Annotated in this window: 54 protein-coding genes and 2 pseudogenes (1 of these 56 cut by a window edge); 17 read left to right on the top strand and 39 right to left on the bottom strand. The window is 63.9% G+C overall.

Going from position 1 to position 56,209, the window contains the following annotated elements:
* The 6 genes from GGR62_RS18780 to GGR62_RS18755 all read right to left on the bottom strand — a co-directional run.
* Positions 1-583: the start of a gamma-glutamyltransferase gene (locus GGR62_RS18780; protein ID WP_184409348.1), read on the bottom strand. 998 nt of this gene lie to the left of the window's left edge; 583 of the gene's 1,581 nt are visible here — the first part of the coding sequence; the start codon lies at positions 581-583; its stop codon lies beyond the left edge, outside the window.
* Positions 583-2,043 (bottom strand): AtzE family amidohydrolase, encoded by a 1,461-nt coding sequence (locus tag GGR62_RS18775; protein WP_184409347.1) that lies wholly within the window; start codon positions 2,041-2,043, stop codon positions 583-585. Before GGR62_RS18775 ends, GGR62_RS18780 begins: the two co-directional genes overlap by 1 nt.
* A gap of 496 nt (positions 2,044-2,539) precedes the next feature.
* Positions 2,540-3,691, bottom strand: a complete 1,152-nt coding sequence (locus GGR62_RS18770) for a nucleoside hydrolase (RefSeq protein WP_184409346.1) — start codon at positions 3,689-3,691, stop codon at positions 2,540-2,542.
* 71 nt (positions 3,692-3,762) lie between these two features.
* Positions 3,763-5,304, bottom strand: a complete 1,542-nt coding sequence (locus tag GGR62_RS18765; protein WP_184409345.1) for an adenosine deaminase — start codon at positions 5,302-5,304, stop codon at positions 3,763-3,765.
* 293 nt (positions 5,305-5,597) lie between these two features.
* Positions 5,598-6,560 carry a PDR/VanB family oxidoreductase gene (locus GGR62_RS18760; protein ID WP_184409344.1) on the bottom strand — a complete coding sequence of 321 codons (963 nt, stop codon included), beginning with the start codon at positions 6,558-6,560 and terminating at the stop codon, positions 5,598-5,600.
* A 17-nt stretch (positions 6,561-6,577) separates the two neighbouring features.
* Positions 6,578-7,630 carry an aromatic ring-hydroxylating dioxygenase subunit alpha gene (locus GGR62_RS18755; RefSeq protein WP_184409343.1) on the bottom strand — a complete coding sequence of 351 codons (1,053 nt, stop codon included), beginning with the start codon at positions 7,628-7,630 and terminating at the stop codon, positions 6,578-6,580.
* A 128-nt stretch (positions 7,631-7,758) separates the two neighbouring features.
* On the opposite strand from GGR62_RS18755, the gene GGR62_RS18750 reads away from it, so the two are divergent.
* Both GGR62_RS18750 and GGR62_RS18745 read left to right on the top strand, forming a co-directional pair.
* Positions 7,759-8,676 carry a LysR family transcriptional regulator gene (locus GGR62_RS18750; protein WP_184409342.1) on the top strand — a complete coding sequence of 306 codons (918 nt, stop codon included), beginning with the start codon at positions 7,759-7,761 and terminating at the stop codon, positions 8,674-8,676.
* 287 nt (positions 8,677-8,963) lie between these two features.
* Complete coding sequence (locus tag GGR62_RS18745; protein WP_184409341.1) at positions 8,964-9,770, top strand: TatD family hydrolase; 807 nt, start codon at positions 8,964-8,966, stop codon at positions 9,768-9,770.
* A 17-nt stretch (positions 9,771-9,787) separates the two neighbouring features.
* Here the strand turns inward: GGR62_RS18745 and GGR62_RS18740 are convergent, their stop codons facing one another.
* From GGR62_RS18740 to GGR62_RS18725, 4 genes are all read right to left on the bottom strand, one after another.
* Positions 9,788-10,456, bottom strand: a complete 669-nt coding sequence (locus GGR62_RS18740) for a hypothetical protein (protein WP_184409340.1) — start codon at positions 10,454-10,456, stop codon at positions 9,788-9,790.
* 181 nt (positions 10,457-10,637) lie between these two features.
* Positions 10,638-11,462 carry a hypothetical protein gene (locus GGR62_RS18735; RefSeq protein WP_184409339.1) on the bottom strand — a complete coding sequence of 275 codons (825 nt, stop codon included), beginning with the start codon at positions 11,460-11,462 and terminating at the stop codon, positions 10,638-10,640.
* A gap of 76 nt (positions 11,463-11,538) precedes the next feature.
* A complete protein-coding gene (locus tag GGR62_RS21340; RefSeq protein WP_260306298.1) occupies positions 11,539-12,063 on the bottom strand; it encodes a hypothetical protein in 525 nt (174 codons plus the stop codon).
* Between the two features lie 386 nt (positions 12,064-12,449).
* The gene (locus GGR62_RS18725; RefSeq protein ID WP_184409338.1) at positions 12,450-13,337 is read right to left on the bottom strand and encodes a LysR family transcriptional regulator; all 888 of its coding nucleotides are present in this window, start codon (positions 13,335-13,337) and stop codon (positions 12,450-12,452) included.
* A 97-nt stretch (positions 13,338-13,434) separates the two neighbouring features.
* On the opposite strand from GGR62_RS18725, the gene GGR62_RS18720 reads away from it, so the two are divergent.
* The 3 genes and pseudogenes from GGR62_RS18720 to GGR62_RS18710 form a co-directional block, all read left to right on the top strand.
* Positions 13,435-14,724: an MFS transporter gene (locus GGR62_RS18720; protein WP_184409337.1), complete on the top strand. Its 1,290-nt coding sequence runs from the start codon at positions 13,435-13,437 to the stop codon at positions 14,722-14,724.
* Positions 14,724-14,946, top strand: a pseudogene (locus GGR62_RS18715) (VOC family protein); the annotation flags it as partial. The gene GGR62_RS18720 and the pseudogene GGR62_RS18715, both read left to right, overlap by 1 nt.
* Before the next feature lies 1 nt (position 14,947).
* Positions 14,948-15,115, top strand: a pseudogene (locus tag GGR62_RS18710) (alpha/beta hydrolase); the annotation flags it as partial.
* A 127-nt stretch (positions 15,116-15,242) separates the two neighbouring features.
* Here GGR62_RS18710 and GGR62_RS18705 read toward each other — a convergent pair.
* The 4 genes from GGR62_RS18705 to GGR62_RS18690 form a co-directional block, all read right to left on the bottom strand.
* On the bottom strand, positions 15,243-16,253 hold the full coding sequence (locus tag GGR62_RS18705; protein ID WP_184409336.1) for a nuclease: 1,011 nt from the start codon (positions 16,251-16,253) through the stop codon (positions 15,243-15,245).
* A gap of 109 nt (positions 16,254-16,362) precedes the next feature.
* On the bottom strand, positions 16,363-18,849 hold the full coding sequence (locus GGR62_RS18700; RefSeq protein ID WP_326520274.1) for a TonB-dependent receptor: 2,487 nt from the start codon (positions 18,847-18,849) through the stop codon (positions 16,363-16,365).
* A 268-nt stretch (positions 18,850-19,117) separates the two neighbouring features.
* On the bottom strand, positions 19,118-21,070 hold the full coding sequence (locus GGR62_RS18695; protein WP_184409334.1) for a S8 family serine peptidase: 1,953 nt from the start codon (positions 21,068-21,070) through the stop codon (positions 19,118-19,120).
* A gap of 56 nt (positions 21,071-21,126) precedes the next feature.
* A complete protein-coding gene (locus tag GGR62_RS18690) occupies positions 21,127-23,451 on the bottom strand; it encodes a YadA-like family protein (RefSeq protein ID WP_184409333.1) in 2,325 nt (774 codons plus the stop codon).
* A 109-nt stretch (positions 23,452-23,560) separates the two neighbouring features.
* Here GGR62_RS18690 and GGR62_RS18685 point away from each other — a divergent pair, with 109 nt between their 5' ends.
* The gene (locus GGR62_RS18685; protein WP_260306297.1) at positions 23,561-24,961 is read left to right on the top strand and encodes an ATP-binding protein; all 1,401 of its coding nucleotides are present in this window, start codon (positions 23,561-23,563) and stop codon (positions 24,959-24,961) included.
* Here the strand turns inward: GGR62_RS18685 and GGR62_RS18680 are convergent.
* Positions 24,924-25,706, bottom strand: coding sequence for a response regulator transcription factor (locus GGR62_RS18680; RefSeq protein ID WP_326520273.1), 783 nt, complete (start codon positions 25,704-25,706; stop codon positions 24,924-24,926). The genes GGR62_RS18685 and GGR62_RS18680 overlap by 38 nt on opposite strands.
* A 216-nt stretch (positions 25,707-25,922) precedes the next feature.
* On the opposite strand from GGR62_RS18680, the gene GGR62_RS18675 reads away from it, so the two are divergent.
* From GGR62_RS18675 to GGR62_RS18650, 6 genes are all read left to right on the top strand, one after another.
* Positions 25,923-26,786 (top strand): NAD-dependent protein deacetylase, encoded by an 864-nt coding sequence (locus tag GGR62_RS18675; protein ID WP_184409331.1) that lies wholly within the window; start codon positions 25,923-25,925, stop codon positions 26,784-26,786.
* 48 nt (positions 26,787-26,834) lie between these two features.
* A complete protein-coding gene (locus tag GGR62_RS18670) occupies positions 26,835-27,965 on the top strand; it encodes an NADH:flavin oxidoreductase/NADH oxidase (protein ID WP_184409330.1) in 1,131 nt (376 codons plus the stop codon).
* Between the two features lie 37 nt (positions 27,966-28,002).
* Entirely contained in the window at positions 28,003-28,878 is an 876-nt protein-coding gene (locus tag GGR62_RS18665; RefSeq protein WP_184409329.1) for an NAD(P)-dependent oxidoreductase, read from the top strand.
* Between the two features lie 206 nt (positions 28,879-29,084).
* Positions 29,085-29,477: an XVIPCD domain-containing protein gene (locus GGR62_RS18660; protein ID WP_184409328.1), complete on the top strand. Its 393-nt coding sequence runs from the start codon at positions 29,085-29,087 to the stop codon at positions 29,475-29,477.
* A gap of 218 nt (positions 29,478-29,695) precedes the next feature.
* Positions 29,696-30,547: a formyltetrahydrofolate deformylase gene (gene purU, locus GGR62_RS18655; protein WP_184409358.1), complete on the top strand. Its 852-nt coding sequence runs from the start codon at positions 29,696-29,698 to the stop codon at positions 30,545-30,547.
* A 166-nt stretch (positions 30,548-30,713) separates the two neighbouring features.
* Positions 30,714-31,121 carry a hypothetical protein gene (locus tag GGR62_RS18650; protein ID WP_184409327.1) on the top strand — a complete coding sequence of 136 codons (408 nt, stop codon included), beginning with the start codon at positions 30,714-30,716 and terminating at the stop codon, positions 31,119-31,121.
* A gap of 271 nt (positions 31,122-31,392) precedes the next feature.
* On the opposite strand, the gene GGR62_RS18645 is transcribed toward GGR62_RS18650, so the two are convergent.
* The 4 genes from GGR62_RS18645 to GGR62_RS18630 all read right to left on the bottom strand — a co-directional run bounded on the left by GGR62_RS18645 (position 31,393) and on the right by GGR62_RS18630 (position 36,191).
* Entirely contained in the window at positions 31,393-33,345 is a 1,953-nt protein-coding gene (locus tag GGR62_RS18645) for a choice-of-anchor X domain-containing protein (RefSeq protein WP_184409326.1), read from the bottom strand.
* Positions 33,346-33,619: 274 nt separating this feature from the next.
* The gene (locus GGR62_RS18640; RefSeq protein WP_184409357.1) at positions 33,620-34,495 is read right to left on the bottom strand and encodes a methylenetetrahydrofolate reductase; all 876 of its coding nucleotides are present in this window, start codon (positions 34,493-34,495) and stop codon (positions 33,620-33,622) included.
* A 116-nt stretch (positions 34,496-34,611) separates the two neighbouring features.
* On the bottom strand, positions 34,612-35,277 hold the full coding sequence (locus GGR62_RS18635; protein ID WP_184409325.1) for an epoxyqueuosine reductase QueH: 666 nt from the start codon (positions 35,275-35,277) through the stop codon (positions 34,612-34,614).
* Entirely contained in the window at positions 35,277-36,191 is a 915-nt protein-coding gene (locus tag GGR62_RS18630) for a LysR family transcriptional regulator (RefSeq protein ID WP_184409324.1), read from the bottom strand. Before GGR62_RS18630 ends, GGR62_RS18635 begins: the two co-directional genes overlap by 1 nt.
* Before the next feature lie 103 nt (positions 36,192-36,294).
* Here GGR62_RS18630 and msuE point away from each other — a divergent pair, with 103 nt between their 5' ends.
* The 3 genes from msuE (at position 36,295) to GGR62_RS18615 (ending at position 39,095) form a co-directional block, all read left to right on the top strand.
* Positions 36,295-36,882, top strand: coding sequence for an FMN reductase (msuE, locus tag GGR62_RS18625; RefSeq protein WP_184409356.1), 588 nt, complete (start codon positions 36,295-36,297; stop codon positions 36,880-36,882).
* Positions 36,883-37,051: 169 nt separating this feature from the next.
* Complete coding sequence (locus GGR62_RS18620) at positions 37,052-38,035, top strand: DUF1852 domain-containing protein (RefSeq protein ID WP_184409323.1); 984 nt, start codon at positions 37,052-37,054, stop codon at positions 38,033-38,035.
* 28 nt (positions 38,036-38,063) lie between these two features.
* On the top strand, positions 38,064-39,095 hold the full coding sequence (locus GGR62_RS18615; protein WP_184409322.1) for a methionine synthase: 1,032 nt from the start codon (positions 38,064-38,066) through the stop codon (positions 39,093-39,095).
* 59 nt (positions 39,096-39,154) lie between these two features.
* Here the strand turns inward: GGR62_RS18615 and kdgT are convergent, their stop codons facing one another.
* The 3 genes from kdgT to GGR62_RS18600 all read right to left on the bottom strand — a co-directional run bounded on the left by kdgT (position 39,155) and on the right by GGR62_RS18600 (position 43,246).
* Positions 39,155-40,129: a 2-keto-3-deoxygluconate transporter gene (kdgT, locus tag GGR62_RS18610; protein ID WP_184409321.1), complete on the bottom strand. Its 975-nt coding sequence runs from the start codon at positions 40,127-40,129 to the stop codon at positions 39,155-39,157.
* Between the two features lie 215 nt (positions 40,130-40,344).
* Positions 40,345-41,793 (bottom strand): OprO/OprP family phosphate-selective porin, encoded by a 1,449-nt coding sequence (locus GGR62_RS18605; protein ID WP_184409320.1) that lies wholly within the window; start codon positions 41,791-41,793, stop codon positions 40,345-40,347.
* A 577-nt stretch (positions 41,794-42,370) separates the two neighbouring features.
* A complete protein-coding gene (locus GGR62_RS18600) occupies positions 42,371-43,246 on the bottom strand; it encodes an SDR family oxidoreductase (RefSeq protein ID WP_184409319.1) in 876 nt (291 codons plus the stop codon).
* 133 nt (positions 43,247-43,379) lie between these two features.
* Here GGR62_RS18600 and GGR62_RS18595 point away from each other — a divergent pair, with 133 nt between their 5' ends.
* Positions 43,380-43,814: a helix-turn-helix domain-containing protein gene (locus GGR62_RS18595; protein ID WP_184409318.1), complete on the top strand. Its 435-nt coding sequence runs from the start codon at positions 43,380-43,382 to the stop codon at positions 43,812-43,814.
* Positions 43,815-44,019: 205 nt separating this feature from the next.
* Here GGR62_RS18595 and GGR62_RS18590 read toward each other — a convergent pair whose 3' ends face one another.
* From GGR62_RS18590 to GGR62_RS20985, 17 genes are all read right to left on the bottom strand, one after another.
* Positions 44,020-44,292, bottom strand: coding sequence for a hypothetical protein (locus GGR62_RS18590; RefSeq protein ID WP_184409317.1), 273 nt, complete (start codon positions 44,290-44,292; stop codon positions 44,020-44,022).
* A 182-nt stretch (positions 44,293-44,474) separates the two neighbouring features.
* Positions 44,475-44,936, bottom strand: coding sequence for an isoprenylcysteine carboxylmethyltransferase family protein (locus GGR62_RS18585; RefSeq protein WP_184409355.1), 462 nt, complete (start codon positions 44,934-44,936; stop codon positions 44,475-44,477).
* Between the two features lie 79 nt (positions 44,937-45,015).
* The gene (locus GGR62_RS18580) at positions 45,016-45,465 is read right to left on the bottom strand and encodes a YfeK family protein (protein WP_260306294.1); all 450 of its coding nucleotides are present in this window, start codon (positions 45,463-45,465) and stop codon (positions 45,016-45,018) included.
* 116 nt (positions 45,466-45,581) lie between these two features.
* Positions 45,582-45,764, bottom strand: a complete 183-nt coding sequence (locus tag GGR62_RS18575; RefSeq protein WP_184409316.1) for a hypothetical protein — start codon at positions 45,762-45,764, stop codon at positions 45,582-45,584.
* Positions 45,765-46,157: 393 nt separating this feature from the next.
* On the bottom strand, positions 46,158-46,949 hold the full coding sequence (locus tag GGR62_RS18570) for a hypothetical protein (RefSeq protein ID WP_184409315.1): 792 nt from the start codon (positions 46,947-46,949) through the stop codon (positions 46,158-46,160).
* Between the two features lie 345 nt (positions 46,950-47,294).
* On the bottom strand, positions 47,295-47,747 hold the full coding sequence (locus GGR62_RS18565; protein ID WP_184409314.1) for a GNAT family N-acetyltransferase: 453 nt from the start codon (positions 47,745-47,747) through the stop codon (positions 47,295-47,297).
* 71 nt (positions 47,748-47,818) lie between these two features.
* On the bottom strand, positions 47,819-48,280 hold the full coding sequence (locus GGR62_RS18560; protein ID WP_184409313.1) for an RDD family protein: 462 nt from the start codon (positions 48,278-48,280) through the stop codon (positions 47,819-47,821).
* Positions 48,281-48,620: 340 nt separating this feature from the next.
* The gene (locus GGR62_RS18555) at positions 48,621-49,121 is read right to left on the bottom strand and encodes a hypothetical protein (RefSeq protein ID WP_184409312.1); all 501 of its coding nucleotides are present in this window, start codon (positions 49,119-49,121) and stop codon (positions 48,621-48,623) included.
* Between the two features lie 787 nt (positions 49,122-49,908).
* Positions 49,909-50,262 carry a cupin domain-containing protein gene (locus tag GGR62_RS18545; protein WP_326520272.1) on the bottom strand — a complete coding sequence of 118 codons (354 nt, stop codon included), beginning with the start codon at positions 50,260-50,262 and terminating at the stop codon, positions 49,909-49,911.
* 463 nt (positions 50,263-50,725) lie between these two features.
* Positions 50,726-51,082 carry a hypothetical protein gene (locus GGR62_RS18540; RefSeq protein WP_184409309.1) on the bottom strand — a complete coding sequence of 119 codons (357 nt, stop codon included), beginning with the start codon at positions 51,080-51,082 and terminating at the stop codon, positions 50,726-50,728.
* Positions 51,083-51,645: 563 nt separating this feature from the next.
* Entirely contained in the window at positions 51,646-52,104 is a 459-nt protein-coding gene (locus tag GGR62_RS18535; protein ID WP_184409308.1) for a hypothetical protein, read from the bottom strand.
* A gap of 383 nt (positions 52,105-52,487) precedes the next feature.
* Complete coding sequence (locus GGR62_RS18530; protein WP_184409307.1) at positions 52,488-52,874, bottom strand: hypothetical protein; 387 nt, start codon at positions 52,872-52,874, stop codon at positions 52,488-52,490.
* A gap of 57 nt (positions 52,875-52,931) precedes the next feature.
* On the bottom strand, positions 52,932-53,294 hold the full coding sequence (locus tag GGR62_RS18525) for an MAPEG family protein (RefSeq protein WP_260306299.1): 363 nt from the start codon (positions 53,292-53,294) through the stop codon (positions 52,932-52,934).
* A 293-nt stretch (positions 53,295-53,587) separates the two neighbouring features.
* On the bottom strand, positions 53,588-53,842 hold the full coding sequence (locus tag GGR62_RS18520; RefSeq protein WP_184409306.1) for a hypothetical protein: 255 nt from the start codon (positions 53,840-53,842) through the stop codon (positions 53,588-53,590).
* A 130-nt stretch (positions 53,843-53,972) separates the two neighbouring features.
* Positions 53,973-54,152 carry a hypothetical protein gene (locus GGR62_RS18515; protein ID WP_184409305.1) on the bottom strand — a complete coding sequence of 60 codons (180 nt, stop codon included), beginning with the start codon at positions 54,150-54,152 and terminating at the stop codon, positions 53,973-53,975.
* A 174-nt stretch (positions 54,153-54,326) separates the two neighbouring features.
* Positions 54,327-54,797, bottom strand: a complete 471-nt coding sequence (locus tag GGR62_RS18510) for a VOC family protein (RefSeq protein WP_184409304.1) — start codon at positions 54,795-54,797, stop codon at positions 54,327-54,329.
* A 113-nt stretch (positions 54,798-54,910) separates the two neighbouring features.
* Entirely contained in the window at positions 54,911-55,312 is a 402-nt protein-coding gene (locus GGR62_RS20985) for a hypothetical protein (protein WP_221229366.1), read from the bottom strand.
* A gap of 444 nt (positions 55,313-55,756) precedes the next feature.
* Between GGR62_RS20985 and GGR62_RS21335 the strand changes: the two genes are divergently transcribed.
* Positions 55,757-55,978 (top strand): hypothetical protein, encoded by a 222-nt coding sequence (locus tag GGR62_RS21335; RefSeq protein WP_260306292.1) that lies wholly within the window; start codon positions 55,757-55,759, stop codon positions 55,976-55,978.
* Positions 55,979-56,209: the final 231 nt, after the last annotated feature.

The raw sequence follows: 56,209 nt of genomic DNA, 5'->3' as shown, positions 1-56,209 counted from the left end.
GGGCGGCGAGCCGTTGCAAGGTGCGTGCGAGGTGCGGCTGTTGCAGCAGTGCGCCTTCGTGCAGGGGTGCGCCGTGGGGTTCGAAGATGCTGGCGTAGGCGCCGGGTTGTCCGCGCAGTTCAGCGCTCTTGCTGGCGGCGATGTGCGCGCCGCCGAGCGTGACCGGCACGCCATCGCTGGCGTGGTGGATGGCGTCTTGCAATATGCGCTGCAGCGACACGTCGCCGCCTGCGTGTTGCAGCGCGAGCGCCCAGCCGGAGACGGTGCCGGCGACGGTATTGGCCGCGCCCGGGCCACGCCACGGAATGCTGCTGTGGCCGCGATAGAAGTCCAGTGTTGCCGCCTGTGCGGCGCGGCCGCAGGCATCGATGGCGTGCACGCGGCCGTCGGGTTCGTGGATCAGCCAGAAGCCGTCGCCACCGATGCCGGTAATGTGCGGGTACACCACCGCCAGGCAGGCGGCGGTGGCGACGGCGGCTTCGATGGCGTTGCCGCCGTCGCGCAGGATGTCGCGTCCGGCCTGCGCAGCCAGATGGTGCGGGGCCACGACCATGCCGCGGCGCGCGCGCAAGGTGTGCAGCATCAGCGCGTCTCCGCCGGTGGGCTGAAGGCGAGCAGGCCGTCGCGTTCGCGTTGCGCGGCGAGTGCGAACAGGCGGTCTTCGCGGCCGGGCGCGGCAATCAGTTGCACGCCCAGCGGCAGGCGACCGGGGCGCGGCAACGGCGCGGCCAGCACCGGGCAGGCGGCCAGGCCCAGCGGCTGAGTGAAGATGCCCAAGTTGGCGCGCGCGGACACCGGCAGGCCATCGATCTGGATGGTGTCCTGGTCGATGCGCGGCGCCGCGCAGGGTGTAGCCGGCGCGATCAACACATCCACCTGGTCCCACAACCGTTGCATCGCCGCGGCGAACCACTGTGCGAAACGCTGCGCATCGGCCACCGCACTGGCGGGTAGCTGCAGGCCGGCGAGCAGGCGGTCGCGGGTGGCCGGGTCGAACTGCTCGGCCTGCGTGCTCAGGCCGGCGCGATGGCGGTGCCCGCCTTCGGCGGCGGTGAGGACGAAGGCGGCGGCGCGGGAGCGCTCGGCCTCGGGCAGATCGATGACGGTGGTGCTGTTGCAGGCCGCGAGCAATGCGCGCAAGCCGGTATCCAGTTCGGGATCGAGATTGCGTTGAAACCAGCCGCCCAGACGTGCGACCCGCAGGCTGCCGCCGTTGCAGGAGGCAAGCGAGCGACCCAGCATCACCTCATGCACGCGGCGCAGGTCGGCGATGGACGAGGCGAACGGGCCGACCACATCCAGCGCATCGACGAAGCCGAACACGCCATCCAGCGGCAACGCGCCGTGCGTGGGACGCAGGCCGTACACGCCGCACAGTGCGGCTGGCACGCGGATGGAGCCGTTGGTGTCCGAGCCCAGCGCGAACGGCACCAGCCCGGCAGCCACTGCGGCCGCCGAACCGCCCGACGAGCCTCCGGCCAGATGGCGGTGATCGTGCGGGTTGGCGGTGGTGCCGTAGTGCGCATTGACGGTGGCGAAGCCATAGGCGAACTCGTCCATGTTGGCGGTGCCGACCAACACCGCGCCGGCATCGCTCAGCCGTTGCACGACGGCCGCATCCCGGATGGCGGGCGCGCACTGTGCGCGCATGACGGCGCCAGCGGTGGTGACCTGGCCGGCGACGTCGAACAGATCCTTGACCACGAACGGCACGCCGGCCAATGCACCGCCATCGCTGCCGCCTGCCAGCGCCGACTGTACGCGCGCGGCATCGGCGGCGGCGCGTGCTGGCAGCAGGCGGGTGATCGCGCGCAGGCTGTCGTTGGCCTGGTCGATACGTGTCAGTGCCTGGTTCGCGTGGTCTGCGGCCAGTGTGGGGTGGCGACGGGTGGTGGCGACGATCGATGCGATCTGGCCGAGCGGGGCGGTGGTGTCCGGTGCTGCGGGGCAAGGGGCGTTGAAGCTGGCGAGCAGCTGCGCATGCGCGCGCAGGATGTCGGTATTGCGATCGATGCCGGCCTGCCACTGCGCTGGGACTTGCATGGGGTCACCTTGTTGGGAGCGGGGATTCGGGATGCCGAGATTTTGGGATTCGAGATTCGGGATTCGAGTGCCGTGCAGGCATGCAGGCGCGGCGAATGTGATTGCTGCAGAAGCGCCTGGTGGACGGTGCTGGACACTGCAGTCGGTGCGGATGCGTCAAGTGACGTGCGCCTGGTGATGCGAGGACGGTAGATGACAGACGCCAGGCGAGCGGGGGGGAACTAGCGGACTGCTGAAGCGCCATGCGAGTGAGACCGAGAAGCGCAGGTGGGCAGGCGTTGCCGATCGATCCAATCACGCGATGCCGCCTCGGGCGTCGTTCTGTTTCAAGCATGTCGCGGCCGGTACCTCGCCCGCTCTCGCCGCAGCGCCGAGGCCGGTCTTGCCCGCCACTGGCGTGCACCCGTGCTGCCAGCGCGTAGCGGGGTCGGGGTACAGCGCCCGGCAGACGCAGCGGTGTCGGTTGCGCATCTGCTCGTGCGTTCTCGTACTCAACCTATGCAGTCGTGCTGTCAGGCGCCGTCCCTCCATGCGCTCTTCGTGAGTCTTCTCCCGGCAGAAGGGCCAGCGGCAGCCCGACCGCTGGTGGCTGTGGTGCGGTCAGATGATCGACCAAGACCTGCTCGAATGCGTCCACGTCGACCGCACGCACTACGGTCTGCGCCTGCTCGCCCAGGCCGGCCTGATAGCCCGGTGCCCACGACAAGATATCGCCATACCCGGCATCGAACGCGGTGTTGGTGTCGACGTAGAGCGTTTCGGTGTGCGTCGCCAATTCCGGGCGCAGCCACACGGCGGTGGCCAGTTCGTCCCACATCGGGAAGCCCGGCTCGCGGCGGCGCAACGCGTGGCCGATGGTGGTGTCGGCTGCGCTGATACGTGCCAGCAAGTCGGGAGTGAGTTCGGTCGCAGTCGATGGGTCGACCGGCACCATGGTGATCTTGCGCCACGGTGCGCGCATCACGATGCTGGCCGCTTCCGGATCCCAGCGGATATTGAATTCGCGGCGTGGCGAGTTGACGAATTCGCGTGCGAACTGTTGTGCGCTGATGCTGCTGCGTTGCTGCCGTGGGTTGAGGCTGCCGCCCATGTAGACCAGCTCGCGCGCCAGGGTGGCGAACGCCGGGTCCAGCGACTGCGCCAGCGCCAGATTGGTCAACGGGCCGGTGGCAACGATGCTCACCTCGCCGGGATACAGGCGCACCATGCGCAGCATGAACAGCGCGGCCGGCTCGTCGGATGGGCGTACCACGCTGGGATTGCCCAACGGCAGATCTGGCACCACGTCGTGGGCGTGATAGCGCGGCGCGCTCTGCACGGTGTCGCCATCGACCCAGTGTCTGGTCCATGCCCCTTTCCAGACCAGCTTGCCGTACAGCGCTTCCCAACGTTCGGTGGCCAGTTCGCTGTTGAGCAGCGGATGCACCGGGCCGGGCAGCACCGGAATAGCGGGATGGCCGGCCAATTCCAGCAGACGGCAGGTATGCGCCACTGCTTCGTCGCGCCAGATGTTGCCGCTGACCGTGCTGATGCCCAGCACCTCGACCTCGGGCGATTGCAGCAACAGCAACTGCGCGGGGGTGAAACCGTCGATGTCGTCTTCGAGGATGACGCGGCGTTTGCTGGCGGGAATGGGGACAGTGGTCATCGGGGTGGAAATGGAGAAGGCAGGGTGTCAGTGGGGGGTGATCGGTGCACGACACCGGCAAAGAGAACGCATCACCTGATTTGCCTGGCCAGCATGTCGCGCTCGTACTGTGCCAGCGCCTGTTCCAGTTGCCATTGCAGTTGCGCCTTCGGATTGTCGTGGCGGAAGCTGCGGCAGCCATCATCGTCACTGTCGTGCGCAAGCGCGTGTGCGCAGGGCTGCACGGCGGTGTTGGTCGTCGCCCACAGGCTGTTGCCCGGCAGAAAGCTATAGGTCAGTCCATTGCGGGCGAGCTGCTTGAGCGTGAGGTAGTCGATGCCTTGTTCCTGCATTGCGCGCTGATATTCATGGGTCATGTCGGCGCGCGAGACGCCGGCGTCGTCGGTGGACAGCACCACCGGCACGCCGGCACGCAGGTACATCGCCAACGGATGCGCGGCGCCGTTGATGCCCAGGATCACATCGTTGCTGGTGAGGTTGATCTCCACCGCGACCTGTTTGCTGCGCATACGCTGCAACAGCGCATCGGCATCGTCTTCGTAAGGCAGATCCACACCATGACCGATACGGCGTGCACCGGCATCGACCGCCTGGCGGATGTGCGAACGCAGCTGTGCCGGCGGCACCAGGCCCAATGCCAGCTCGCCGGCATGCAGGGACAACGGCACGTTGGGATAGCGCGTTGCGAAGAAGCGGAACATCGCCATATGCCGCGCGTAATCGGCCAGCGCCACCGGGTTGTCTTCGGGCGCGACGATGTTCACTGCCACCGCGCGGCTGCCGCCCGCAGCGATCAGTGCATGGGCGAGCGCCATCTGCCCGAACACCATCGGCTGCGGCAATACGCGCAGCACGTAGGGAACATAGCGATATTGAACCTGGCAGCCGGGGCGTGCATCGGGCTGGTCGCAATGCAGGACACGACGCACCTGGGCATCGGTGTCGGCAAGCGCGCGTTGCGCGGCTTGCACCAGCGGCGGCAAGGCGTCCTGCAAGGTGCGCAGATTGGCGGCGTCGTCTGCCCCGTTCCAGGGCAGGGACTGCATGCGTTTTGCCGCTTCATCCATCTGCGGCGGGTTGGCGATGATTTCCACGTAGGGCACGCGGTCGCGCGCGGCCTGATCCAGCACGGCGGCGACGGTGTCGGCGACGCGCGCGCGCACCACCGCATCGAACTTGCCGAAGGTACTGAAGAACTGGTCGTGCCCGGTGGGGTGCGATGGGCTGGGCAGGAATTTGCGCATCGACAGCGCATCCACCACCCGGCCATACAACGCCGCATCGCGCGTTGCCAGATCGCGTGCAGGCTGCTGGCCCTTACCGCACGGCGGCGCGCGCAGGCTCAGGTCGTCCAGTTGCACGCAGGCGCCATCGTCGCTGGCCCACTGCAGATAGTCCTCGGCATAGACCGAACCGGACAGATGGTTGTGCAGGTCGCCACCCTTTGGCATCGCCTGCAGCCAGGCGCGCAGCTGCGCGGGTTGATCGGCCGCCTGATTGAACACGGTGGCCACCTGCTGCTCGCGCGACGGCACGGGCGCGGGGCGCGCCTGTACGAGCGTTGGCAGCAACACGCAGAGGGAAAGGAGCAGACAGCGGTGCAGTAAAGACATGCGTTGACGGACCAGAAAAGAAGACGCGATGGGGGTGGGAAAGCGAGAGCCGATGTGCAGCTTGCCCTGCCACGCCTCGCCAGGCCAGTTGACGTTGCGTTGGGGGCTGTTGGTTTTGCGGGTGGTGGCTGCCCTCATCCGCCCTTCGGGCACCTTCCCCGCAGGCGGGGGAAGGGCGCGTTGTCTCGGTGTATCGGTAGCAGATCGTTTGCAGGACTGTGCGTGTGGTCGGCAGTTGGCTGGGTACCGCCGCATCATTCATGTGGGTTGGTGGGGATGACTGCTGTGCCACCTCATAGATCCAGTACCAACCTGGGCGAGCGGCTGCGCGAACAACACAGCGTGATCTGGCGGTTCTGCGCGTGCTCGCTGGCGCTGAGCACACTGTCGCGGTGATCGGGAGTGCCGGCCAGCACGCCGGTCAGGCAGGCGCCGCACATGCCTTGCTCGCAGGACAGCGGCACCGCGATGCCGGCGTCCAACAAGGCGCTGGCGATGCTGCACTCGGCCGGCACCTGCACCACGCGGCCGCTGGCGGCCAGCTCCACTTCGAAGGCGCTGTCGGCGTCGTGCGCGCGGGGGAGTTCGGCGGCGGCGGCGAAGTGTTCGCGGTGCAGTTGCGCCGAGGTCCAGCCATGTGCCTTGGCAAGCAGCGTGAAGTGGTCCATGAACGCGGCTGGTCCGCAGAGATACAGTTGATCGCGTGTACGCGCCTGTTCCAATTCGTCCGGCACATGCACACGCGGGCTTTCGCCGCCATCACTCAGATGCATCTGCACCTGACCATGGGTGAAGCCGCGCTGCAGCCGCGCCAGGAACGCCATATCGGCATGTCGGCGCGCGTAGTAATGCAGCACGAAAGGTTCGCCACGCGCTTCCAGCGCTTCGGCCATCGACAGCAGCGGCGTAATGCCGATGCCGGCGGCCAGCAAGACGTGGCGCTCGCCCGGATGTAAGGGAAACAGATTGCGCGGTGTGGAGATGCGCAGGCGGTCGCCGGTGCTCAGCTGCTCGCACAGATGGCGCGACCCACCGCGCGAAGCATCTGCCAACTTGACGCATAGCAGATAGTGGTCGCGCACATGCGGCGCACTGGCGATCGAATACTGGCGGATCATGCCGTCGGGCAGATGCAGGTCCACATGCGCCCCGGCCTCGAAGGCCGGCAATTCCGCGCCCACCGACTCCAGCCGGATCGCGCGTTGGCGATGGCCCTGGTCGAAGACGTCGGCGACGCGCACCTCGTGCAACTGCATGGCGGTGTCCTCGGCGCTCAGCGCAAGAAGAAGTCGCTGTAGCCCTGACTGCGCAGGCCACGACGATAGGCGATCGAGCTGCGATCGGCAGGGATATGCACTTCCAGCAGCGGATCCAGCGGCAGATATTCAGGGCGCTGCGCCTCGACCATGGCGCGGTCTTCCTCGAATACGCGCAGGTTGAAGGCGTGCACGTCCTCCACCGGCAGGTGGGTGTCGAAGTTGCGCGCGATCGGCACCAGCAGGCGGGTCTTGTGCTTGGACACCGGGCTTGCGGCATTCATGATCACCAGCCGCTTGCCCGGCACCGGGAAGTGGATGGTGAGGGTGGCGGTGAAGGGCAGATGTATTTCGAAATGGCGCAGCCACTGGAAACCGGGGTCCACGTCCGGCAGCGGCATGTCCACCGAATAATTGGCCACCGCGCTCAGATAATCGGCATTGAAGCCGGTCGGCGTTTCGGTGGTGGTATAGGCCGGTACCTCGCGCTTGTCGGGCTGGGCAAATGTCGCGGTATGCACGAAGGCGAAGTGCGCCACATCGATGAAGCCTTCCAGCTGGCGCGCGGCACTGCCGCCGATGTCGAAGGCCGGGCAGACGATCTGCTGGAAGCCGTCCTCGTCCCAGCCGGGCATCGGCGGAATCTGCACCTCGGCCGCGCTCACGCCGGCAGGTTTGGACAGGCACACCCAGATCAACCCGTAGCGCTCGGCCACCGCGTAGGTGTGCAGGCGCATCTTGGCGGGGATGTTTTGAGTCGGGCTGGCGGGGATATGGTTGCAGCGCCCGCCCGCGCCGAAGCGCAGCCCGTGGTAGGCGCACACCACGCCGCCGCCATCGGCCGTACCCATGCTCAGCGGCACGCCGCGATGCGGGCAGACATCGCGCGCGACCACCAGCTCCTCGCCCAGCCGGTACAGCACCAGCGGCTCATCCAGCAGGGTGGCCTTGAACGGCGCCTCGGTCACCTCGCTGCTCAGCGCCACCGCATGCCAGTGCTGGGCCAGGCGTTGCCAGTCGGCGGCGTCGAAGGTGCAATGCAGCGGCAGGGCGGGGACGGCAACATCCATGGGTCCAGTCTCGGGCGTAGGGCGGGGAGCGGTGCCGGATTGACTCTAGGAAGCCGGGGGTGTGTTATCAAACATCGATTTTCAGCCAAGCCATTGCAAAAAATGCAACGCCAACCGGGCCCTGCCGCATGCTGACCTTTTCCCGCTTCACCCGTTACTTCATCGAAGTGGCCCGCTGCGGCAGCATCCGCAAGGCCTCCGACGTGCTGCACGTGTCGGCCTCGGCAATCGACCGGCAGATCCTCAAGGCCGAGGAAGAACTGGGCGCGCAGCTGTTCGAGCGCCTGCCCGGCCGGTTGCGGCTGACCGCCGCCGGCGAGTTGCTGCTGGTGGACGTGCGCGGCTGGGAAAAGGCCTACGCCCGCACGCTGGAGCGCTTCGACGAACTCAAGGGGCTGCGCCGCGGGCATGTGGAGATCGCCATGATCGACGCGCTCAGCGAGGGCGTGGTGCCGGCGGCAGTGGCCGCATTGGTGCAGGACTACCCCGGCATCACCTTCAACCTGTCCACCGCGCGCAACCAGCGGGTGATGGAAATGGTGACCTCGGCCGATGTGGATATCGGTCTGCTGCTGGACCCGGTCAGCAGCGTGGACCTGGAGGTGCGCGCATTTGCGGATATCCCGCTGGGCATCGCGATGCCGGTGGGCCACCCGCTCAGCACCCGCACCGAGCTGCAACTGAGCGAAACGCTGGAGCATCGCCTGTTGCTGCCGGCCGCGCCGCTGATCGTCGGCGAGCATGCCAAGGTGCTGTATCAGCGCCAGCACATCGACGTGAAACGGCTGACCCACTGCAACGACGTGCGTACCTTGCGCGGGCTGGTGCGCGCCGGTGCGGGCGTGGGCCTGATGTCGTGGCTGGATGCCGCGCCCGATGTGGCCGATGGACGGCTGGCATTCGTGCCGTTCCGCCAGCATCTGACCAAACCGATGACGCTGGCGCTGTGCGTGGCTCCGCAGCGACAGCTGTCGCGCTCGGCGCAGTTGGCGATCCAGGCGCTGGCGGCGAAGATCGATGCGATGGTGGTGCCCGTGGTGGGTTGAGTGGGTTGCGCAAGCGGGCCTCACCCCTAAGCGGCCCTCACCCCTGCCCCTCTCCCGCAGGCGGGAGAGGGGAGCAGCACGCGCGGGAAAGGGGAGCAGCACGCGCGGGAAAGGGGAGCAGCACGCGCGGGAAAGGGGAGCAGCATGCGTTCGCTGCAGGCCGATAGCGCGCAGGTGCCGCAGTGGGTGTTCCTTCTCCCGCGTGCGGGAGAAGGTGCCCGCAGGGCGGATGAGGGCAACGTCCACCCAGTACAATCGCATCTGCTCCTTCAGGCGACACCCGCAACATGCAGTTGATCGATATCGGCGCCAACCTGACTCACGACTCCTTCGACCGCGACCGCGACGCCGTGCTGCAACGCGCACGCGACGCAGGCGTTGCGCAATTGGTGATCACCGGCGCCAGCCGCGAGCATTCGCCACTGGCCTTGCAACTGGCCCAGCAGCACCCCGGATTCCTCTACGCCACCGCCGGCGTGCACCCGCACCACGCCGTGGAATTCACCGCCGAATGCGAGGCCGAAATGCGCACGCTGCAGGCGCATCCGCAAGTGGTGGCGGTGGGCGAATGCGGGCTGGATTACTTCCGCGATTTCGCCCCGCGCCCGGCCCAGCACAAGGCCTTCGAGCGTCAGCTGCAGTTGGCCGCCGATAACCGCAAACCGTTGTTCCTGCATCAACGCGACGCGCACGACGATTTCCTGTCGATCCTGCGCAGCTTCGATGGCCGGCTCGGCCCGGCGGTGGTGCATTGCTACACCGGCACGCGCGAAGAGCTGTTCGCGTATCTGGACCGCGATTACTACATCGGCATCACCGGTTGGCTGTGCGACGAGCGCCGTGGCGCGCATCTGCGCGAGCTGGTGCGCAACATCCCGGCCAACCGGTTGATGATCGAAACCGACGCGCCGTACTTGCTGCCGCGCACGCTCAAGCCGATGCCCAAGGACCGCCGCAACGAGCCGATGTTCCTGTCGCATATCGTGGAAGAACTCGCGCGCGATCGTGGCGAGGACGTGGCGCTGACGGCGGCCAACAGCACGGCGGCGGCGCGTACGTTTTTCCGCCTGCCCGACCCGGTGGTCGCTGCATGAGTTGAGCGGCGTGGCGATCACGCCGCCAGCAACTCCCAGCCCTGCGCATCGCGCAGGCGCAGCCCCGGTTGCGGCGCGTCCACGCTGACCCGCACGCCGGTGGCCCATGGCAGCTGCCGCTGCTGCGGAAACCAGCGCCGTGCCCGATCGACGACGATCAACAGCCCCTGGTCGTCACCCAGCGCGGCAAAGCCGTCCACCACGGGTGCAAACGGCCGCACGTCGAAGTGATGGGCCACGCTGCTGGTCACCGCCGCGACATTGTCGCTGGGCAATCCGATCTCGCTCACACACAGCAACTCTCTGCCGTGGAATGCGCCTTCGCCGGTGACCGTGCGCTGCAGCGCCTGACGGGCGATCACCTCCAGCACCGCGCCATCGGGCCCGGCGAAATAGACAGACTGCGATTGCCACACGCCATCCAGTCGAAAGCGCCGATGACCGTGCGGATCGACAAGCACGCTACTGCGCGCGCCGATCCACCTTGCAGCGGCGTCCCAGCGCGATGGCGCGACGTTGAATGCCAGGTGCACACTGCCCACCGGCTGCTGCGCCTGCACGCATTCCAACGTGGTCCAGCCGATGCGGACGCTGTTGCCGTGCTGCGGCAGCTGCAGCACATCGCGATAGAAACGCAGGCTGAGGTCGGGGTCGAGGCAGGGCAACAGCAGATGGCGAAGATGCATGGCAGAGGCGGGTGGCAGAAGAAGCCGTGCATTGAACGACCTCAATCGCAGTTGAGGTCAAGTGGGGCGATCGCCCCCGGCACAGGAATGCGTGCGCACAGCCGACATCGCTGCTGCCTTCCGCCAAGCGCAATGCATCGGACCAAGATGCACAACAGCAACCGGTCGTCCAGCAGGACGGTCAGTCCTCGGGTTGGACACCAATGTCCCAACGTGCGGGCCAATCACTAGTGCGTTCGTGCATGGCCTCGACAAACTGTTTTACCGACAGGGCAGGATCACAAGGCGATCGTTCGAGCGTGTATGTTATCTGGTTGCCTTGGGCATTTACCTCGAAACTCAGCCCGTCCCGGCCCGACGCCACCGAGTCAGCGGCGTTGATGCCAGGATTATAGCCGCGCCACATAGTCACATCATGTGCAGCATTTAGAAAGTGAGCGGCGAAATCCAGATCGGGCTGGGCCAAGCTGTCACGATACTCAATCGAAAAGTGGAAAAAATGGTAGCTTGGCCAGTCATACTTCTGGTCTTCAACCCAATCTTGTGGCCACTCTGATGCGAGGTCTTCATCGCTCGGAGGAAAGTCCGTCAAGCGTGCTGACATGAACAGGCCCGCTTCTTCATTGGCCGCCTCAAGCGCTCTTTGGAGCTTTTCTGCAGACATTGTTTCGGGTGAATCGGTATAAAAGAGTGCTTCTTTTATCGTGGTAGAACGTTCAGACGCGTGATCTTGTCCGAAATCGAGAAGATTAAGTATGATCGCTCGGTCTACGTCGGAAACTGAGATGCTCTGATCAATCCGTACCTCGATGCTATTGTCTCCGGCGGTTCGACAGGACGCGATGGATCGTCCTCGGCCCAATACATCGTTTAAATAGCGCGACGTTATGGTTTTAGGAAAATCGCTGATGGGATCTTCCGGCGTAAAGCGTCCGTCAAGAATAATCCGGCAGATAAGATCTTCCGGCGAAGACTGAAATGACACCGGGAAGTTGTATTTCCTCATAATAAGTAGTTCATTTCACATTTGAATAATGGATCGCCAGAGTGGGGGGGGGGCTGAAACCAAGTCGGGCGCGATCTTAATCCGCCTCGCTCGATATTTCGATTAGGTGCGCTTCCTTGAACGTCTCGCGGCCCGGCTGGAAAAGCGCTAGCTCTGGCCAGGTAAAGCCCGCAGTTCTGCTCACAAAAACAGGTGGCTTTCCCTTTGGGCTGTACTCGATGACGAAGCCGATCAGCTCCAGGCCAAGTGATGGCATGATCACGCTGTTGTGGTGCCAAAAGACTGCGCCCGCCGCTCTTCCAAGCGTTGAATAGACGCGCTTTGGATCGTCGCTGAAAATTGACACGTCTTGGAAACGGATGTCGATTAGGTCCGACTGCCCAATAGATAGAAACGTAAGAACTCCCCTTTGAAATGAGCAGAGTGGTGTGCCGCGATCACGAAATTCGTTTATTGCCAGGCTGCCATCCGGTAATGTCTCTTCGGTCGTTTCATCGATTGGCCCCATGACATTCTCAAATTCGGCAACTTGAGCCTGCGTCATGCCAAATTCGAGCGGTCCCAAACCTTTGCCGGGGTTGACGATCCAGATTTCACTCATGCAGCATCTCCTTGGTTCTTCATCCTCTGGATAAATCCATTTTTGTATAGGCTACTGCGAAGCGGCGTCAAGACGGGTGCGTTTAGCGCAGTACACCCGTTCCATCGGCGGCTTGCGGGAATGTGTCATCATCTACGCCGCCTTTTCGTGAATGGCACGCAGTTCTAATTCAGGTCCATACGTATATTTGACACGTTGCTGGATCGGAGGTCTGTGCAGTCGGCAACATCGTCGAGGTTCGCGCTGGGCGGGGCACCTGCGGTGCGTGTGCTTGCCGGCATGCAGGAGCGCGGTTGCGCGCGATGACGCGTCATCGATGGAACCTGTCACACGCGTTCGCAACGGTCGCGGTTACGTATGTCGCGAATCGCCTGGTTCACCCTTGCTCAGAGCACTTCCGCCAGCGCCCACAGATGCCGGACCAACGGCGCGGTATCGAGTGCACCGGGCGACACCGCCAGGGCGAGCCGGGCCAGCGGCATCTGCCCTTCGATATCCAGATAGCGCACGCCGGGCAGCTGCAGCTGCGCAGTGGAGGCGGGTACCACCGACACGCCGAGTTCGGCGGCGACCAGATTGACGATGGACGACATCTGCGGCGCTTCCTGGGTGATGCGCAGGGTCACGCCGGATGCGCGGCAGGCGGCGAGGATTTCGTCGTACAGGCTGGAGCCGAAGCTGCGCGGGAACAGGATGAACGGCTCGCCCGCCAACGCCGCCAGTGGCGCGCTGTTGCGGGCGGCCAGACGATGCGCGGCGGGTACGGCGATCTTCATCGGTTCGTCGGCAAAGCGCAGCAGTTGCAGGTCGGGTGGCGTGCTCAGGCCGTAGCGCACAAAGGCCGCGTCCAGGCGGCCATCGGCCAGCGCCAGCAACAATCCGGCGGTGTTGGTTTCTTCCAGCAACAGTTCGACCTGCGGCCATTGCCGGCGGAAATCGCGGATCAGGTGCGGCACCACCGGGTTGAATGCGGCCGAGGCGGTGAAGCCCAGGCGCAGCCGGCCGGATTCGCCACGCGCCACCCGCCGCGCGGTTTCTGCGGCGCGCTCCACATCGGCGAGCACGCGGCGCACTTCGACCAGAAACGCCTCGCCGGCCGGGGTCAGCTCGGCACCGCTGTGGGTGCGCCGGAACAGCGGCGTGCCCAGGTCGCGTTCCAGCGCCTGGATCTGCTGGCTCAGCGGCGGCTGGCCGATACCGACACGTGCAGCGGCGCGGGTGAAGTTGCCTTCCTCGGCGACGGCCAGGAAATAGCGCAGGTGGCGGAGTTCCATGCTATCTGTCCTGCATATGGCAACTGCCTGCATCATATATTGGACAGGGGGTCAGGGCAGGGGAATACTCGCGGTCCCTTGTCTCGATGTTGCGCCCGTGTCCGCTCCCGATTGCCGCACCGGCTCATTGCCGGACACTGCCGCCAGCCTGGCAACCGATGCACCGGCAACCGATGCGCCCGCCAGCGGGCGTATCCGGTTTGCGTTGTTCCTGGCCGGTTTTGCCACCTTCTCGCTGCTGTACAGCGTGCAGCCGGTGCTGCCGGAATTCGCGCGCGCCTTCAACGTGGACGCAGCCACCGCCTCGCTGCCGTTGTCGCTGGCCACCGGTGCGCTGGCACTGGCGATCTTCTGCGCTGGCGCAGTGTCGGAAAACCTCGGCCGGCGCGGGCTGATGTTCGTCTCGATCGCAATCGCGGCGGTGCTCAACCTGATCGCCGCGTTCCTGCCGCACTGGGGCGCCCTGGTCGTGGTGCGCACCTTGTCCGGCATCGCGCTGGGCGGGGTGCCGGCGGTGGCGATGGTGTATCTGGGCGAAGAATTGCCGGCCAACAAGATGGGCGCGGCCACCGGCTTGTACGTGGCCGGCAATGCGTTCGGCGGCATGAGCGGGCGCATCGTGATGAGCGTGCTGACCGACCACACCGATTGGCGCACCGCATTAGCAGTGTTGAGCGTGTTCGACCTGCTGTGTGCGCTGGCGTTCTTCTGGTTGCTGCCGCCGTCGCGCAACTTCGTGCGTCGGCACGGCATCAATCTGCGCTTCCATCTGCGCGCCTGGGCCGGGCATCTGCGCGATCGCAATCTGCCGTTTCTGTTTGCGCTGCCGTTCCTGTTGATGGGCGTGTTCGTGTGCCTGTACAACTACGCCGGTTTTCGCCTGGGCGGGCCGGAATTCGGCTTGAGCCAGAGCCAGATCGGCATGATCTTCAGCGCCTATGTGTTCGGCATCGTCAGTTCGTCGGTGGCCGGTGCGGCGTCGGACCGGTTCGGGCGCGGGCCGGTGGTCACGACCGGCATCGGGTTGTGCGTGCTCGGCGTGGCGCTGACCTTGGCGCATGCGCTGGCATTGGTGGTGGCCGGCATCGTGTTGTTGACGATCGGGTTCTTCATCGCGCATTCGGCCGCCAGCGCGTGGGTGAGCCGGCTCGGTGGCGCGCATCGCAGCCATGCCGCGTCTTTGTATCTGCTGGCGTATTACGCCGGCTCCAGCGTGATCGGTGCGCTCGGCGGCTGGTTCTGGCAACACGGCGGCTGGGGCGCGTTGGTCGGCATGTGCCTGACGCTGTTGATACTGGCCTCTGCGGCGGCGTACGTGCTGCGCCAACGTGCCGACGATGCACGTCCCTATGGCCGGTTTGCGCCGCATCCTGGGCGAGGCGAATGATGCAGATCGACCGACTCGATCATCTGGTACTGACCGTGTCCGACCTGGACGCCCCCTGCAATTTCTAGGCGCGCGTGCTTGGCATGCAGGTAGTTACCTTCGGCGAAGGCCGCCGCGCGTTGGCGTTCGGCCAGCAGAAGAGCAATCTGCATGCGGCCGGCTGCGAGTTCGAACCCAAAGCGCAGCGACCCACGCCCGGCCCGGCAATCGCGGTTGTGCATGCGACGCACTGGTGACCACCGAGCCGACGCTGGCGCGTGCACGGCAGCTGTTGCCGTGGGCGCAGACCGTGCTGTATCCCAGCGCCGGGCACGCCCATTTGTTGGAAGACAGCGGGCGCTTCGATCAGGATCTGCTGCGCTTTGTCGCGCAGGTCAATGCGGTCCACTGAGGCCACGTGATGCCACACCCGGTTTCTTGCGCGGTCCGCTGCGCCGTCGTGCCGACAGGCGCAGCATCGGTTGGCCGACGCGCACGTCGGCACGCCGATCGCTGTGCACCGCTGTCGCCAAGGTCGGTTACACGGTCGGCGACGTGCCGGCAGGCGCAGATCCGGTCGCCGGGTCGTACTGCGGATGGCTCGGGTCCATGCTGCGCGGCAGCGTCGATTTGCCCGGATGCAGCGCGCTTTCGCGCCATGCGCGCACCAGCAGATCGCGCAACATCGCCGCGCCGTCGCCGGCGGTGAGATAGACCATCGCGCGGCCATCGGTGCTGGAGGCATCGTCGAAGGCGCCGGCTTTTTCCAGGCGATACACCTGTTCGACGCGGCCGGTGCCGATGGCGAGAAAGCCCAGGATCTGCTCGAACACATCGCCCTGCTGATGCGCCAGGGCCGGCATGCGGGTCAGCAGGTCTTGGGGAGTCAGCGCAATGTTCTCGACGTAGTCGCTCTCGAACTTGCCATGCACCTTCGGGTCGGTGCTGTAGCCGTTCGGGTTTGGCCCCTGCCAGCCATCGTGGTGGATGCTGTCGTGCTGCGGCTGCGCGCCATCGCCGATGTAGTGCGCAAACCAGCTGACGTAGAACGCGCAGGTACGTTCCAGTTCGCGGGTGTCCTGGCCCTTGGCGCGCAACGTGCGCAGTTGCCGCATGGTGGCGACGATGCGTTCGTACCCCTCGGTGGCTGCGTACGGCAAGGTGCCGGCCCAGCGCACGTTCATGCGCTCGGCCAGTTGCGGGTCGCGCCTGGCGATGCGTCGCTGCTCGTCGTACAGCGCCAGCACGAAGGCGTAGCGCGAGCGCGGCGGGTGCTGCATGAAGGCGAACTGCTCGCGGAACCAGCCATGGTTGGGGTCTTCTTCGATCTTGAGAAACGGCTCGCTTTCGCTGCGCCATCCGTCCGGCAATGTGGCACCGTCGGCAATCACTTGTACGTACTGCTTGAGGAAGACCGGGCCATCGTCGGGCAGGGCCTGCACGGCGGCGCTGTCGATGGCGGCATGCGCGCGCTGGCCCCAGGCGGCGGCATCGCCGGAACACATCGCTGCTGCGAGCAGCAGCGCATAGGCAAGACGGGAAGGCGTCATCGGAATCCTTTGTGGCCTGCAGCGGGTGCGCTGCGCCACGCTGCAGGCGATGCATCGAGAAAGGCCGCGCGCCGACACCGGACGATGCGGCGCATCAACGTCGGCGTACTCAGAAGTGGTAAGTCACCACCAGCCGCGAATTGCGCTCGTAGATCGGGCGGCCGTAGATCGGCTCGCGCGTGCCCTGGCCGGAGATGGTGTCGGTGCGTGGGTTGCCTTCGGTCAGCGCAAACGTGTTGGTCAGATTGTCCACCGACAGCTGCACATCCCACGGCCCGCTGCGTACCAGAACGTTCGCCGCAAGCGTGTCGTAGGCGGCCAGCGCGGTGGTGTTTTCCAGGTCGGCATAGCGCTTGCCCACATAGGCGTAGCGCAACGAGGTTTCCCAATCGAACCGGCCGGTGGTGAAGAACACCGTCGGGCCCGCGTTGCCGTACAGTTTCGGCTGGCGGTTGGGCATGTTGCCGTCCACATCGACCACCGCCACTGCACCGTTGGCCACCACTTCGGTCAGATCGGACACCTTGGTGTCGTTGTAAGTCAGGTTCGCATCGAAACGCAGCCATTGCGCTGGTGTCCACACCGCCGCCAGTTCGATGCCGGGGTTGGTGACGCTGCCGCGGTAGTCCTTGGATTCGGCCGCGCCGGTTTGCGGGTTCACCGCGCTGGTGCCGATGTTGTACGGGTCGTACTTGGTGTAGAAGGCGGTGGCGAACACGTCCAGGGTGTCGAAGTTGAGCTTGGTGCCGAGCTCGAACTGGTCGGCGGTGGGGATGTTGACGTTGCCTTCGTTGGCGCCTTCGCTGGGCGCGCGGTGCGCCCGCGAGGCGCGGCCGTAGAGGCCGACCGTCGGGTTGATGTCGTAGTTGAAACCGGCCGTCCAGTTGGTCACGCCCACGTCCAGCGCGGTGTGCGCGCGGGCACCGGTGAACAGGCGCGCGGCATCGTCGGCCAGGGTGTCGGCCATGCCCAGGTTGCCGGTGCTGCGCGCCATGCTCCAGGCGCGATAGCGGTAGCGCTCGTGACGCACGCCGCCTTCCAGGCGCAGCTTGTCGGTCACCTGCCAGGTGTCGGCGATGTAAGGCGCCAGCATGCTGGTGTAGGCCTTGCCCTGGGTGCGGTCGGCGCCGTAGATCACCACGCCGTCCTTGGTCACCCCGCCAACCACGTTGCCGGCCGCGTCGTAGCCGAGCAGGTCGATGGTGCGCGGGTTCTGGCGCATCTCGAACAGATAGCTCTGGTAACGCGAATTGTAGGAGCGCGCGTAATAGGCACCGTAGATGCCCAACGTGATGTCATGGGTGTCGCCGCCCCAATCGAAGCTGCGGTGCAGGCGCAGATCATCGGCGAACGAATCGGCGCGCACGTTCATGGCGCGGTACTGGCCCTGGATCACCAGGCCGTCGGTGCTGGCCGGGTCGAAGCGGCTGCCATCGTCGGTGTAGACGTAGCCCAGCGACGCCAGGCCGGGAAACGCGGCGCTGGCGGCAGCGCGGCGGCTATTGGCATACGCGTTGGCATCCTGCGGCGCATTGCTGGAATACAGCGCGTCGAAGGTCATGTCCAGGCGATTGACGATGGCCTTGTTCGACAGGCTCCAGCCGTTGTCGAAGGCCAGATCCAGGTTGGCGCCCAGATGATTGAACTTCATGTGGCGGCCATCGGACAGGTCGCGCAGCTCGCGTTGCGGCGCGCCGTCGGCATCGCTGGACACGATGCTGGCGCGTTTGAGTTGCGCGGTGCTCAAGGTGCCGGTGAAGCGGTCGATCAACGGGTCCAGCGAGCGCGTGGTGTCGCGCGGGTCGTACAGCGGGATCGGCATGTAGAACGCGTTCTTGTCGTCCAGATGCTTGGCGGTGAAGGTGATCTTGCCGTGGTCCAGCGTGTGCGTGAGGTTCATGCGGAACTGCCCGCCCTCGTCGGCCGGGAAGCCCACATCGCGGTAGCCGTCGTTGCGGCGCACGAAGCCGCCGGCGGCCAGATACCAATCCTGCGCCAGCTTGCCCGACCAGTAGCCATCGAGCCGGTACAGCCCGGTGTCGCCCACGGTGGTGCGCACCGCGCCTTCGGGCGTGTCGCCACCCTGGCGGGTGACGAAATTGACGATGGCCGCCGCATTGGAGGCAAAGATCGGCGACGGCCCGCCGCGCACGGTTTCCACCGATTCGACCATCAGGTCCGGGCGCACCAGGCCTTCGGTCTTGTAGAAATAGCCGTTGTTGTCCGGGTAGGGGCTGATGCCGTCTTCCTGGATCACCGCAAACGCGCCTTCGTCGGGAATACCGCGAATACGGTAGACGTTCTGCACTTCACCGCCGGTGGATTCGGCATAGATGCCCGGCATGGAGCCGATCAGGCTGGCGAGGTTGAGCGGGGCCAGCTTGTCGATCTGCTCGGCGGTCAGCGCGGTGATCGCATACGAGGCGTCGAACTGGTTCTGGGCCTGGCCGGCACCGGTGACGATCATGCGGTCCAGCGAGAAGATGCCGTCCTCGCTCTTGCGCGTGGCCGGCGTGGAGGGCGCGCCGGTTTCCTGCGCGAATGCGGGGGTGGCCAGGGCCATGGCCAGCACGAGGGCGAGTGGGCGACGCGACACGGCACGACGCACTCCGGAGCGCGTCCGGAGGTGTGTGTAGGGCATGGCGAGTTGGGGGGCAGCGGGGGAGCTGCCCACTGTCGCGGCGCGATGTTTCCGGCACGTTGCGTGTGCGCCGGATCACGCTAAATCGGCGATCCGGCGCCTCAATCTGTGATGCGGACCACGCTTTTTAAGCGGCTGGGCCTGAGCAGCGCCCGCCGCAACGCACCTGGGCCTGTCGATACCGATGCGCCCGGGCGCGCTATCACGCACCTCGTCAGGCGGGCTACAGCGTGTAGTTCGCCATCAGCGTCAGGTTGCTGTAGCCGCCGGTGCCGCCGATCACGCGGATAAAGTAGCTGTCGGTGGCCGGCACCGCGAGCTGGACGCTCTGGGTGGTGCCGGGTCGTGTCGAGCTGTAGTCGGCATCGCTGCCGTTGGCGCTGGGCGCGCGGGTGGCGCGCACGTACAGCTTGACCTGACCACGGCCGGACAGCGTGCGGAGCTGCAGGTTGCGTGCATTGGTCGGCACGTCCAGCCGGTACAGCGGGCCTTCGCCGGCGGCGGCGCTTATGGCGGTGACGGTCGCGCCACGGCTGAGCAACACCGCCTGGTCCTCGCCGCCGCCGCTGGTGACGCCGGCGGCGCGCGCCACGGCGGCATTGGCATTGAGAATGCCGGCACCGATGCGCAGCGTGGGCTTGACCGGAAAGGGGATCGAGGTCTGGGTCAGAATCTCGCGCAGTTTGGCCGGTGTCGGCACCGGCAGGTGGTGCGCGATCGCTGCGCTGATGGCCAGCGCCGCGACGCCGGCCACGTGGGGCGAGGCCATCGAGGTGCCGGAGTAGCCGGCATAGCTGGGCTCGCCGGGTCCGTGGGTGCCCCGATTGAGGCTGGACCAGACCAGCCCGGTACGTACTGCGGTGCCGCTCGCGGCGTCGTCCGGGTACACGCCGCCGCCCGGGGCCGCCAGGGTTACGCTGTTGCCGTAGCTGGAATAGAACGCACGCTTGCCGGTGATGCCAGTGGCCGCCACGTTGAGCACGCCGGGGCAACTGGCAGGTGTGGAGTTGGCCGCATCGACACCGTCGTTGCCGGCGGCCACCACCACGGTGGTGCCGCGCGCGATCGCCGCTGCAATGGCCTGGGCGGTGATGGTGTCGCTGCTGCAGATGCCGGAGCCGCCGAGGCTCATATTGATGACCTCGGCCGGATTGGGATTGTCCGGCACGCCGGCGACACTGCCGCCGGAGGCCCAGACAATGGCGTCGGCGATGTCGGCGGTGGTGCCGCCGCAATGGCCCAGCGCGCGGATCGGCAGGATCCGGGCCTTGGGCGCGATGCCCACCATGCCGACATTGTTGTTGCTCAGCAGCGCAATGGTGCCGGCCACGTGGGTACCGTGCCAGGAACTGTCGGACTGCTGGCCTGGCCGCGCGCAGCCGCCATTGCTGGCCAGGTACTTGTCGTCGCTGGTCCAGTCGCCGGTGTCCCAGCCGCCGGCCACCCGGCCATCGGTGGCGCGACCGGAGATCAGGGCGTTGCTGGTGAAGTCGTAGCCGGCATCGGCCAGCGACAGGTCCAGATCCGGGTGCTGGGTGATGCCGGTGTCGATCACCGCCACCACGATGCCGTCGCCATCGCCGTACTGCCAGGCCGGCAGCAGATCGATACCGCCGTGGTTGGCATAGCTGGCGGTGTCCGGTGCCAGCGTTTCCAGATGACCATCGGGCGCACGCAGATGCCATTGCACTTCGAAGCCCGGGTCGTTCGGCGTCGCCACTGCGCTGACGGTGGCTTTGGCGGTACTGCGGATCGGCTGCAGCAGCAGGTTGGGTTCGACGTGCGCCACCGACGGATCGGCTTTCAGGGCCTGCATCACGCTGTCGAGCTGGGCATCGCTGAGGCGACGGTTGGGACGCACCAGGTCAGCGCCGATCGCCAGCCGGCGCACCCGCTGCAGGTTGGGCGCGCTCTGGCGGTAATGGCTGGACCACTGCGTGCGGGTGGCGGGCGCGGCCATGATGGTGCTTAGCCGGGTGGCCGCTGCGTTGGCGTCGCCGCGTTCGGTGCTGCCGTCGCGGTAGGTGACGATCAGGCCGTCGTAAAGACGCGATTGGGTGCCAGTGGTGAGTACCGACAATGACGGGGGCGCCGATTGCGCATCGGCGGCGGGCAGCGCCAGGCTCAGCGACAACGCCAGCAGCGTCGGTGCGAGAAACGAACGAGAGGTCGACATGAGGAGGTCTCTGGAAGAAGTCGATGGGAGCAGGCAGGCGAGGGCGGGCAGACGGCTCACCAGCTGAAGCCGGCGCCGGCCGACACACTTTTTTCGTTGCCGGCGAATGCGCCGCCGATGGACACGCTGGCGCGGTTGCCGAGTACACGCTGATAGCCGACCGCCAGCGCGCTTTCGCCGCCCTGCGAGCCGACGCCGACGCCGACCCGGTTGGCGCCGGACAGGCCGGCGGTGTTGGTCGCCATGCCGGCATACGCACCGCTGATCGCGCCCATGCGGTCGATACGCTGGTCCAGGTGATGGAAGCGGCGGTCGGTGTCGTCGCGCAATGCGCTCAGGTTGGTGTCCCAGCTGTCGATGCGGTTGTCGGTATAGGCGTTGGCAGTGGCCACCGACGCGGCGTCTGCGGCCTGCATCTGCTGCACGTTCACCGCATCGGTCGCGGCCGTGCCGGCGGCGACGTTGACCACCTGGCGCTCCGCGCCGGCACTGCCCACCGACACCGTATTGGCGCGGTTGGCCACGGCAGCGCGGCCCAGCGCCACCGCGTTGTCGGCGGTCACCGTCGCGCCCTGGCCGATGGCGGTTCCCGAGGCGGCGCTGACGCTGGCGCTTTCGCCCAGCGCCACCGCATTGGTGGCGGTGGCGGTGATGCTGGTGTTGGCGCCCACGGCGGTGCTGCCGTCGGCATTGACGCGGGCATTGGCGCCCAGTGCGGTGTCGTTGGGGCCGTAGGCCAGCGCGCGGGTTCCCACGGCCATGCCGTTTTCGCCATTGGCGGTGGCATTGGAGCCGATCGCCACCGCGTTGGTGCCGACGCCGATCTGCGCATCGCCGCCGCCGCCCACCGCGATCGTCCCGCCGCTTGCGCCGGTGTGGTCCACCCCGTCCAGTGCCTGGTCCAGGGCGGTCATCGCCGCGCCGACGCTGGCGTAGCTGGTGCCCTGGATCACATAGGTGCCGCCGACCAGCACACCGTTGTCGAGCACCGAGCCGGCGCCGAGCGCGGTGGCGATGCTCTGCAACTGCGAGACGTTGACCGCATCGGTGGCCGCAGTGCCGGCCGCCACATGGGTCAGCTGGCGCTCGGCGCCTTGGCTGCCGAACGCCACACTGTTGGCGCGCTCGGCGGAGGAACCGGCGCCCAGCGCGACGCTGTTGGACGCCAGCGCCGACGCGTTGAACCCCACTGCCAACGTGGTGTCGCCCAACGCGGTGGCGCCACTGCCCAGCGCCGCCGCACCGCTGCCGTTGGCGCTGGCGATCGATCCCAGCGCCAGCGCGTAATCGCCCTCGGCGAATGCGCTGTCGCCGAGGGACACGCTGCTCAGGCTGGCGGCGATGGCGTGCGCACCGATGGCGATGCTCATTTCGGCATCGGCATGGCTATCGAAGCCCAGTGCGGTGCCGTAGTCCGACAGCGACCATGCACCCGAACCGACGGTGGTGCTGCCGAGGCCATTGGCTTGTGCGGGAATGCTGGCGTTGCTGGCGCCGATGGCCACGCTTTGTTGCCCGGCGGCCGAGGCGGCATCGCCGATGGCGATACCGCCATCGCCGGCGGCGGCGGCACCGTAGCCGATGGCGACGCTGAAGAAGCCCGATGCCGAACTGAAAGCGCCCTGGCTGATCGCGCCGATGTTGCTGGCGCTGGCCGCATAGCCGGAGGCCAGTGACTGCTCGGCATCGGCAACGGCGAAACTGCCCAACGCGGTGGCGTACTGCCCACGGGCAGTGGTCGAGTTGCCGACAGCCACCGCACTGCCGCCGCTGGCCTCGGACGCCCAGCCCAGGGCGGCGGACGTGGCGCCGCTGGCCTGCGCGTAGGTGCCCACCGCCAGGGCACCGAAGCCGGTGCTGGTGGCGCCCTGTGCATCGGAAAAGCCGCTGCCGAAAAAGCTGCCGCCGATGGCGATGGACGAGATGCCGCTGGCCAGCGCGCCGTCGCCCATGGCGATGGCGGCATCCGCCGATGCAGTGCTGTGGTGGCCAACCGCCACCGAGAATCCACCGCTCGCATCGGCGCGCGCGCCCATCGCCACCGCGCGCTGTCCGGCGGCGGCGGCACTGTCGCTGCCGTCGTTGAGCCCTTCGGCCTGGAAGTAGTGTTCGGCCGCCTGCCCCGACAGCGGCATCGCGTTGTCGGTGGACGCCTGGGCGTCGGTCGACTCGGTGGAGTCGGTTGGCTCGGTTGCGGTGGTGTCGTCGGCGGGTGCTGCAGACGGTAACGCAGATGCAGACGTCGGGGTCGTCTGTGCAAACGCGGCCCCGCTGGCCAGGGCCAGCAACAGGCCGGTGGTCAACAGGCTGTAAGACAACTGCGGAAAGATGCGAACGGCAAGGCGCGAGCGTGGCGCCGGCAGCAGACGTGACGAAGACATAGGGGATACCTGGGCAGATGCGTCGGGGGATTTATCCCCGATTAAGTCAGCCGGGTTTTCGTCGATCAATGCGCGAAGACTTCTGCGTGTCTCACGCTAGACTCACCGCATGCGACTGCCGGGGCACCTTGTTCGACTGTGGCCACTGGGCTGGCTACAGCGCCGCTGGCGCAGTGCGGCGGTGTGGTTGCGACGGGTGCCGCTGCGCGACCCGGTGGATCTGCGCAACGCACCGGCGCTGCAGCTGTTGCTGCTGTATCTGGGCGTGGAAATTCCGCTCAACAAGCTGTACATCCTGCTCAACGCCAGGCTGCAGATGAGCGCCGTGCAGCTGGCGGTGGACCTGGGCACCGATGCGGCAATCACCCTGGCGGCCTGGTACGGCATCTGGCGCATTCGCCAGGGCGCGCTGAAGCCGGCGATCGGCCTCTTCATCGCGGTGGTGCTGTGCTCGTCGGTGAGCGCCAATCTGGCCTTCGGGTATCAGCTGCAGGCCTTCGATCCGTTCCCGATGCTGTTGCTGACGCTGGCGGCGCTGGTGATCGGGCGGCGCGCGCTGTGGCGTGTCTATGCGTGCATCGCGCTGGTGTTTCTGCTGGGCATGGCCAGTCCGTGGGGGCGCAACCCGCAGGACGGGCAGCGTCCGTTTCAGAACCTGCCCTCGCTGGTGATGAGCTACCTGATGGTCACTCTGGTGCTGGACCGTACCGTGACCGCGCTGCGCGAAAGCCTGCATCGCGCGCGACGGACCGCGGCGCGCCTGCAGGTAGAAATCCGTGAGCGCGAACAGGCGCAGCAACGGGTACTGCATCTGCAGAAGATCGAATCGGTGGGCCATCTGGCCAGTGGCGTGTCGCACGACTTCAACAATATCCTCGGCGCGATCCTGGGCTATGCCGAGCAGCGTCATCGTCTGCACGAACTGGACTTCGATCCGCCGCGCGATGCGGTGGCGATGGCGCAGGCGCTGGAGGGTATCGCCCTGGCCGCGCAGCGCGGCACCACCATCAGCCGCAAACTGCTGAGCTTCAGCCGGCGCGACCTGGCCATGCCGACCGGCTTCGATGCGGCAGATGCGGTGCAGGCGATTGCACCGATGCTGGCCCAGTTGCTCGGCGCGCAGGTGCAATTGCGGCTGCACGCCTGCGCAGAGCCGGTGCCGGTGTTTCTGGATCGCAGTCAGTTCGAGCTGGTCATGCTCAACTTCGCCGCCAACGCACGCGACGCCATGCCCGGCGGCGGCACGTTCACCGTGCAGGTGGCGCGGCAGCACGCCACGGTCTGCATCGCCCTGGCCGATACCGGCCACGGCATGCCGGCGGAGGTGCTGGCGCAGGTCTTCGAGCCGTTCTTCACCACCAAGCCGGTCGGCAAGGGCACCGGTCTGGGCCTGGCGGTGGCGCACGAGCTGGCGCTGCACGCCGGCGGGGTGCTCAGCGTGGACAGCGTGCCCGGCGCCGGCACGCAGTTCGTCATGCGTCTGCCGTTGGTGCCTGCATCTGCGGCATGAGCAGGTAACCGGCGCCGCGCACCGACGTCAGCGGCAGCGCCACTCCGCTGCGTTCGAGCACCTTCTGTCGCAACCGGTGCAGCAGCGCGTCCAGCCGATGCGGATCGACTTCCATGCCCAGGCTCCCGCCGAGCGTGGTCAGCAGCGCGCTGCGGGTGACCAGCCGCCCGGACGACTGCCACAGGCATTGCACCACCAGGCGTTCGGAGCCGGTCAGCGGCACGGCGCTGCCATCCGGGGCGAACAGGCACCAACCGTCGTCCTGCAACTGCCAGGTAGCGTGGGCGCTACGGGTAGGCTCGACCGATGTGCTGGCCGGCCCTCGCGTCAGCCGCCGTGCCACGCTGAACAACGTGGCAGCCAGCATCTCGATCTCCACCGGCTTGACCAGGTACGCATCCGCGCCCTGGCTCAGGCCGCGCAGCCGGTCGGGTTGGTCGCCGCGTCCGCTCAGGATTACGATGCCCAGCGCCGGGCGCATCGCCTGCAACTGCTGGGTCAAGGTAAAGCCATCGCCATCGGGCAGGCCGATATCCAGCACGATCAACTCGACGCTGGTGGTCTGCAACAACGCATGCAACGCGCCGATGGTGCGCAACGGCATCACCTCGAAACCGTGGCGTTGCAGTCCTGGCAGCAGCACGCGCTCGCGCAGCACGTCGTCGTCTTCCAGCAACGCCACCCGCAACGCCGCCCGCGCGGAGCGGACCGGGAAAACATCGTCCGGGCGAGAGGGGTTGCTCACGATGTGAATAACGGATGCATGTCGGCGTTCCGATGTAACGCGTTGCGCGGGTGGTCGCGCATGGTGCGTCGCACGCGACATGGATTCGCTTCTGCGACAACCCGACAGTAGCCAGTTTTCCCGGGGCTTTCAATGCGGTCGAGGCCGCAACACGCAGTACGTTGCCGGCATGCGTGCGATGATCCGGCGCGTTCCCCAGATTGAGGTGTTGCACGCATGTCCGATTCGATGCTCAGCGATTTCGTGCAGCGCCATCGGCGCCTGTTCGTGCTCACTGGCGCCGGTTGCAGCACCGATTCGGGTATCCCCGATTACCGCGATCTGCACGGCGGCTGGAAGCGTCCGCAGCCGGTGACCTTCCAGGCGTTCATGGGCGAGGTGTCCACGCGTCAGCGCTATTGGGCGCGCAGCCTGGTCGGTTGGCCGCGTTTCGGATTGGCGCAGCCCAACGCGACGCATCATGCACTGGCGGCACTGGAAGCACGCGGCCAGCTGGAAGTGCTGCTGACGCAGAACGTGGACCGTCTGCATCAGGCCGCCGGCAGTCAGGCGGTGATCGATCTGCATGGCCGGCTCGATGTGGTGCGTTGCATGGGCTGCGAGCGGCGCATGCCACGCAGCGAATTCCAGCTGTTGCTCGAACAGGCCAACCCCGGCTGGGCCGACCTGGATGCCGCGCAGGCGCCCGACGGCGATGCGGATCTGGACGATGTGGCCTTCGACCGTTTCGTGGTGCCGCCATGTCCGGTCTGCGGCGGCGTGCTCAAGCCGGATGTGGTGTTCTTCGGCGAGAACGTGCCGCGCGAGCGCGTGGAGCGTGCATTTGCGCATCTGCAGGCGGCCGATGCGGTGTTGGTGGTGGGTTCGTCGTTGATGGTGTATTCGGGTTTCCGTTTTGTGCAGACGGCCGCGCGCAACGGGTTGCCGATTGCCGCACTCAATTTCGGGCGCACCCGCGCCGACGACTTGCTCAGCCTGAAGGTGGAGCAGTCGTGCGCGCAGGCGTTGGCGTTTCTGCATGTGCCACCCGACCGGCCGCGTGCAGGCAGCGTCAACGAGCGCAATGCGCGCTCTGCATGACGCAGTGATCCATCGCAGCGGTTGTGTCCACGCGCGCGCCGCAGTGCAATGGGCGTCCCCGTATCACGTGTGGATGCCCCCTTGAGCCAGTTGTTCTCTCCCATCCGTTTCGGTCCGCTTGCGCTCGCCAACCGGATCGTCATCGCCCCGATGTGCCAGTACTCCGCACAGGACGGGCGCGCCAGCGATTGGCACCGGATCCACCTGGGCACGCTGTCGCAATCCGGCGCAGGGTTGCTGATTCTGGAGGCGGCCGCGGTGCAGCCGCAGGGGCGCATCTCCTACGCCGACCTTGGCTTGTACGACGATGCCACCGAGCAGGCGCTGGGCGAGGTGCTGAGCTCGGTCCGGCGTTGGTCGCCGATGCCGATCGGCATTCAACTGGCGCACGCCGGGCGCAAGGCCTCCACCGATCTGCCGTGGAAAGGCGGCGAGGCGATCGCACCGGATCACGCGCATGGCTGGCAGACCGTATCTGCATCGGCGCTGGCGTTCCATGACGGTCAGCCATTACCGCACGCATTGGACGATGCCGGCATCGATGTGGTGGTGCAGGCATTTGTCGACGCGGCACAGCGCGCCGAACGCCTGGGCCTGGACCTGATCGAGCTGCATGCCGCACATGGCTATCTGATGCATCAGTTCCTGTCGCCGCTGAGCAATCGGCGTAGCGATGCGTATGGCGGTTCGCTGGAAAACCGCATGCGGCTGACCCTGCGCATCTTCGACGCGGTGCGTGCGGCGGTGTCCGAGCGCATCGCCATCGGCGTGCGTATCTCCGCCACCGATTGGGTGGAGGGCGGTTGGGATCTCGCACAAAGCATCGTGTTGTCCAAGGCGCTGGATGCACGCGGTGCGCATTACATCCATGTCTCCAGCGGCGGGCTGGATCCGCGCCAGCAGATTCCGGTGCAGGCCGGCTATCAGATTCCGTTTGCGCAGCAGATCAAGGCGCAGGTCAACACGCCGGTGATCGGCGTGGGCCTGATCACCGAGCCGGCGCAGGCCGAGGCGATCGTGCAGGACGGCCAGGCCGATGCAATCGCGCTCGCACGCGGCATCCTGTACGACCCACGCTGGCCGTGGCATGCCGCCGCCGCGCTGGGTGCATCGGTCACGCCGGCCCCGCAATACCTGCGTTGCGAGCCGCGCGAGGCGCGTGGCGTCTTCGCCAGCTGATCCACACCACTGACCTCATACCGAACAAGGACAACGCATGCCGATAGGATTTCTGGGGCTGGGCACGATGGGCCTGCCGATGGCGCACAACCTGCTGCGCGGCGGCTTCGAGGTGAGCGTCTGGAACCGTTCGCCAGAACGCGCGCAACCCTTGCGTGATGCCGGGGCAACGGTGGTGGATGCGGCGGTGGGCGCCGCACACGGCCCGCTGCTGTTCTCGATGCTGGCCGACGACACCGCGGTCCGTCAGACCGTGCTGGACGGCGGCGTCCTGGACGCACTGCCGGCAGGCAGCGTGCACGTCAACATGGCCACCATCTCGGTGGCGCTGGCGCACGAGTTGACCGCACTGCACGCCGAGCGCGGCATCGCCTACGTTGCCGCACCGGTGCTAGGCCGCGTCGACGTGGCCGAGGCCGGCAAGCTCAATATCCTGGCTGCCGGCGATGTTGCCGCGCTGGAGAGGGTACAGCCGATGTTCGATGTGCTGGGTCAAAAGACCTGGCACATCGGCAATGCCCCGGAGCAGGCCAACGCGGTGAAACTGGCGGCCAACTTCTGCCTTGCCAGCGCGATCGGCGCCATGGCCGAAGCCAGCGCGCTGGCGCGCGGGCACGGCGTGGACGCCACCCAGTTCCTGGGCATGCTCACCACCACCTTGTTCGCCGCACCCGCGTACCAGGGCTACGGCAAGCTCATCATGCAGCGCCAATACACGCCGGCCGGCTTCACCGCCACGCTGGGGCGCAAGGATGTGGACCTGGCCATCCAGGCCGGCGCCGACAAACAGGTGCCGATGCCCTTGGGCGAATTGCTGCGCGCCAACCTGGACGATGCCATCGCCCACGGCGACGGCAACGCCGACTGGGCCGTGCTGGCCGAGGTGGCGGCGCGGCGGGCAGGGCAGGCCTGATCGCCACGCGCAGGCGCGAGTGCATGGCGCGCTTCGCTTGAAAGCGCAGCGCGGTACGTCCTGCTCACCCCAGCATGCAGCAGACCCTCTAAAATGCCGGCTCGTTACAGCCGCCGCTCCAGGGAGGATGCGATGCGACACCTGCATATCACGCTTGGTTCGACCGAGCGCACACCGCGCGCGCTGACCTGCGCCGGTGGCACACGATGACCGCCGAACCGGTCGTCAACCAGGGCCCGGTGGGTCCGGACCATCCCGAGCACCCGGACCACTATCTGTTCGCGCAGATCCGCGAAGCGGTGGCCGCGCTCGATGCCGAGTTGAACAAACCCACCGACGAGGCCAGCGTCCGCATGGCCGCGCGCCTGCTGCCGCTGGCCAAGCAGCATGGCTTCGACCAGGTGGACTACGTGGTACTCAGCCGGCACCTCGGCGAGGTGGGCGAAAACGTGTTTCTGGTGCGCGGCGAACTGGCCGACCCCGCGCATCTGCGTGCGCACATCACCACCCAGGAAGCGATGGAAACCTCGGTGGAGACCTCGATGGCGCAACTGGACGAGATCAATCGCCGGCTGATGCTGCGCCTGCCGCCGCGTTGATCTTCATCGTGAGTGGCATGCGCATCGCGTTTTGCGATACATGCCACCAGCGCAACAGCGGTGATGCGCTGATCGGCCGATTCGTACGCACAGCGGGTACAGTGCCATCACGCGAACCTGCAGTGCAGCTGGCCCAACGGTTGCACCGCGTCGCAGCGTAAAAGTTACCGACGCAAGCACTGCGCCAGCGGTGTCACGCATTGGCTATCATTGCGCCGATGCGCTCCGACTACATTCTCACGCTGTCCTGCCCCGACCGCACCGGTATCGTGTACCGCGTGACCGGGCTGCTGTTCGATCTTGCCTGCAACATCCTCGATGCCCAGCAGTTCGGCGACGACGAAAGCGGCCGCTTCTTCTTGCGCGTGCATTTCGACAAGCCGCCGGCAACCGACATCGCCAGCCTGGAGCAGCAGTTTTCGGTGTTGGCCACCACGTTCCAGATGGAATGGCAGTTGCACGACGCGCGTCGCCGCGCGCGGCTGCTGGTGCTGGTGAGCAAGCAGGGTCATTGCCTCAACGATCTGTTGTTCCGCACCCATAGCCGGCAATTGCCGGTGGATATCGCCGCAGTGGTCTCCAACCACGCCGATTTCGCACCACTTGCCGCGTCCTATGGCATCGATTTCCATCATCTGCCGGTGAGCGCAGACACGCGCGCCGAACAGGAAGCACAGCTGCTCGCCTTGGTCGACGACCTGCGCATCGATCTGGTGGTGCTGGCGCGCTACATGCAGATCCTTTCGCCCGGCCTGTGCCGCGCGTTGGCCGGGCGCGCGATCAATATCCATCACAGCTTCCTGCCCAGCTTCAAGGGTGCGCAGCCGTACCACCAGGCGCACGCGCGCGGCGTCAAGATCATCGGCGCCACCGCGCATTACGTCACCGAGGACCTGGACGAAGGCCCGATCATCGAACAGGACGTCGCCCGCGTTGACCACGCCATGACCCCGCGCGACCTGGTGCGCCTGGGCAGCGACACCGAGTCGCTGGTGCTGGCGCGCGCGGTACGCCGCCACGTCGAACATCGCATCGTGCTCAACGGGCACCGCACGGTGGTGTTTCGCTAGGACGTGGTTACTGTGTGGCGCCGCGTGCGGTCACACCGCCGTTGCACCGAGCAGGCACGATGTCCGCCGGTCCCCGTGATTACACGATCAGTACCTGGGCGAACGCGATCCGAAGACTGTGCCGGCGCTACGCAGCTCGACACCGGACAGGACAAGAGGATGCAACGTGAAGAGAATCCGTCTTGCGACGACTGCCGCGCTTTGCATCTGCGTTCCTCTCTGCAACGCGGCCAAGCGTCCGCAGTCGGCTGACGTCTATTTCAGGCCGTTCGAGGCCACCTCGATCATGCGGTTGACCGAACAGTTGATGGTCACCTCTGCCGGTAGTACTTTCCACATCACGGACAACGCACGGCTAGCGCGTGTTCGCTCACTGGTCGATCTCCCTTGCCAGCCTTCCACCCACCAGTCCGACGACATGGATCTGCGAGTGCCGCTCTACTTCAATGGCAAAGACGGTCGCACTCCGTGGAAGGCATCGAGTATTGACGATTACGATGGGTTCAACGGCAAGATGTGTTCAATGCCACCGACGCTCGCGACCGCGCTGTCCAAAGAATTCACTGGGACATAGAAGTGCAGCATCTCAGGGAGGCAAGGGTGCTTCTGTGCCGCAGCGATAACGATTGACCGAACGCCGATCACCGATAGCGTGTTTCCGGCACGATTTGATTCCACCACCAGCACCGAACGCCGCCATACTCTGGCTCGGCAGGTCGGTAACCAGCGAAAGGGCTGGAGCAAGACAGGCATAACATTGCGTGCCTTGCGGCGGCTATGCATCGGCAGATAACGCAATGGCCGGCGTGATCCAGCCGGCCATTGCACTACCACTCCACCGGACCTCACCTCGCCGCGTTGGCATTCATCACCGCATTGCGGTTGGCATCCAGATACTGCGCCGGATCGCGCATGCCGGTGGTATGGCACTGCCCGGTGGTATGCCCACGATTCACCCCGCCCGGCAACTGCGCGTTGACCTGCTCCACGGTGCCGTCTTCCGGGTCATTCAAGACCAGGTCCGAGGCAGCGTTGCAGTAGTCGTTGGTGTACCAGTTGGTCTTGGCGAACGAGGTGGTGTAGTAGTTGACCTTGGCGCGCGCGTCGGCGGGAATGCCGGCCAGCCAGGCCTTGGCGCCGTCGTAGGTCATGTCGGTGTTGGTACCGCAGCCCACCCCGAACCACGAGCCCACCGCAGCCAGCACGCCCGACAGATTGGTGCCCTGGTACGGCGTCCCCACCGACTGCATCACCCGCCCGCCGCTGGCGTTATCCAACCCGCTCCAGTAGTACGCATACAGATGCAGTGCGGCCATGCCGCCCTGGCTGTGCGCCACCGTGGAGAACGACGACCACTGGTTGGCGAACTGTGCGATGCGCTGCGCGAACTGGTCATTGCTGCGGTTCTGTTTGGCATCCAGGAACGACGAGGCGTTGGTGAACTGCGCCTGCGGCCACACGCCATTGGAGCAATAGCCGTGCACCAGCACCAGTTGCGAGCCGGCCGCCTGCGGCTGCGCCATCGCGGTTGCCAGTGTCGACGGACGCGGCCCCATGCGCATGCTTTCATCAATCGCACCGGCAGACCGCGCAATGCTGGCACGTCGCAGCGCGGGCAGCTGCAGCGGCAGCGTGTCGGCCTGCAGCAGCGGGATGTAATGGTCCGGATCTTCGACACGCAGCCCACGCAGCGTGAACGGCGCACGCGCACCGGCACGCGCGATCCAGCGTTCGTCCAGGCTCAATGGCAGTTGTCCTTGTTGCGGCGTCAGCATGCCGCCGATCCACGCCACCGGTACCTCCTTGCCCTTGGCATCGGTGCCCCACACCTGCCCGAACACGCGGTAATGCGATGGCGCCTTGCCGCGCGCGGCGACCGGCAAGGCAATACTGAGCCGTGTGCCGTCGGCAGCGCGTGCGCTCAGTGCGTTGCCGAGCAAACGCAGGGAGGTATCCAGCACCGGCAACACATGCTCGCTGGTGCGGACGAACGCCTGCCCGGCCTGGTCGTGACCGCGCACGATCACCTGCGCGACCCAGGTACCTTCCGTGGTCGGTTGGAACGTACCGCCGTACACGCCATCGCCGGCCGCACCATCGTCGTGTTGCCCGTCATCGACCATCGGCAGCGTGCGGATGCCGCCGTGCGGATCGATCACACGCAGGCTCGCCGTATCGATTCGCCCCGCCTGCGTGGCGAGCAAGGTCGCGCCGCGTGCATCGCTGCCGCTGAGCAGCGCGTTGAGTGTCAACGATTGCCCCACTTGCTGGCGACGATTGCGCGCGTATGCCGCCAACTGCGTGCGCGCATCGCCTTCCATCAACACGTAGCCGCGTTGCACCACCGGCGATGCCGATTGCAGGGTCAGCGACCAGGCGCCGTTCTGCGCGGATTCCACCGCGTAACGCATGCCACTGGTGCCACTCTCAGCCGTGCCCAGCAGGGTCCGTTGTGCCTGCAGTTGCGGTGCCACAGCAGCAGTGCGCGCGCCGGCAATGCGTGGTGCGGTCACTGCCGCATCCCAGGGCTGATCGCCGGCCAGCACCATGAAACGCAGATGGCCGTTTTCCACCGGCAAGGTGCCTTGCCAACGCGCGGAGTTACCGGCTGGCGCAAGCTCTACCGGCAGCAAGGCGCTCTTGGACAGGATGGCCGATTCGGCCGGATCGGGCGCACGCATCAGCGCGAACTCCTCCGGTGGCCCAGCCAGTTGTTTGGGCTGCAGCTCGGCAGCGGCCAGCGGCATGGACACCAGCGACAGGGTGCACAGCAATGACAGTAGCGATGGCTTCGGCATGGCGACATCTCTCCTTGGACGTTGCAGAAGCGATGCCGCTGCGCATGGCAACGGCATCGGATGCAGCGCCCCCTCGCCGCGATTCGCCGATGGTTATACCTCGCGCTTGTGACAGGTCTGCTGTGCGCTGCAACACTTCACGCGCGGAAAACAAGCCGACAGAAATGCAGTGCGCAGACTGTGATCCAGCTCGTGGACAGGCGACGTCTCGCGCTTTTCGTGAAGGATAAATTCAAGCTCTGCGGTCGAGCTCGAACTCGCCGCTCGGTGGGTGTCAGTCCACCCCGGGGCGTGCGATGCGGGAGCGGTAGCGCTCCACCCACGCGACCGTCTGTGCGATACCGCCGAAGGGATAGAAGTGCAGGCGGACGTCTCCATGCGCTTCGGTGAGGCCAGTGGCGAGGCGATCCACAAAGCGATCCGGCCCCGCAGTGCCGAACAGCTTGCCGAGCGAGATACCGTAGGTGGACAGCATCGATGCGCATGCGCCGACACCGCAGCGTGCGGCATAACGTGCGAGCACCGCCACACCGGCAGGACCAGGCACGCCCACACGCACCGGGTGTTGGATGCCATGCGCGCGCAGCGCGCTCAACCATGTCAGCACGATGTCGGCATCGAACGCGAATTGGGTGACGATCAGCGGCGCCATGCCGCGCTCGGCGATGCTGCGGCACTTGCGTTCCAGCACATCCCATCGATCGGTTGCATGCACGATCGGATGTCCTTCCGGATGCCCCGCCACCGCGATGGTCTGGATGCCCGAACGCTCGAAAACGCCTGTCGCGATCAGCGACAAGCTGTCCGAAAACGGCCCTGCAGGAGACGCAGGATCACCTGCGATCACCAGGCAGCGCGCAACGCCGGCTTCATCGACGGCGCGCCTGACGAAGGCGTGGAGCGCGTCGAGCGAGGCGATGCGGCGCGCGGAAAGATGTGGCATGGGCTCGAAGCCGAGCTTGCGCACCATTCGTGCAGCGGCCAGGCGCGCGTCGTCGTCCTGATTGGGCAGGTAGGGGATGGCAATGGTTGCGCCACGCATGATCCCGGGCGCCGCAGCAGCCAGCCCGGCAATGTCCTTTGCGCTGACCTCCAGCGAATAGGCGTCGGTGATGGTGCTGGCGAGGCTGGGTGTCTCCGGATGAATCAAAGGGCGTGTCGTCCTGTGGGGGTGATTGGGTGGCGCCGCTCCGTCAGCCCTGATCGAGTGGAAACAGTGCCAGGGAGCACAATGAAATCTGGCGGCGTCGCATGACCTGCGGGCACTCAATCGCCCTGTTCTGCATCGCCGTAGAATTTCACCCCCAGTTGAATGCGACGCCGCCCGCTTTCCACGCGGTGCCGATTGGTGTCGCGCAGGGAGTAGACGCAGCCGCAGTATTCCTGCTGATAGAAGTTCTCGCGTTTGCTGATCTCGACCATGCGCGAGGACCCACCGCCCTTGCGCCAGTTGTACTCCCAGTACATCAGGCCGGGATACCTGGCCGCAGCACGCACGCCGCAGTCGTTGATCTGCTGCATGTTCTTCCAGCGCGAGATGCCCAGGGAGCTGGTGATCACCGGGAACCCGTGCTCGTGCGCATACAGCGCGGTGCGTTCGAAGCGCATGTCGAAGCACATGGTGCAACGCACGCCGCGCTCGGGTTCGTTCTCCATCCCGCGTGCCCGCTCGAACCAGTTGTCTCGATCGTAGTCTGCATCGACGAAGGGCACGCCGCACTGCTCGGCAAAGCGGATGTTTTCCTCCTTGCGCAGCTCGTACTCTTTGCGCGGATGAATGTTGGGGTTGTAGAAGAAGATGGTGTAGTCGACGCCGGACGCCAGCATCGCCTCCATCACTTCGCCGGAGCACGGCGCGCAGCAGGAATGCAGCAAGACCTTGTCGTGGCCGGCGGGCAGTGGAAGCGGTGTGCGCGTGTCGGTGGTGTCCATCAGTGGGCTCCGGGTGCAGGGGCGTTGCCATTGGCAGGCTGGCGGGCCAGTTCGATGAAGGCGCGCAGATAGTCGATGGCGATATCCGCCTCGCGTGCGCCCAGGAAGATCTGCTTGGGAATGCCGCGCGCACCCAGCCGGACCGGCACCACGTCCATCCTGGAGGCATATTCCTCCACCAGCCAGCGTGGCATGGCGGCCACGCCGCGGCCACTGGCCACCATCTGCATCATGATGTCGGTGGTTTCGATGGCCTTGTGGCGCCTGGGCGTGACACCGGCCGGCAGCAGGAACTGGCTGTAGATGTCCAGCCGCTCGAGGTCCACCGGATAGCTGATGAGCACCTCGCGTGTCAGTTGCTGCGGCTTGACGTAGGCAGCCGACGCCAGCGCATGGCCCTTGGCCACGACCAGCACCTGCTCGTAGTCGAACACCGGCTCGAACCGCAGCCCGGGCTTGAACAGCGGGTCGGGCGTGACCAGTAGATCGATCTCGTAGCCGAACAGCGCGCCGATACCGCCGAACTGGAACTTCTGCTTCACATCCACATCCACATCCGGCCAGGTGGCCAGATAGGGCGACACCAGCTTGAGCAGCCACTGGTAGCAGGGATGGCATTCCATGCCGATGCGCAGCGCGCCGCGTTCGCCCTGCGCAAACTGCCCCAGGCGCTCTTCGGCCAGGTCCAGTTGCGGCAGCACCCGGTTGGCCACCGCCAGCAGATACTGGCCGGCCTGGGTCAGGCGCAGGCTGCGCCCCTCGCGCAGCCAGACGTCGGTGCCCAGCTGCTGCTCCAGCTTTTTCATGCTGTGGCTCAGCGCCGACTGGGTCAGGTTCAACACGCCGGCGGCGGCGGTCAGCGAGCCTTGCTGCTCGACCTGCTGGACGATGGTGAGATGGATGCGCTCAAGCATTCAGATGATCCGAATTCATGGATTGTTGAAATAACACCATTTTACTTCATTGAACGCCAGTCCTAGGATCAGGGTTCGTCGTTTTAGGTCGACCTGCATGACTATCAACCTGCCACACCCACTCCGCGTCGTTGCGGTCTCCGGCGGGATGCAACGCCCTTCCAAGGCCATCGCCCTGGCAGAGCACTTGCTGGCCCTGATCGCCGAGCAAGTCCCGTGCGAGCAACATCTGGTCGAACTCGGGGCGCTGACACCGCAGTTCGCTGGTGCGGTCTGGCGCTCCCAGCTGCCGGCAACGGTGGAGCGGGAACTGATCGCCGTGGAGCAGGCCGACGTGCTGGTGGTGACAACGCCGGTCTATCGCGGTTCCTTTACCGGGCTGTTCAAGCACTTCTTCGACTTGATCCATCAGGATGCCTTGATCGACACGCCCGTCCTGTTGGCGGCAACCGGCGGTAGTGAACGCCATGCACTGGTGATCGATCACCAGTTGCGGCCGCTTTTCAGTTTCTTCCAGGCACGCACGTTGCCGCTGGGCGTCTACGCCACCGACCGCGACTTCCTGGACTACCGCGTGCACAACGAGGCACTGGCCGAGCGGGCCAGGCTGGCGGTCCAGCGCGCATTGCCGCTGATCGCATTGACGCAGCAGGCAAGCGCCATCGCCGCAGAAAACGTGGCCGCGGCCTGAGGATCATCCAGTCCACGGTTGCCTGGCAGGCCACCACGCCCCTCGCCGGTCACAGGATCGATCGGCGATTGCTCGCCGATCCAGATTCCCCGCTTCCATCCAGCAGGCATCCAACCCTGCATAGAGCAGTGCGCTCGTCTCTCATTTCGAAACAAGGCGTCAGCTTGCAATGACTCAAGACTTTACCTTCAGCATCAGAAGCCTTCGGTTTGATGAGGACTACCGTCCCTCGGCCAATACGCGCAATACGACGAACTTCGCCAACCTGGCCAGAGGGCAACGTCGTCAGGAAAATTTGCGTAACACGCTTGCGATGATCGACAACCGTTTCAACGACCTGGCACATTGGGATAACCCCAAGCTTGACCGCTACGCTGTCGAACTCGACATCATCTCGGTCGAGATGGACATCGGTGGGAGCGAAAGCAGCGGCGCTTTTCCGTTGATCGAGATATTGAAACCCAACATCCTCGATAAGATGACCGGTGCGCGCATCGACGGCATTGCAGGGAATAATTTTTCTTCCTATGTGCGCGACTACGATTTCAGCGTGCTGCTGCCAGCGCACAATCAGGACACGTCCGGCTTCAGCATCCCGCAGGATTTCGGCAGCCTGCACGGGAAGCTGTTCAAGCACTTCGTGAACTCCGCTGCTTACACCGCGCGTTTCGCCAAGCCGCCGGTCATCTGCATCAGCGTCTCCAGCAGCAAGGTCTACCATCGAACTGGAAACCAGCATCCGATCCTGGGCATCGAGTACAGGCAGGACGAAGGTTCACTGACCGATCGGTATTTCGAGCAGATGGGCTTGCAGGTGCGCTATTTCATGCCGCCGAACAGCGTCGCCCCGTTGGCGTTTTACTTCCTCGGCGACCTGCTGGGCGACTACACCAATCTTGAGCTGATCGGCACCATCAGCACCATGGAAACGTTCCAGAAGATTTACCGGCCAGAAATCTACAACGCCAATTCCGCGGCGGGTGCCATCTATCAGCCGAGCCTGAAGCACCGGGATTACTCGTCTACCCAGATCGTCTACGACCGCGAAGAGCGCAGTCAGCTTGCCGTGACACAGGGGAAATTCACGGAGGAGCACTTCATCAAACCCTACGGAAACATTCTCGAGCAGTGGGCCTCCAGCCACGCTGTCTAATCAACACGCACGCAAGACATCACTTATTATGAATAAGCTGCTCCCTACTTCAACCGCCGGTAGCCTGCCCAAGCCTTCCTGGCTCGCACAGCCCGAGAAACTCTGGTCGCCCTGGAAGCTGCAGGACGAGGAACTGATCGAAGGCAAGCAAGACGCGTTGCGTCTGTCGCTGCAGGAACAGCAGCATGCCGGCATCGATATCGTCAGTGACGGCGAACAGACCCGCCAGCATTTCGTCACCACCTTCATCGAGCACCTCAGCGGCGTCGATTTCGAAAAGCGCGAGACCGTCAGGATTCGCGATCGCTATGACGCCAGCGTGCCGACCGTCGTTGGCGAGGTGAGCCGCCCCAAGCCTGTCTTCGTCGACGATGCAAAGTTCTTGCGCCAGCAAACCCGGCAGCCGATCAAATGGGCGCTGCCTGGTCCCATGACGATGATCGACACCCTCTTTGATGCGCACTACAAAAGCCGTGAAAAGCTGGCATGGGAATTTGCCAAGATTCTCAATCAGGAAGCCAAAGAACTCGAAGCGGCCGGCGTGGATATCATCCAGTTCGACGAGCCGGCCTTCAATGTCTTCTTCGACGAGGTCAACGACTGGGGTGTTGCCACCCTTGAACGGGCCATCGAAGGGCTCACCTGCGAGACCGCCGTCCATATCTGCTATGGCTACGGCATCAAGGCCAATACCGACTGGAAGCAGACCCTGGGCTCGGAATGGCGTCAGTACGAAGAGTCGTTCCCCAAGCTGCAGGCATCCACGATCGACATCGTCTCGCTGGAGTGCCACAACTCGCATGTGCCGATCGATCTGATCGAACTCGTCCGCGGCAAGAAGGTGATGGTCGGCGCCATCGACGTGGCAAGCAATACGATCGAAACACCGCAGGAGGTGGCCGAGACGCTGCGCAAGGCACTCCGGTTTGTCGATGCCGACAAGCTCTACCCGTCCACCAACTGCGGGATGGCGCCGCTCGCCCGACACGTCGCACGAGGCAAACTCAGTGCCCTCAGTGCAGGCGCAGACATCATTCGCGCAGAACTGTCGGCGCGGTAGCGCGCTGGTGCCTGCGTAGATCAGCGGCCAAAGGGGGGGCGGCGCGCCTCCTATGCTCCTCAGCCGGGTGAGGTCGCCGCCGCCTCGCTACGTTTGAACATGCGCCAATAGCAGGCGGTGAGCAGCGGCACCAGTAACGAGGTGACGATCACCGAGCTGGCCACCAACGCGGTGGCGGCCGGTGCCGCCGCTGCGAACTGCGGCGCCATCGCTGCGATCAATGCCGGTGTGGCCACCGCCGCTCCCGCAGTGCTGGAGGCGGCCAGGCCGGCGGTGCCATTGCCGCCGCCGATCAGGCGGTCGGCCAGGATCAGCGGCACGCCGGTGATCACCACCACCGCGATGCCCAGCAGCACGCCATGCACGCCGGTGGTGGCGATCGTGGTCAGGTCCAGCGTGTTGCCGAGTGCGAAGCCGAAGAATGGCACCAGCGTGTGCGTGGCTTGCGCAAAGAACTGCCGTAGCTCCGCGTCGAGATTCCCAAGCGCAAGGCCTGCCAGCAACGGCAGCACGGCGCCGAGGAACAGGCGCGGTTCGAACGAGGCGGCACCGCTGGCGCCCAGGATCAGCATCGTCACCAAGGGGCCGGATTCCAGCGACATCAGCACCACCGCACCGGCTTCCTCGCGGCTGCCGTATTGCTGCATCAACGAGGCATACAAGCCGCCGTTGGTCATGTCCATGGCCGCCACCAACGCCAGCACCGACAATCCTGCCAGTGGGCCGCTGGGCAGGCCGGCGGGCGGCAGCAGCGATTGACACAGCACCGCCACCAGCCATGCCACGCCGATCTTGGTCAGCACCAGCGTGCCGGACTTGCGCAGGACCTGACCGGTGGCACGTAACTGGATGGTCGCGCCCATGCAAAAGAACCACACCGCCAGAATCGGGATGGTGCCGCTGATCAGGCCGTTGCTGAAGCTTCCCAAGGTGGTGCCGGCAGATGGCCATAGCGTGTGGCATAGCGCACCCAGCAACAGGGGCACCAGCATCATGCCGCCAGGCAGGCGCTCGAGCGTGGCTTTGATGCGCATACAACACCTCGGGGATGAGCGGCCATGCGCGCATGCGTGGTCTACATGTGCGGCAATCGGCCATGACCGCAGCATGCGGCGTCACCCGGCGCGGTACCTGTGCGTGGGGCGAACCGATGCGGCCGCGTGCGAACGGGGTGCATGCTGGCCTGCAGACACACACACGCCGGGCGATGGTCCGGCGTGTGTGTGTCGATCAATCAGGCATCGGTGACTCAGTAATTGACCTGCAACTGCAAACGCAGCAGATCGCCTTCGACCACCGGATACGGCGCGGCCGACACATCGGTGCGCTTCATCTTCGAATACGCGAACACCAGTTCCAGCGCATCCATCGGTTGCCATTCGACACCGGCTTCCACTTCGTCCAGACGCATGCGCGGCGCATTGGTGTCGAACTTGGAACCGCCGCGGTAGGTCTGCCACTTCAGGTACGGCAGCAAGGTGCCGTAGCTGCCATCGTGCTTGTACATCGCCTGCACGTAACCGCCGCTCAGTGAACGGGTGCGGATGCGGCGCTGCGCGACATCCAGTTCCGGGCCACGGCCCACCGTCCACTCGGCCTGCAGGCCGAACGGCTGCGGGTAGTAAATGATGTGTGCGGCCACGCGTTGATCGGTGTAGCCGTTCGGATCGGTGATGGCCGGGGTGAAGCTGCGGCCATCGATGCTCACCGCCGCCGCGCTGGGCACGAAGCGGCCGCTGTAGGCGTCGGCGCCCACTTCCAGATACTGGCCGTTGGCGAACTTGAACGGGTAGGTGGCGTGCACCACCGCATGCATGCCGTCGTTGCGCTCGGCGCGGTTGGCGCCTTGACCGTTGTAGACGCCCGCGCCCAGCACGCCATAGTCGCCCGAGCCCTTCAGGCCGGATTTGACCAGATCCTGGAAGCGTTCCTTGGCCACGGTCGGGCTGTAATAGAACACCGCACCGATATCGCGTTCGTCGCGCAGGCCGGAGTTGAGCGCGTCGGCGCGATCCAGGGTCAGACGGTTCTGGCTGGATTGCAGGTTTTCCCAACCGTAGGGCATCTTCGACTGGCCGACACGCACGCGGTATTCGCGCTTCTTGTCGAAATAGATATCCGCATACGCATCGCGCAGCTGCGCGAAGTTGGAGGTGGTCGAGCCGGTCGGGGTGCTGGCAAAATCCGGCTGGAAGTACAGCGACACGTGCTCGTTGAGATCGCCGCTCAGCACCAGGCGTGCGCGGCGGATGCCCAGGCTCTGGTCGTTGCCGATGAAGCGGTCGCCCGGCGCGCGCAGATCCTGCGCGTCGCCGCCGACGCCCTGGTTGTAACGGATCTGGGTGTAGCCGCGCAGGCTGAGCTTGTCGTACCACTTCTTGGGGGCATCGCTGGCCTTGGCCGGGGTCGCTGCAGCCGGCATGGGCGCCGGTGCGGCCTGGGCGACGGCGGTCTGCGCCGGGGTTGGTGCGGCGGGCGGCGGCGGCAATGCCGGTGCGGCCGGCAAGGCGGAGGCAGGCAGCTTGCCGTTCTCGTCGACCTGCACGAAGGTGCCCAGCTTGTCGCGGCCCGGTGCCGGCGAAGCGAAGATCTGCTTGGTCTTGCGGTCGACGTACAGCTCCAACTCTGCGGCCAGCATACTGCCGCTGGCAGTGGCGCTGAGGGCGCACAGGACGGTGGCGAGGTTGCGTTTTTTCATTGGTCCGGCTCGTACAAGGGGAAACGGGTCGGCGGCAACGTCAGGCCTGCGTTGTGCGGCAGGGCAGCGGACACGGCGCCGGCGCGCCCGCCAAGGCGCCCGGTCGTCCTGACGGTGCGGCAATGTGTGCAGTTATATTTAGATTTCATGTCAGTTTGGTGACATGCAGGAGCGCTCAGCCGTTGATGCTTGTGTCAACAGCATGTCCGGGCGATGGCAGTTGTGCGACCGCTGCGAGGCGGGCCCATCTGCGCGCAGCCAGTGCGTGCGCAGGCGCGTTTGCGAGGTGGCCGGGCCGCTCGCCCTTTGCGAAGTGTGGCGGCCGTGCCCAGGCGGCCGTTGCGGCGCGCTGGTGCGGTTGCTTGCGATCAGCAACCGCACCCGGGAAGCGACGACGCACGATCACGACGCCATCGCCATCGCCGCACATCGCCCTGCGCAGGTGGCCTGGCGACCGACGCCGGCCTGTACCGGCCTTCGATCGCGCAGCTGTCTGCCGAGCAGGAGCTGCTGGTCTGTCGCCAGGCAGGTGTTTGTTGAGGCAGCTTGGTGGCGGCGCTGTGTGCCGCCGCCGGACTCAGCCTGTCAGTGCTGCCGCCACCGCCTCGTGCAACGGTGTGGTGGGGCGGCCAATCAAACGGCTCAGGGTCTGGCTGTCGTCGAACAGGCTGCCGCCGCGCGAGGAGGCCGAGCACTGCGCCAGCACCTGGGCAAGCGCCGCCGGCAGGCCGATCTGCGCCAGCGCCGCGGCATAGTCGGCCTCGGGCAGATCGTGATACGTCACCGGCGTGCCGGACTGGCGCGCCACTTCTGCGGCGTATTCGGCCATCGTGAAGGCGCGATCGCCTGCCAGTTCGTAGATCCGCCCGGCCTGCGGCGTTTCCGAGGCCAGTACCGCTGCGGCAGCGGCAGCATAGTCGGCCCGCGTGGCCGCACTGATCCTGCCCTCACCGGCGCTGCCGATCACTGCGCCGTGCGCCACTTCGGCCGCGACCGAGCCGGTGTAGTTCTCGGTATACCACCCGTTGCGCAGCAGCACATGCGGCACGCCGGTCTCGCGCAGCAGCGCCTCGGTGACCACATGCTCCGAGGCCAGCGACAGCGTGCTGGTGTCGGCGTGCAGCACGCTCGTATAGGCCAGCAATTCCACGCCGGCGCGCTTGGCCGCTTCGATCACGTTGCGATGCTGTGGCACGCGTTCGCCCACTGCATTGGACGACACCAAGAGCACCCGGTCCACGCCTGCAAAGGCCTGATCCAGGCTGAGCGGGTCTGCATAATCGGCGCGGCGCATACTGATGTCGCGTTTTGCGAACCGCGCGAGTGACGCAGTGTCGCGGGCCGTTGCTACGATGCGGGCGGCTGGCACACGCTCCAGTAGCGCTTCGACCACCAGGGTGCCCAGCTGCCCGCTGGCGCCGGTGACGAGGATCAGGGGAGACGTGTTTGCCATGATGAGCTCCAAGAGGTATCGATAAGAGGTCTGGTCTACAGTAGAGACTACTGATACCAAAATTTTCTCAGGGCCCTTCGATCCTCCGCAAGGAGGCAGTTTTCCACTCCCTGGTTACCGTGAGATACCCCCAGTGAACGCAATTGCTCTGTTTCCAGCGCCACCGTCCCTGCAAGGTATGCCGTTTGACGCCACCAAGTGCCCGGTGCGCGACGTGCTCGATCAGATCGGCGACAAATGGACCATGCTGATCCTGCTGACGCTGATCCCCGGCCCGTCCCGCTTCAGCGCCATCCAGCGCGCCGTGCCGGATATTTCCAAGCGGATGCTGACCCAGACCCTGCGCAACCTTGAGCGCAACGGCATGATTACCCGCAAGGTCTACGCGACCAAGCCGCCAAGCGTGGAATACGCGCTGTCCAAGCTCGGCGTCGCGTTGCTCGTGCCGGTCTACCAGCTGCTGAACTGGGCCACCGAGAATCACGCGACGGTCCGCGCCGCGCGCGAGCGCTACGACCGCGCCCAGGAGAGCATTGGTTCACTGCAGGCAGACGAAGCACTGGCCTAGCGGTGGTGAAGTCTGGCGCGCGCCAGGCGGCGCGGCCGGATCGCTCGGCTTGGTTGTGGGCTTGGTCAATCGCACTGAACATGCACGGCCTGGTGCGTGTTGCTGCGCCAGCGACGCCTGTGCACGCGCGTCGCTTGGCGGACGGCGGCGCCCCTTGGGATGATTGCGTTGCTGGGCAGCGCACGCTCCAGTGGCTGCGACCAGCTCACCAACCGATCTCTGCGTCGGTTGCCGGCGCGCCGTATTGCACCAGCGGGAGCTTGCCCGACGGGCCTGCTGCAAGTGCTTCGATCGACTGGCCCAAGCGCGTCAGCCCCACATGGCGGCGTGCGTAATCGCTGGCGAGCGCAGTGCCCCAGGCGGCGGCCAGTTCCGCGTGCGGTGCAACGATTTCGATGCAGGCAGGCCACTCGTGATCCTGCTCGCACTGATCGACAGCGTTATCGCGAAACCACACCGTGTACAGATAGGCAGGCATCCCGTTGCGTCCTCATGGTCGATGTTGCGTGTTGCCGCGACAGCGTTGCCGGCATGGAGGACATTCAGTTCCTTGCCACGGGAAACGCATCGCCCAAGGTCTCTAGCCGCCTTGTGTCGCTGTAGGCACAGGGGGTCTTGCCCGATCCTGCATGACGCCGTTCGCAGGTGGCGAAAAGGAACTCACAGCCAGCGTTGGACACGCTTGCAGAACTGCGCATAGCTGTCCGGAAAACGCGCCGCCAGTTGCCGCTCTTCCGGCATGATCTGAAATCGCGTCACGTACAGTACAAACGCCGGGACTGCGAGCAACGCTATCGGGTTCTGCAGATAAAGTGCCCAACCCAGCAAAATGGCAGCATGACCGACATACATCGGGTTACGTGTATAGCGATACGCGCCGCTGGTGATGAGCTGCGTAGCCTGTGCTGGCGTGAGTGGATTGACGGTCGTCCCGGCACGCCTGAACGCGCGCTTGGGAAGGCCATTGAGCGCAGCGCCGCCACACGCACATGCGATTGCAGCGGGCGTGCTGAGCGGCAGCGGGCATGCAAATGCCGGGGTCGAGCGTGCCACTGAAAAAGCGGCAATACCGAGCACGATCATCACGATCGGGGGCGGGATTCTTGTCTCAAGCCACTGCATTGCACACTTGTCCATGGTTGATCGCCAATCCCACGAGTCTGCAGCACGGCAGCGGCCGGACCTGAGGACATCGCGCGGATCAATGCGTTAGCTGACGCTCACTGCCAGCATTCGCCGGCGACTGACGCAGCTCGCGGAGCTTGCCGGTGAACCATGCCTGGCTCGCCACCGCTGCGCCAGTACCGCAGCGGACCTGATAAGGCTTGCCGGACATGCTGCTCTTGGTGGCGGTAAGTTCGATGAACGATTCCGTGGACGTCACCAGTCCCTTTTTCTGCAAGTAGTCGTACTTGCGCTGCAGGTGCTCGCTGGCCTTTGCTGCGGCGTACCACGCACCATTGCGCGAAAACTGGCAATTGGATCGTTCCAGCACCTTGAACAACTGACCGATCTCGCGTGCGGTGGTCGGCGTGACCGCTTGCGCCGATGCACAGGCGCCCAGCAGCAGTGCAACGAGAAAAAATTTGGCGTTCATCGACCGGATGATAGCGGACTGCCGCCAGTTGCCGATCGTTAGCAAGGCCGCCAACAACCATCACCTGCGCCGTCACTATGGATAGCATCTCATCGCGATCACAAGGCGACCGGTCCGTGCGCTCTAGTCAAGCGCGCCGCCGCGCAGCAGGCCGCCGCACGCTGCAAGCCTCACAGCGCGCCGTGCCGCCGAGCTGACGCGATGCCCAGCACGACGCCGAGTGACAGACCCAGGGTGATGCCCTGCGGCATGTTGCCGAGCACCATTCCGAGCGACGCGCCAACACCCGCGCCGATGGCAAGGCTGGTGCCGACCAGCTTGGAATAGAGCTTGGTGTTTGCAGGCTTCAACATACGCACTCCTTCAACGGATGACCCACTCAAACCGCCTCATCTGGCGTTCTTGCTGCATCGCGCGGGCCGTGCGGCGACACGATGCCGCGACCGATTTTAATGACCAGGCCACATGTTGCAAGTTATGACCCGCGTTACGTCCCGACCCACCACGACCGTCGTCTGCCGACAACACGCCGCATTTCCATGCGCAGCGTTGCGCACGGATGCCAGATGTTTTCCGCACAGGACCTCCAAACCGTTGACGCAACGACGGCATGCGGCCGCACACGGCCGAGCATGCATGCCACGGATCGGAGTCGATTCCGCAACTGGTGCGCAGCGTAGGAATCGAACTGTCCGGCAACGGTGTGCGCTCAGTTGACGTGGCGTCACTGTTGCCAGAGCGCGGGGTTACGCGCCTGCCTGCTCGTATCGCAGCAAGGTCGCGCCATCAAAATAGTTTCCGTAATATTCCCCTGCACGCAATCCAGGGTTGGCCACGAAGTCGATGTAGGGCGCGGAGCAGTGCGGACAGCGGAAAGGGTTGAGATACGCATAGGCCGACCCATCCGGCGCCAGTGGTAGCGCTGCTTCCAATGCGGCGAGTTCTTTCGCATCGGGCTCCGATAGCGCTGCAGGGCTTCCGGGGATATGGCTATCGACGATGATCGTGTGCTTGCCGGAGGCCGAGTAAAAATAGCCTGCATCGCTGAAGCCCGCGTGGTAAGAACGAATGCGGAACGATCGCCTGCAAACATCGCATTCGCAGGAAAGGATGACATTCCCGCTGGTCACCATGCCACTGAAGTGTAGCCCTCTGCTAAACAGCCCCTTGCCGGCTAGCGCTGCATTCCTGACCGCGGCACCCGGCAGAAAGAACGGCTGAAACCTGATTCCCGACACCTTGCCCGCAGCAAACTCATCCGGGTCACGCTGCTCGGATTGAGAGACAACGCAATCGGCCTGACAGCCAAGATTGGGATGCACACGGATGGAAAAGTGAAACCATCCCGACGCCTCACCAAGATCATGTGCATGGATGTCTCCAGTCGCGTCGATGAACTCCAGAGTGCGGTTGTCAGCCAATCGGGCGGAGGGCGTCACTTCGCACGGAAGATCCTGCGCCGTGATGCTGCACAGCGCTTGCCCATCAGCCCGGACGATCAATAACGGTGCGGTTTTCTTCCTGAAGAAGGAGAACATGACGTTCCTGTCTGCAATGGATAAGGGATGGGTCGATCGGCAGATTGCGGTGCAATGCGGCTGCGCACTCGAATCATAAGGATTGCAGGAAGCCTGCAGTGCGGAGATGAAGGAAGAAACCAGCCAACGTGTCGGGCGGCTCAATCCATGCAGCAGGGGGAAACGCTGCAATGCAGGCCATGGCGATGCAATACAACGGTGCCACGCACTGGTCGAGGGTGGCAGGGAGGCAAGCATTGGACATGCTGCATCGCGTACTTCCAGGCGACGCAGGACCGGAGACATTGGTTGCTCGCCATGCTTGCAGTATCGCCATCGATGCCAGGTCGCTGCGTTCCCGCTTTGCTAAGATTTCGCCATCGCGCGGCCGCGCGTGACGCTTTCCTTCTTGTACGCCATGCCGACACTCCCGGGAGCGGTCAGCGCGAAGCCGAAGTGTTGATAGAGCTTGTACGCCTGACCATCGGCGATCAGGCTGACATATGCAGAGTCGGGGACTTCCCGCTCGACGTAGTGCTGGATCTCCTGCATCACGGCTTTGCCCAGTCCGCGGCCCTGAAATGCCGGAAGAACTGCGATATCCACGACCTGATAGAAGCAGCCACCGTCACCGATGACACGCCCCATCGCAACCGGCTCGCCATCGCAAAGCACCTGGACGCTGAAGAGCGAATTGGGTAAGCCGCGTTCGGCGGCCTCCATCGACTTCGGGCTCAGACCACTGGCCTTCCGAAGATGCCGATACGTTTCAATCGTCGGCGTTTGATGCACGACCTGATAAGGAAATAATTCAGTCATCACAAGATTTTCTGCAATGTCGACACAGTAGTTGACGCGAGGATTGGTATGCGAACCGCCCCATGGCAGTGTCAACGCTCAAACGGCGCAGCCGATGCTTCACGACGTTTCTTCTTGACCACAACCGTGCCGGCGATATGGTCGTGCCAGCCTTGCTTCCTAGGATCGAAGCTGACCCAGAGACACCCAATGAAAAATGCGGCCGTGCTGATGAAGTAAGCGAGATAGCGAACGATCGCTCTACCCAAGGTGATGTTCTCACCGGTACGAGCATTGACGATGCGGGCGCCGAAGGCCATTTTTCCTGGTGTTTGGCCGCGAACCACCCAGAGCCAGCAGGAAATGATGGCTGGTAGAACCCAGCTGACGATGACGTCGGCTGGGCCTTCAATGAAGCTGTCGCTGGTCCAGTAAGATTCACCGTAGATAAGGGTGAGCAATGGAAGCGTGATCAGGCAAAAAAGCAATCCGTCGATGATTGCTGCGCCCACGCGAGGCCAGAATCCAACGTACTCCATGTCTTGATGCGTCATGTGCTGTCTCGTATTGAAGCGTGCTGGTACACCAGCAATGGAAGGGCCGTACGGTTTGTCGGCCGGCAATGTTACACGGCCCAGGCCTGCTGCCCGATTCGCTCACAGAAAACGTCGAACCATCTTCGGATTGATATGGGGCGGAGGTCAGTCAGTAACGCGGTAGTTACAACGACTGCAGGGCAAGGCCGATCGATTCTTTCGCACGCGTGCTGATGGCAGGCAATGCCGCCAATCGCTGCGCCACAACAATGATCCTATCTTTGCCCGGTCATGGGGATGCGTCAGGCGCGGACTCCCTTCGCTTTGGCACAGCGCCAGGAACGTACCGTCATCAAGGTCACCCCTCGCCGTTCTGTGTGCCAGATACCGGTACCCGTGTGGAACGACCATGTTTCATGCGGCGTGCCTCGTGCGCTAGCCACAGCCACATCGCAAGGGCGAAGACGTTGATGCCGATGGCGATGGCTGCGGACGGCTCGTCGAGCGAGTAGGAAAAGCTGCTACCGAGCATAAAATTCACGCGGGTCTCTATCGGTACGAACTGAAGTGTGGCGGTCAGGTGGAAGCCGCTGGAAAAAAAATAGCTAAATACAGGGCTGGTAAACGACGGTACCTGAATCAGCCAAAATTTGGCGTTGGAGCGCTCCGCACCGGGCTGGCCTTCAAGCAACCTGGAGCCGCACCAGATCCCCCAGGCATAAAGCAGGATGAAGGCCAGCGAAAAGACCCACTCCAGTGGTTTGCGCTGCTGCACCAGCACCGTAGATATGACCACTATCCCAAGAGCGCCGCCACCAATCGCCAGGATTCCTGCAACCCGTCGCTTCCAGATCTGCATGTTGTTCCCTCATGTGTGATTGACGCCGGCATTGGACGCGAATCTACCATGGGTGTTAACGCTTGGGCTCGGTTTCTTCCAAAGGACGTTTGCTGGAACACTCGATGTGGGGCTCGAAGGTCTTGAGCATTGCCGGAAGCTCGTACTCGTTCAAGTGAGCGCGGTATTTATGGAAAAGTGCCGACAGACGCAAGTGATTCGGACCTACGACATCCATGCCTCGATCATCGTATGGCCATACCAGCAAGCGTTCCTGCAAGTTGAAAAGATAGATGTTGCAGGACGTCCGTGGCCGAATCGCCCCGCAATCCACCGCCATAGAGCACCACAGGAAATGTGGAAGCAATGATAAGGGAGCGGCAAACGCCAGGTGTATTAACCATCCGTCGCCGCCGTCTTCGAGCTCCCTTTCCGTCGGGGCAGGACTACACCAAATGCTCCTCTCAGGCGGAATGTCTATGTCTGCCTCCAGCATTTCCCTGATGTGCTTACGGTGGGCGAAGTGACTCCTCTCTGCATGAACTTGCAGACAGACAACAAGCGAGCCTTCAATGGCAAATATCTCATCGCAAATCATTTGCGATTTCTGGAGCGCAACGACGAATCGCCTAATAGGTGAGCATCCATCCGATAACGCAAAGCGCAAGCCACCAGGATGGGAGTGGAAAAGCGGCCGTGCAAAAGCCCTGCCCCCGAAGGCTGCCTCAATTGCGCTCCTTAAATGCATGTGACCTCTATTGGCTGAGCGACGCCGCGCGGCGAGACCGGCGTCGACTTGGATGAATGCTTAGCCGCTCAGATCGACCGGCCGCAGCTGGTCCGCAAGCGAGCGTGTCTTGTCTATGGTGAGATCGCCGGTATGCAGGGTTGACTTACGCTCAATGAGCATGATGTGGCACTCTTCATCGGCCACAGGGTTATGTCGTACGCCTTTGGGGACGACAAACATCTCGCCCTCGTTGAGGTCAACCGCACGGTCCTCCAACTCGATGCGGAGGCGACCCTTGAGAACGAGGAATAGCTCATCCTCGTTTTCGTGGCTATGCCAGGCCAACGCGCCCTGGACTTTAGCGACCTTGATGTACGCGTCGTCGACTTCGGCGATCACGCGAGGCGACCATAGTTCGGTGAGCGTGCTCACGACATTTCTTGGAGAGACTGCATTGACCATCTGTGTTCCTGCCGTATAGCGTCTGAGTCAAGCCGACCCGCCAAGCAAGTTCGGCTTCAGTGGATTTCAGACAGCATGCTGGGACTCTGCACGATGATATGCAACTTTCTTGGCCCCAAAGCCGTGACGGGAGTGGGCTGGAAACATATTGCTCGTCTAGCGTTCGGGACGCGACAAGTCTGCATCACTCCGTCTCCGTACGCGAGCAGCTCACCTTGGCCGAATCCGATGGAGCCGTCTTACTCGAAGCGGCGCCGGATCAGCTGTCCCTTGCCATCAGCCGCGACGATGCTTGGCGAAGCTGTGGATAGACCTTGCCAGGCAAGCGACATTGAAGTGAACGTAACAATACTCGATGTGCGAAAAATGCGACCCATTTAGTCCAGGGTCCAAGATGGGTTGCTGGCGAAGCCAGTTCGCCGTTGCTGATGTGTCAGGCGGCATTGTGCGCCATTGCATGCAAGCGGAACATCAGGAAATCCAGGCGATGCTTGCACGTTGCACAATAAAAATCCTGCGTGATACTCGGGTTATCTACCTCGCGTAATAACGTGAGCGGATAGATCGGAAGCGGGCCGTCAGGCAGACCCCAATAGTCCGGATAATACGACCCAAAGTCGGCATCACAAAAATCGCATAGGACAATCTCTCGATCCCAGAGCTCAAAGACGTTGTACTCGTGCTCTTTGCGGGAGAAGTGCTCCAACTCTTGGGTCGCATGCCCGCAATCGAAGCAGGGCGCCACGTCGATCGCTTCAAGGGTGGACGAGCAAAATGGGCAATTTTTCATGGTGCCTAACGTTTGAATTAAGCCGCCCCGCGAAACGCCGTCGGCTTGAATGAATTGTTAGACCGCATCTGCCGTCCAAACCTCGACCAAGTCGCCGTCGACAAAGCCGACACATACTGCGGTCGCGATGCGAAGCACGCTTGCCTGTGAGGTAGATGAGTTCTCAATGAAAGATCTCACCTCTTTACCCACGTAAGCCACCGCTTGTTCCCACTCGGTTCCCGCGACAGAGCGTGCGAGTACGAACTCGAGTGGCTGCGATGACCATAACTCAGGTGGGCAAGCCCACTCAGGATCATCTTGGTCGTAAGTGCCAGCTCCAATCAATTCTACGATCCAGTCGCCGCATTCCGCCAGGTTGAAGTTGTAAGCCACGACTCCATCGGGAGTGCTGGATGGTACGGTTTGGTGGAGCCAGGTGGAGAAGGACAAAGTTCGGGATTCTGTCATGCGGCCTAACGCCTGAATTAAGCCGTCCCACAGCAGGGCGGCGACTGGCTGCAAATATAGCCGAAGACGGCACTTAGGCGCCACCCTGACGTGGGTCGGGCTTGAATGATTGGTTAGACCGCAAGGCGGTATGGGTACAGAAAAAAGAGACCAGATGATATTTGCTCAATTGACTGTTCCGTATCTGCGATCAGATTTGGATCATCAGTAGATTCGAACTGACGGATGATGTCGGCCAATTGAAGCCATTGGCCGAAATTTATCCCGAGAATTTGAGGTGTTGCATCCAGTCCGGAATCATGATCCAAAAAAGCAACGTGTTGATCGCTGCCGGTAGAAATAAGCCAAGCGTCTCCCGTGCCAGATGTTGCAAAGACCCACCAATCTTTACCAAGTCCTGCCAGGGGTGCATCACGGCCTTCTGTCTCATTCTTGGCAGAGAGAGAGTCAAGAAGAACGAAGTCTCCTGCAATCTCAATGAATGGAAGACGGTGATCCTGGCTTAAATGAGGCAACTCAGACGCTGAAAGTAGCTCAAGTGCGATTGTCCGAGGATTGCGTAGTTCTAACATTGCGGTCTAACCTACGAAATAAGCCGACTGGCGAAGCCAGTTCGGCTTGAATGAATTGGTAAGTGGGGATGTACTGACACGCCCACCGCTTGAGCCCAAGAGTGCTACAACGCCGCAGTTTTGGGCTTGCCCGACGCGATGGCACGTGGTGCAACCAATCCAGGACAACGGCAGACCCAGCGCTCCCGAGGCCGACGCGTACGCTCCAAGTGCAGCCATGGCAACACCGCCATCGGCGCCGACCCTGGACGACTCCGCAAACTCCCCGAAGCAGAAACCATACGAATCTATCCGAAACACCACGTAGAACCGAAACACCACGTAGAACCTGAATTAAGCTGACTGGCGAAGCGGGTTCGGCTTGAATGAATTGTTAGGCCGCACTAGCTGTACTCCCTAACATGTGGAGGCTGCGCTGAGATCACAGACACGCACAGGCACTCAGAAACGATCAACCACTCCTGCATCTGATCGAGTGCAGACGTTACGTGCAAGTAGTGGCCGGCTGCTCGATCGCGCCAGCCACCTGAGACGACCCTGTATAAGAAATGTTTGCTCTTGAGCGGAGCGTGCCAATACTCAAGCATGTCTCCTTCATCCATGACCTGGAAGGCGCGGGCGAAAGAGAAATGGACCTCAGCGTATCGATCAATGCCTACAGGAGCAGAAAGCACCACTCGCAACCCTGAGCTGGTGTTAGTGATCTCGCTCACGTCGGAGTCGTCGTACCATTCGATCTCTTTGCCGACAGATTCTAGGAGAGTTTGCATGCGGCCTAACGCCTGAGTTAAGCCGGCCCGCGAAGGGCGTTCGGCCTGAATGAATTATTAGTTGGCAACCGTCGAGAGTAGAAGCATGACTTGCCAGATGAGAAGTAGCACTGTGGGGTAGAAAGTAAGTGCGAAGCCAAGTGCACGAGCGCGTGCGCCACCACTATAGGAGGCAAAGAATGTCAGCCTACCAAGCAAGAAGGCACAAGCGCACGCGGGAGCTGCGGCTTGAATGCTGGGGCGAGTACTGAGCAGGGCAGCGACGTAAACGGGGAGTGCCAACGCCAGCTGTTCCGTTGTATTCTGCAGTAGAGATTCTAACGTTCTGGCTCGGTCAGTCCCGACGCTCAATGCGCTGCCGTCAATGTCAGCAGGTGTGAAGAAGCGATGTTTGGCCATACGAGCAATAGCGACGCACATTGCTGTGGCGGGCAACAACAGGCTGATTGCAATGCGATCTACAGCGTCCCATCCCAAAAACGCCCTTGATGCCAAGAAAACAACCAGCAAAGAGGCGATGAGGCCTGAAGCCATGCCAAGGGCGACTCCGCGCTGCTTTTCGTCCAGGTGCACTATGAGCTCCTTTGCCGGCTAACGCCTGAACTAAGCCGACTTGCGTAGCGGAGCCAAACACATGGCAAGCTCTTTCTGCAATGTGTTTGGTGTAGCGAAGCAAGTTCCGCTTGAACGAATTGTTAGGCGGCTGTGCGCCATTACTGCAAGCCTGCACTGGGAGGCCCGACAAGAGACTCTACGCCTTCCTCGCGAACTGTCCGCAACACTTCATCCAACGCGGCTTGGTCTGTAGCAAATAGATCGTCCCAAACCGTCGAGTTGTTGGAGGCATCAACAGCCTCGAGTGTCCAGTCGCTGTTCTCGCCGCGGTAGATCTCGATGCGAACAGTGTGCCCTTTGTCAGTGATCGATCGGCAGAGCGGGGACATTACGAGTTGGTAGTCGTCTTCCATTGCTTTTTTCTCAAGTTTGCGATGTTGTAGGTCAGCCGCCTAACGCCTGAATTAAGCCGAACCGCCAAGCGGGTTCGGCTTGAATGAATTGTTAGGCCATGAGCAAGGAAATCCCACTAGCTGCGATTCTTTATTCATCGGTGGAGCTGGTAATCAAAAGCTCGAGGGCATTGCCGTTGATGTCTACGAAGAGCCGGCTGCCATCCTTGAATCGGATCCCTACCTCGCCTGGTTGGTGGCGCCAGACAGTCTCGACCATTTTTCCACTTAGCAGCTCAGTGGCCCGTTTGGCTTCCTCTTCAAGCGTCATAAACTTTTCCCTTGCAGCCTAACACCTAAGCTCAGTTGCCGCCGGAGCAGCCGAAGGCAGCCGAAGCGCGGAGCGCTTTGGGCAGTCAACTGCAGCGATTTGTCGGGCACCCAAGGCAACCTCAGTAAACTGTTCGAGTCACCATGAAGTTGTGAAACATGCCCGAAAATAGAATCATTTATCCAAGGACGGCGGTTGCATGAGTTCAAGTGCTGTTCCTGACGGACCTACGATATACATCACATGAGTACCAGCACGCGAGCCTTCTTCGATCTTCTGGGGTTTACCTTGAGCTTTCCAGCCATAATAACCGACCTTTTCGATCACTGCCTCAATGTTGCTTACTTGAATGGCCAAGTGAAGTATCCCGGTACTGTAAGGCCTGGAGGGAGCCTCCGTGCGCTTTGTAACATCGTCGTACTCTAGCAATTCGATTTTTTGGCCAGCGAGCTCAACTATTGCCATTTTTACGGTTGCATTCTTGGCGCCGGTCACCTGCGTCAGGAAGTCGCCAGCCATTTCCCCGGTGCGGATAAGTTCAGCGCCCAGGGCTTCGGTCCAAAACAGTATGGCGTCGTCGAGAGATGGCACTGAAATGCCTACGTGGTCTGAACGATAGACCTCAAAATTTAGTGACGATGTCATTGATCACCTTGAAATTACGAAAGTTAACTATTGATTGACTTGCCGCACTAAACGACAGTGCCTAACGCCTGAATTAAGCCGAGCTGCGAAGCGGCGTCGGCTTGGACGAATTGTTAGGCCCCGCCTGCGCTGACGGCAATGGCGACCACCGGAGTGGTGACAAACCAGGCTGCTGCCACGAGAAGGAACCTGCGAGCTTGACGCCAGAGCGGCTGCACGGCCGGCGGAACGGTGCTGGCCGGCATGTTTAGCCACCCGAGTTCGCGGAAGTTGTTGTAGTAGCCAGAACCCAGGCCAGGAACAGTCGTTACGTGTTCCCACGTGGCTGGATCAGCTGCCCGATGCGCGGAGCGCACACGCTGGTTGAGTACGGCTCCAAAGCCGGCGACGAGAACGAAGCTTAGCAGCGCATAGGCGGTGCCAAGAGCTTCGCTTGGGCCGAGCGCTACGAAGCGGATTAGAAGCGCCGCGATCGCGAGAAGAGTCCAGATTATGAGTAGCCAGCGAATTCTCATGCGATAACTAACGCTTGAATTAAGCCGAGTTGCAAAGCGACTTCGGCTTGAATGAGTTGTTAGGCAGTGAGTGGCCGCGAAGGTTGGATGGTGCAACCATGCTCCCCAGCACTGCCGCCTGGACCGAGTGTGCCACAGCTTGCGGGATGGAGCTTGCCCAGCGATGCAGCGGCGCGTGATGCCACCGAAGCCAACTGCAACGAGCGCAGCGCGGGAACGACGTGCCAAGGCGAAGCACCGAACTTACCGCAACCAGCAACGGTGATGACTGCTGTCCGGAGCCAACCGCATGCATGCCTGCGAACTCACCGAAGCGGCAACCACCAACGCATTTGCTCCACCACGGCCTAACGCCTGAATTAAGCCGGCCCACAGCAGGGCGGCGACTGAGTGCAAATATAGCCGAAGGCGCGCACTTAGGCGCCGCCCTGATGTGGGCTCGACTTGAATGAATTGTTAGGCCGCTTACCCATTGAGCGCGACCGCGAGCAAAGGAGCTTCACCGGCCTCAACGCAACGCCAGTTGACGAACCCAGCGCACTCAAGAAATGCAGTAAAAAGCTCGGGACAACGGGCCTTAAAGCCGGCAGCATGATCTATAACGAGCGCAAGCGTCTGTCCCGGAGCGACATGAACACTTGTCATGCCCGCAGGCGGATCATCTAGGCAAGATAGGCAATCGATCCAGGCATTCATGTTGCGTCCGTAGAACGCGGGGAACCCAAACTGGGTTGCGAACACAGAGTGGAACGACTCAGCGTCAACAATGTCATTGGCATCAATACGCAACATAGTCCCTAAGCGGCCTAACGCTTGAATTAAGCCGAGTTGCGAAGCAACTTCGGCTTGAATGAGTTGTTAGGCAGTGAGTGGCCGCAAAGGTTGGATGGTGCAACC

Source organism: Xanthomonas sp. 3075 (assembly GCF_014197275.1).
In the GTDB taxonomy this organism is placed as follows: domain Bacteria; phylum Pseudomonadota; class Gammaproteobacteria; order Xanthomonadales; family Xanthomonadaceae; genus Xanthomonas; species Xanthomonas campestris_B.
This window is presented reverse-complemented; position numbering and strand designations above follow the sequence as displayed.

What these genes read in the sequence shown, in the direction of transcription:
- GGR62_RS18775 (WP_184409347.1), bottom strand. Translation starts at nt 2,043, where the DNA reads ATGCAAGTCCCAGCGCAGTGGCAGGCCGGCATCGATCGCAATACCGAC.
- GGR62_RS18770 (WP_184409346.1), bottom strand. Translation starts at nt 3,691, where the DNA reads ATGACCACTGTCCCCATTCCCGCCAGCAAACGCCGCGTCATCCTCGAA.
- GGR62_RS18765 (WP_184409345.1), bottom strand. Translation starts at nt 5,304, where the DNA reads ATGTCTTTACTGCACCGCTGTCTGCTCCTTTCCCTCTGCGTGTTGCTG.
- GGR62_RS18760 (WP_184409344.1), bottom strand. Translation starts at nt 6,560, where the DNA reads ATGCAGTTGCACGAGGTGCGCGTCGCCGACGTCTTCGACCAGGGCCAT.
- GGR62_RS18755 (WP_184409343.1), bottom strand. Translation starts at nt 7,630, where the DNA reads ATGGATGTTGCCGTCCCCGCCCTGCCGCTGCATTGCACCTTCGACGCC.
- GGR62_RS18750 (WP_184409342.1), top strand. Translation starts at nt 7,759, where the DNA reads ATGCTGACCTTTTCCCGCTTCACCCGTTACTTCATCGAAGTGGCCCGC.
- GGR62_RS18745 (WP_184409341.1), top strand. Translation starts at nt 8,964, where the DNA reads ATGCAGTTGATCGATATCGGCGCCAACCTGACTCACGACTCCTTCGAC.
- GGR62_RS18740 (WP_184409340.1), bottom strand. Translation starts at nt 10,456, where the DNA reads ATGCATCTTCGCCATCTGCTGTTGCCCTGCCTCGACCCCGACCTCAGC.
- GGR62_RS18735 (WP_184409339.1), bottom strand. Translation starts at nt 11,462, where the DNA reads ATGAGGAAATACAACTTCCCGGTGTCATTTCAGTCTTCGCCGGAAGAT.
- GGR62_RS21340 (WP_260306298.1), bottom strand. Translation starts at nt 12,063, where the DNA reads ATGAGTGAAATCTGGATCGTCAACCCCGGCAAAGGTTTGGGACCGCTC.
- GGR62_RS18725 (WP_184409338.1), bottom strand. Translation starts at nt 13,337, where the DNA reads ATGGAACTCCGCCACCTGCGCTATTTCCTGGCCGTCGCCGAGGAAGGC.
- GGR62_RS18705 (WP_184409336.1), bottom strand. Translation starts at nt 16,253, where the DNA reads ATGACGCCTTCCCGTCTTGCCTATGCGCTGCTGCTCGCAGCAGCGATG.
- GGR62_RS18695 (WP_184409334.1), bottom strand. Translation starts at nt 21,070, where the DNA reads ATGTCGACCTCTCGTTCGTTTCTCGCACCGACGCTGCTGGCGTTGTCG.
- GGR62_RS18690 (WP_184409333.1), bottom strand. Translation starts at nt 23,451, where the DNA reads ATGTCTTCGTCACGTCTGCTGCCGGCGCCACGCTCGCGCCTTGCCGTT.
- GGR62_RS18685 (WP_260306297.1), top strand. Translation starts at nt 23,561, where the DNA reads ATGCGACTGCCGGGGCACCTTGTTCGACTGTGGCCACTGGGCTGGCTA.
- GGR62_RS18675 (WP_184409331.1), top strand. Translation starts at nt 25,923, where the DNA reads ATGTCCGATTCGATGCTCAGCGATTTCGTGCAGCGCCATCGGCGCCTG.
- GGR62_RS18670 (WP_184409330.1), top strand. Translation starts at nt 26,835, where the DNA reads ATGGGCGTCCCCGTATCACGTGTGGATGCCCCCTTGAGCCAGTTGTTC.
- GGR62_RS18665 (WP_184409329.1), top strand. Translation starts at nt 28,003, where the DNA reads ATGCCGATAGGATTTCTGGGGCTGGGCACGATGGGCCTGCCGATGGCG.
- GGR62_RS18660 (WP_184409328.1), top strand. Translation starts at nt 29,085, where the DNA reads ATGACCGCCGAACCGGTCGTCAACCAGGGCCCGGTGGGTCCGGACCAT.
- purU (WP_184409358.1), top strand. Translation starts at nt 29,696, where the DNA reads ATGCGCTCCGACTACATTCTCACGCTGTCCTGCCCCGACCGCACCGGT.
- GGR62_RS18645 (WP_184409326.1), bottom strand. Translation starts at nt 33,345, where the DNA reads ATGCCGAAGCCATCGCTACTGTCATTGCTGTGCACCCTGTCGCTGGTG.
- GGR62_RS18635 (WP_184409325.1), bottom strand. Translation starts at nt 35,277, where the DNA reads ATGGACACCACCGACACGCGCACACCGCTTCCACTGCCCGCCGGCCAC.
- GGR62_RS18630 (WP_184409324.1), bottom strand. Translation starts at nt 36,191, where the DNA reads ATGCTTGAGCGCATCCATCTCACCATCGTCCAGCAGGTCGAGCAGCAA.
- GGR62_RS18620 (WP_184409323.1), top strand. Translation starts at nt 37,052, where the DNA reads ATGACTCAAGACTTTACCTTCAGCATCAGAAGCCTTCGGTTTGATGAG.
- GGR62_RS18615 (WP_184409322.1), top strand. Translation starts at nt 38,064, where the DNA reads ATGAATAAGCTGCTCCCTACTTCAACCGCCGGTAGCCTGCCCAAGCCT.
- kdgT (WP_184409321.1), bottom strand. Translation starts at nt 40,129, where the DNA reads ATGCGCATCAAAGCCACGCTCGAGCGCCTGCCTGGCGGCATGATGCTG.
- GGR62_RS18605 (WP_184409320.1), bottom strand. Translation starts at nt 41,793, where the DNA reads ATGAAAAAACGCAACCTCGCCACCGTCCTGTGCGCCCTCAGCGCCACT.
- GGR62_RS18600 (WP_184409319.1), bottom strand. Translation starts at nt 43,246, where the DNA reads ATGGCAAACACGTCTCCCCTGATCCTCGTCACCGGCGCCAGCGGGCAG.
- GGR62_RS18590 (WP_184409317.1), bottom strand. Translation starts at nt 44,292, where the DNA reads ATGCCTGCCTATCTGTACACGGTGTGGTTTCGCGATAACGCTGTCGAT.
- GGR62_RS18585 (WP_184409355.1), bottom strand. Translation starts at nt 44,936, where the DNA reads ATGCAGTGGCTTGAGACAAGAATCCCGCCCCCGATCGTGATGATCGTG.
- GGR62_RS18575 (WP_184409316.1), bottom strand. Translation starts at nt 45,764, where the DNA reads ATGTTGAAGCCTGCAAACACCAAGCTCTATTCCAAGCTGGTCGGCACC.
- GGR62_RS18570 (WP_184409315.1), bottom strand. Translation starts at nt 46,949, where the DNA reads ATGTTCTCCTTCTTCAGGAAGAAAACCGCACCGTTATTGATCGTCCGG.
- GGR62_RS18565 (WP_184409314.1), bottom strand. Translation starts at nt 47,747, where the DNA reads ATGACTGAATTATTTCCTTATCAGGTCGTGCATCAAACGCCGACGATT.
- GGR62_RS18560 (WP_184409313.1), bottom strand. Translation starts at nt 48,280, where the DNA reads ATGACGCATCAAGACATGGAGTACGTTGGATTCTGGCCTCGCGTGGGC.
- GGR62_RS18555 (WP_184409312.1), bottom strand. Translation starts at nt 49,121, where the DNA reads ATGCAGATCTGGAAGCGACGGGTTGCAGGAATCCTGGCGATTGGTGGC.
- GGR62_RS18540 (WP_184409309.1), bottom strand. Translation starts at nt 51,082, where the DNA reads ATGAAAAATTGCCCATTTTGCTCGTCCACCCTTGAAGCGATCGACGTG.
- GGR62_RS18535 (WP_184409308.1), bottom strand. Translation starts at nt 52,104, where the DNA reads ATGTTAGAACTACGCAATCCTCGGACAATCGCACTTGAGCTACTTTCA.
- GGR62_RS18530 (WP_184409307.1), bottom strand. Translation starts at nt 52,874, where the DNA reads ATGCAAACTCTCCTAGAATCTGTCGGCAAAGAGATCGAATGGTACGAC.
- GGR62_RS18525 (WP_260306299.1), bottom strand. Translation starts at nt 53,294, where the DNA reads ATGTGCGTCGCTATTGCTCGTATGGCCAAACATCGCTTCTTCACACCT.
- GGR62_RS18520 (WP_184409306.1), bottom strand. Translation starts at nt 53,842, where the DNA reads ATGGAAGACGACTACCAACTCGTAATGTCCCCGCTCTGCCGATCGATC.
- GGR62_RS18515 (WP_184409305.1), bottom strand. Translation starts at nt 54,152, where the DNA reads ATGACGCTTGAAGAGGAAGCCAAACGGGCCACTGAGCTGCTAAGTGGA.
- GGR62_RS18510 (WP_184409304.1), bottom strand. Translation starts at nt 54,797, where the DNA reads ATGACATCGTCACTAAATTTTGAGGTCTATCGTTCAGACCACGTAGGC.
- GGR62_RS20985 (WP_221229366.1), bottom strand. Translation starts at nt 55,312, where the DNA reads ATGAGAATTCGCTGGCTACTCATAATCTGGACTCTTCTCGCGATCGCG.